The sequence below is a fragment of the Nostoc sp. CmiVER01 genome (assembly GCF_034531135.2).
In the GTDB taxonomy this organism is placed as follows: Bacteria; Cyanobacteriota; Cyanobacteriia; order Cyanobacteriales; family Nostocaceae; genus Nostoc.
The window spans coordinates 1-57,671 of record NZ_JAVRBU020000031.1; the positions used below are offsets into that span (position 1 = coordinate 1).

The window sequence follows — 57,671 nt, forward strand, 5'->3', positions numbered from 1 at the left end:
ATCAATTTAAACCCTGTTATGTTTCTAGATGATTTCACTTATTTACTACTTACTTATCCCGGAAAGTGACAGAAGAGAGATAATCGATGCATCGATGACACGCAATCCTATTCTCCTTAGTTGAGCGATCGTTTTCATAGTTTGTTCCTCTAGTTCTTTTAGGTCGCAAAAGTGCTGATAATTCATTTGTCTGCAAAACAAAAGTCAGGAGCTTGTCTCTTTAATTACGAATTAGTAATTATTTGGTTAAACTTCTGCTTCGCTCGATAAAACTTTTGTCGCTTCAAAAACTGTATGGGGACTTTTGAAGGTTAGCCGTGCTTCTGGTTTCTGGAGTGCCACCATAGTTTTCACATGTTCGCATTCGTCATCACGGATGTTCGCGAACACATCGTATAAATTATCTACTCTAGGATGACGAAACTTACCCTTTAGTGTAGTCTGGACTTCCTCAAACATATAGAGATCGCCATCACGGTAGTAGTCGATCGCGACTTGGGGAGGTGTTTGAGTTTTCAGTTCCTGTTCATGAAGTTTTAAGTAGGTGTCATAAGTGTGGTAAGCATGATTTTCGATGAGTTCCATCAGGTAGTAGGCATAAGAGGGAAACAATATATAAAGTGGTACGACCACCCAGTAGTAAACCACAGCAACGTGTTGAGCGATAAAGCGATCAATCCAATAGCGATGTCTGACGACAAGCCGCTACGCGTCTACGTCCCCCAACGATTCCATAATCAATAGATGATGTAATTCGTTCTAAATTTCAGCAAAGTGAACTTTCAATAAGTCAGCCCTGCGCCAAAAACCAGCGTCTCGTAAAGATGCAGTACCGATAGATAGGAAAAGTAAGGAACGCGGGCGATGGTTTCCAGTGCATAAAACCGAGGGTAGGAACGATTTCCGTAAACGACATCGACAACGAATACGAAAAAACTGACGATCGCTCGAATCAAAACTTTCACAGTGTATTCCTCCAAAATTAAAACGTATTACAGGAACTTTAGGTTTCGACTTCTCAGAGAAATTTTGAACGAGTCAACTACTGTTATGGCTTGCTCCTACACCCTCACACTCCACACCCCACCCCTTCATAGCAAGAATTTCATCTTTACAAAGCCTGCCTATTCTTAATGAACTACCTGAACTTGATGAGTAACTGGAGCATGAACAATATGCACATTGATTCACAATTCTGAATTCTGAGTTCTGAATTCTTCCTCAAAGTTTGCAGTTGCCATCAAGAGGGTAGGCTGTTTCTCGTAATTCTCGTAATTCTCGTACTTCTCGTTGTAAAAAGAAGTTGAGGAAGGTACGGATTCCAGTAATCGCTGCAAGTTTGGCCACTGCATCCCACGAGGGGGAAATAGCTGTACCGACGATATCGGCAGCTAATAGAAATTCCAGCGCTAAGGCTAACACCACTCCAAATTCTAAACGGATTGTTTCTTGGAGAACCTGATCGCGTCTCCAAAAACGTAAGATTTTTTGGAGTGTGAGAATAATAGCGATCGCAACTGTTAAAATTGCAATGCCTTCCAGAAACACTTTCAAAAACATCGCAAATTCTTGCAATAATCCTTCTGCCAAAAGCGTCAACCCAGAGGTGTGTTCTGCACCAGAGTCTAAGGTAGTAGCTAGACAATTAGTATAAGCCGACACCCATCTAGGCTCGTTTTTTCGAGTGTGAGTGATGCTGGAAATGAGGGAGTTTGACATTTTTGAAAATACTGGGGTAATCAAAAGCGTGATAGAGCTTCCCCGTCAGAACATCTCGTTTGCCTAGCGCGATTAGCCGAAATGCCCCCACCGCGAGCGCGGCACCCATTAGCGGAGCAATCCCATAAATCCACTGATGATGCCAATTTCCTGTTATCAGTGCCGGAGCGAAACTCCGCGCCGGATTGAGACTTGTTCCCGAAATTGGAGCTTCTTGCCACACCATCCCGGCAATTAACAGCCAAATGACCAAAGGTGTCCAGCGCATCAGCCGATGATGACTGACAAAGATAAAAATCGTCAACACCAACACAAACGTAATTGTGACTTCTGATAAAAATACAATCCACAGTGGATAATTCAATCCAGGTAACGTCATGCCGTTACTAACGCTTCTGGCATAATCTCCCCATAGAGTCACGAGCAGGAACACAGCAGCGATCGCTCCTAGAAATTGTCCAATCATAAAGCCAACAAAATCTTGGAAGTGCATTTTGCCATGTATCCAAAATGCGAGTGAGACAGAAGGATTGATGTGAGAACCACTCAGTTTACCGATTGGAGAAACAGCTACAATCGCTCCACTTCCAGCAAAAATGAGTCCCGTAATTAACCGCCGAATGCTTGAATCAGGCACAAGCTTTTCCATTGGCAAACCGTGTCCAAAGTTAAAGACGATCGCACTCAAGCCGATGAAAATATTGAAAGTGGCTCCCAGGAATTCTGCAAAGTATTCGCGCCAATGCCACTGATTCAGAACGTTACTGTGCATATTTCGTAAATTTTGTCAACGATTTTGTTTTCTAAAATGAAGAAGATTCAGAAGCCAGAATTCAGCAATCTTAAGCGTGGGGGATTCAGACCCGTTACTAATTGAAGACCACCAAATTAAAAATTTGATGTGGTGTTTCACCGTTTATTCATCCACTTTTCGGGTGACGCTCCTAACGTCGCTAACGCTGCGCTAACAGCAGTCGCTCATGGGAGAAACCCCCAAGACCGCGCTGCTTCACCAGTTGCACAGAATTAATACTGAATTCTGACTCCTGAATTCTGTTTCGATAAAGCGATCGCCAAGGTGAGCGAGTTATATCATGTCCGCCTAAATAGTTATAATTCCCGCATTTATGCAAAACTAGGAAAACTTCTTTCCCCCTGCTCCCTGCCCCCCTGCGGTCTTAATGATAAGTCTTTCACCGAACACGATATTACTGGGCAATTGCTGTCTGTGGTTGCTTTGAAACGCGAAGAGCTGCTTTAATTAAGTCGGCTGCTTTTTCACCGATCATAATGGCGGGCGCGTTCGTATGTCCTGTGTTGAGAGTTGGCATAATCGATGCATCGACGACACGCAACCCTTCAATTCCATGTACCCGTAGTTCGGGGTCTACAACCGCCATTGGGTCAGTACCCATTTTGCAGGTGCCGATCGGATGAAACACCGTACCGCAATTTTCTCGAACGTAGGCTTCAATGGCTGTATCGTCAGTCACATCTGCGCCAGGAGCAACCTCCCGACCTCGAAATTCATCAAAAGCACTAGTTTGAAACAATTGGCGCATTAGTTTAATCCCAGCAACAAACTTTTGCACATCGGATTGACTTTGCAGATAATTCAGTCGAATCACGGGGGCATCGTTGGGATCAGATGAACGCAAACTGACACTGCCAATGTTTTGGGGATGAACCAAAGCGATTAAACCCGTAAAGCCCACACCAGAGTTGGGATAGCCAGGCGGTGCCCACATAATCGGGCCAAAGATTAACTCTAAATCTGGTGCAATCCCCTGATTAATTTCGCTATGCACAAACAATCCAGCTTCAGCACAGCCATTGCTGGTAATTGCCGTATGTAAATCCTGATTTGCCTCGTAGGGCACTGGAATGAGAATGTGGTCTTGTAGGTTCTGACCCACACCCGGCAAATCAGCGACAACCGGAATGCCCATTGCTTGTAATTGTGCTTTATCTCCAATGCCGGAAAGCATCAGCAGCCTGGGCGAGTCGAACGAACCCGCACTTAAAATCACTTCCTGGTTGACTCTAACCTGATGAAACATACCCTCATGCAGATATTCCACACCAACGGCGCGAGTACCCTCAAACAACAAACGTGTTACTAACGCACTTGTTTGCACCGTTAAGTTCGGGCGATCGAGAATCGGCACTAAGAATGCAGCCGCAGCACTGTGTCGTTTGCCATCTTTGACGGTCAACTGGATAGGGCCTGCTCCTTCCTGCTGCTTGCCGTTGAAATCAGGGTTGTAGTCATATCCCAGTGCGATGGCTGCGTCTACAAAGCGTTGAGAGATGGGCGCAGGAGAAGCAACATCAGTGACGCTCAACTCCCCATCCACTCCGTGATATGCATCAGATCCGCGTTGCTGGTGTTCGGATTTCTTGAAATAAGGCAAGACATCCTGATAACTCCACCCAGGATTTCCGAGTTCCTGCCAGCGATCGTAATCGGCAGCATTGCCCCGAATATACACTAGGAAATTAATCGAACTGCTGCCACCCAGAACTTTACCACGCGGACAAAAGATTCTGCGATCGCCCAGATACGGTTCTGGCTCAGAGAAGTAGCCCCAGTCTACTTCAGTACCAGGTAGGGTTGTGCAGTCTAACGGGATGTGAATCTCTGGTTTCGTATCAGGATTACCCGCTTCAAGTAATAACACTGTTGTTTCACCATCTTCTGTCAGACGATTAGCAACCACGCAACCTGCCGAACCCGCACCAATCACAATGTAGTCATATTGAGTCATGATTCTTTTTCCTAGTTTATTGTCTGTCATAGATTTTTGGAATACATCAAATCTGTGCTATGCCACCATCTGCCAGAATCCCTTTTGACTGTCGAATCGATTTCAATCCTTGCTCACACAACCAACAGCCCAACCCATCTATCACTAAGCTAAGAATGGCGGTAACGAAAAAGAGCAAACCCCAGCCTGACCAAGAAACTTGAGAAATATGAGCGGGACTCATGGCAATCAAATGAATGTAGGTTGAAACCAAGATTGAACCTATCAATGCGTTGAGCAAAAACCAGATTTTAATGCGGTAGAACCGCGTCCAAAGTAAAATAGCCGCAATGATAGGAGCCAGAAAAATGACAAGCACTACAAACGAACTTTGAAGCAAAGAAAGAGGAGCTGGAATTTTAATATGGGCTAAACCATGCAATCCATTTATAATCTCGTGTATCACCACGATCGCAATTCCATATTGAGCAATTTTCATGGGTTATCTCCTGATTAGAGCTTTCAGCAACACCATCGAACTACAGCAGAGTGCCACCTGCGATTGTGGCAATCTCCGTGGCTAATTTGCGGCAGCATTCGCTAAACGCAGCAAGACTCCATCGATCGCAGTTGCAACCGTACTTAGTTTTGCGTTTTTGTACTGCGCCATTACGGGTGAGAGGCGATCATAGGAAATCTTAGTCACACCCTGGCTGTCCTCAAAAACGTAGATTTTTGTTGGTAGGTAAAGTCCTACTTCCGGCCCACCAGCTTCAAGAAGTTTTCGCGCCGTCAAAGGATTGCCGATGATGAAACAATTTGCTTTCATCTTGATCGGCACACGGGACATCACCTTTCCCCAATTCAAAAATCCGACTTCAATTAAGTGACTTCTACCTGCCAACGGCTCAACTTCAGCAGCGTACTCATCGAAGGTCTTACTGGCTGAGAGCAACCGCATTAAATCCTCTGTACTGGTTTTGCCGAGTTCGGCTTGTAGGTCTTCAACGGTCTTTTCAAATGGTTTGGTCGAGGTGACGACTACATGAATGTTGGAAAAATTCTGTTCTTGTGGGTTGGACTGAGTGTTGAACACTGCAATTCCCTTCTGGGGAACTGCTTGAGCGAAAATAGGTGTGCAGAGTGAGGTTGCAAGAAGTGCTGCGGCAAAGAGCTTTGGCAATGGCAAAGAGATAGTTTTCATGGTCTGTCTCCTCTTGTAAGGGCGTGACTAACTAGACAGATTCAAAAATCGACTGAGCGTACCTGGAACGTCGATACAGAACCGAATTTCTTCTGTGAGATACCCAAGTTTTGTTGCATAGCCTCACCAGAAACCCAGTTTCTCGAAATACTGTACCGACGCTCTCAGAATTTGATTGGACTGTACCCAAGAGTAGTTGATGTAAGTAGTAGACGAGAACGGTTATTGAGGATCGTCTAAAACTGAACTGTATGCTTGTGGTTCTTCGATACGGTGTTGTGCGTACTTCCGTCGAGCCTTAACGATTTCCTGATACACCTTCTTGCGAGCTAAGTTGACGCTACCCAGAGGTTCGTGTTCGAGCAGGGTGTGCCAAGCCATGAATGATAATCCTTCATCCAACCGCTTCCGTTCCTCGAAGTCAAATTTCTGAGCGGGAATTTTGATGGTCGCCAGTTTGATATACGGTGAGTCTTCCTCTTTCCACTCCTGCATCGGATTCTCAATCGGCGTTTTCTCATCGTTGACATAAAGCTGCACTAGAAAGTCAAAGGTGGCATCCTTACCCTCTTGTGTCAGGTATTTGACGACTGCCTCACGCAAATAAGTATCTGAAGTGGGGGTTGCACCTGGTGTATCTTGCTGATGAGGCTTGACAGAAAACTTGATCGCCTGTGAGCCAAGCCGAAAGGGAGTCGCACTCCAGTATTGGATTAGCAACGGATTTGCCACTTGTTTGCTGGTAATCTCTTTGAGAATTTCAAATGTGGGAGCAAGCGATCGCAATTCTTCTTCATTTGCCTGACCGACGCTTGCTTTAGTCAGGTTGGCAAACCCTTGAGCATCGCGGACAAAGAACACCGGATGATTAATCAGCAAAAAGTCTTGGGTTTCCTGCTCATCATCCAGCACTTTTTCACCCTCTACCTGTAGAAGTTTGATAGCGAGTGCCCGAACATCGGGTACAAGATCCGATGTTAGCTGACCGCGTTTGTGTGCTGGGGAAGCATTGGAGGGTCTAACCCAAATCGGGTAAGTCTTGGGCTGGGCAAAGACACCCACCTTCAACGATTCAGGAATATTGTCCTCAACTTTGAACTCTCCCCAAACCAAGCCGTGTCCTTTAGGATGGTCTTTTCGCAGGTCTGGGCCTTTCTCGGCTTGAACTTTGAGATCGATGTCCACGATGGTATCGGTAGCTGCTTCTTGGGCAACAGTGTCCAGGATGGTATCAGTAGCCGTTTCTTGGGTAGCAGTGGATAGATTAGATTGGCTCATGGTTCTTTATCCTTATTGATTGTGAGTGTTTCAAGACTGAGAAAATGAGGATTACCAAACAAGGTAAAAGTTAAAAGGCAAAAGAAAGAAAAAAATGCAAAGTGTTGCGATTTATGGGAATGATGATAGTTACTAACTCATAAGACCTCCTCTGGTTGCTGGATTGTTTTCAATGCCCGTATACCAATCCAACATCCCAATGCATCTACTATTAATATGAGGATGGCTGTGATTTGGAAAAGCATACCCCAACCTTGCCAAGAAACTTGAGAAAGATGATCGGGGCTAATTACGATCAAATGATTGTAAATTCCAAAAAGGAGCGATCCTGCTATTGAAAAGAGCAATAGCCAGCTACCAAGGCGGTAGAACTGTGTCCAAAGTAAAAAGGCTGCAATGATGGGAGTCAGAAAAATTACAATAACCACGAACGAACTTTGAAGCAGAGATAAGCCAACAGGGATTTCGATATGTGCTAAACCATGCATTCCGTTAGCACTCGCATGGACGATCGCGATCGCTGTTCCATATTGAGCAATCTTCATTTTTATTCCTCCTGAGTAGAAAACTTCAACAGACATCATTCATTGATGGCAGTGCGATCGCAGATCGCAAATATGCAATACCGCTCGACTTAACTGAATTTACGGCGACCGAAAATTATTGATAAGTTTGTTAGATTAATTTGTTTTGCTGTAAGTTACCTTGCACTGACCACGGGTGCATCAACCATCCATTCTAACGATCGCGGCTGAAAATTTAATTCGCGTTTTGCCTTGGCATTCGATGCGCCTCGCATCTGAGTACCGTAGTAAACGGCATCCGCACCACCGATTTGCAGAGCATCTGCAACCGATATCTGCGGCGGCGATGGAGCATTAAGCCAACGAGCAAAGGCAGGGAGCCACTCGCGCACCTCTAAAGGGCGATCGTCCGCAATCAGGTAAATACCAGGATTGCCTCGCTCTGCTGCTGCAACTGTAGCGATCGCCGCATCTTCAACGTGTAACCACGACCATACACCTTCGCCATTGCCGACGATCGGGAATTGTTGCTGCCGTACTTGTTGAGCAACGTCGCCATCGGCAGCAAACCAAGTGCCAGGCCCGTAGAAGAAGCCATAACGCAAGGCAATTCCTTCTAGATTGGGCGTTTCGAGTAAGCGACGTTCGATTTCAGTCACCGTGCGAGCATCTGCTGCAACTGCGGGTGAAGCATCCAAAGATAGTGGTGTTTCTTCATCTGCCAATCCAGTTCCGGGAACTCCCCAGAATGCGATCGACTGCCTTAAATAACGACGCACACCTGCCGCTTGCGCTGCTGCCAGCACATTAGCACCCCCTTCTTGACGAAGACGCTGGTTGAGTGGTGCTGCTGCATTCATTGACTCGCCAGTGTAAGTTTTGGGTAAAGCAGTGAGTTGTTCGATAACCACTTCCGGTTGAGCGTGGATGACAGCAGCAATGAGCGCTTCTGCATCGAATACATCTGCGATCGCCAATTCCACACCTTGTTCGGCTAAAGTTTGTGCTTTTTCTGGAGAACGGGTCAACGCAACTACATCATGTCCTTGCCTCAACAATTGCGCGATTAGCGGACGACCGATCGCTCCCGTTGCCCCAGCAACAAAAATTTTCATTTGTGACCTCCTGTTGAATGGCATACTTTTGCGTCCTTTAGACACTATATGATTTGTTGTTCAAGCAAATCTTCGTTGATTTACAATGCTTCATTCGTCCAGTTATTGCTCAGTAATTGAAATCTAATATTTCAAGTTTCCATCTTCATTGCGGATTCCTCGAATCTTTATTTTGCTAAAGATTGCCTCTGCTCTATTAATTTTGGCGCAGGTAGCAGATAACTCGTCAACTATAACTATCGCACTATAGCAGCTATCTTGGAAAGAAGCAGGAGAATTTCCACCATCATCTACCAATAATCCATTTCGATTGTTTATTCCTCTTAACACAACAGTAGTTCTCTTGTCGCTACCATTTATTTTCCTACAAGTAGCACTAAGTACATTTGAGTGAAGACTAATATCTCTGCAACTATATTGGAAAGTACTAGGGGAAAGAGCAAAAGCAGGACTTGCTACTGTTGCTGTTAGTATCAAACCGACAACAGTACTAATACGAAAGTAAAACTGTTTCAGATTGGTTGTAGTTACTTTCATCTTGTTCACCTTGATGATGTGAAACTTGAGTTCTATAAATCTATGGGTGTAAGCGAATCTGTATTATGCAGTTCGTGAAAAAAATATTTCCGCTCCTACCTCAAAACCTGTAACTTTGTACTTCATATACAAGAAAACTGCTGTATTTGCAATTGCTGAGTCATTTCCTGTAATCTTCTTAAAGTATTTATATGTGGAGACTGCACTCAAGATTTTTGTTCAAGCATAGCTAGAGGCAAGGCAGCAAGATGAGCCAGTGGTATCTCAATCTGTGGGTAATGGTAGGCAGTACTTTGTGGGTACTGGGTTGTATTCAACCGATCGCAGCTCAAGTGATTCCCGATAGTACGCTACCTGGGGAGGAGCGATCGCAAGTTTCTGGCAATCCCAATTTCCAGATTAACGGCGGAGCAAGGCGGGGTGGCAATTTGTTCCACAGTTTCCAATCGTTTTCTGTACCGACGGGAGGCTCTGCTTACTTCAATAATGCCGCAGATGTGCAGAACATTTTCAGCCGTGTCACAGGTGGGTCAATCTCCAACATTGATGGCGTAATCCGGGCAAATGGAACGGCGAATCTATTTTTGCTCAATCCCAATGGCATTGTCTTTAGTGCAGGTGCTTCACTTGATATAGCGGGTTCTTTTGTTGCCAGTACCGCAAGTAGCTTGAAATTTGCTAATGGCTTTGAGTTCAGTGCTACAAATCCTCAGTCTGCACCCCTGCTAAGTATTAATGTACCAACAGGTTTGCAATACGGAGTAAATCCAGGAGCGATTCAGGTTAAGGGCGATGGTCAAGGACAATTGATAGATAATACATTTGGGCTGCGAGTACAATCGAATCAAACTTTAGCGCTAGTAGGTGGTGATGTCAGCTTAGAAGGAGCAACACTCTTGACTGGTGGAGGACGGATAGAACTGGGCAGTGTTGCAGGAGAAGGGTTAGTAAATCTCACCTTTGACAATAAAAGTTTTTTCTTAGGTTATGATGCCGTGCCAAACTTCGGCAACATTCAACTATCCCAGCAGGCAACAGTTGATGCCAGTGGTGCGGAGGGTGGTAATATACAAGTGCAGGGTAAGCGTATCACTATTACCGACGGTTCCCAGATAGCGACAAATACTCTGGGAGTGGGGCAAGGTGGAAATTTAGTAGTTCATGCTACTGATGTGCTAGAGGTAATTGGTACCTCTAACGATGGTCAGTATCCGAGCAGTTTGTTAGTTCAAGCTGAAGGTACAGGAAATGCGGGAGAGTTGCGGATTGATACCCAGAAATTGCTGATTCAAGATGGGGCACAGGTTAACGCTAGCACTTATGGAGAGGGCAAGGGTGGGAATTTATTTGTCACTGCCGACTCTGTGCAACTGATTAGTAACTCCAACGATGGTCAGTATCTGAGCAATTTGTCAGTTCAAACTGAAGGTACAGGAAATGCGGGAGAGTTGCGGATTAGTACCCAGAAATTGCTGATTCAAGATGGATCATTTATTAGCGCTGGCACTAATGCAGCAGGCAAGGGTGGGAATTTGTTTGTCACTGCCGACTCTGTGCAAGTGATTGGTAGCACCAAGGATGGTCAGTATCTGAGCAATTTGTCCGCAGAAGCTCAAGGTACAGGAAATGCTGGAGAATTGCACATTGATACCTCTAAATTATTGATTCAAGATGGGGCCTTTATTAGTGCTGGCACTTTTGGAGCGGGTAACGGTGGGAATTTGTTTGTCACTGCCGACTCTGTGCAGGTGATTGGTAGTACCAAGCTCGATCAGTATCCGAGCGATTTGTCAGTTCAAACCCAAGGCACAGGAAATGCGGGAGAGTTGCACATTGATACCCCTCAATTGCTAATTCAAGATGGCGCACAGGTTAGTGCTAGTACTTTTGGAGCGGGCAAGGGTGGGAATTTGTTTGTCACTGCCGACTCTGTACAAGTGATTGGTAGCACCAAGGATGACCTGTATCCGAGCAGTTTGTCGGCTGAAGCTTACGATACAGGAAATGCTGGAGAGTTGCACATTGATACCCGTCAATTGCTCATTCATGGCGCACAGGTTAGCGCTGGCACTAGAGGAGGGGGCAAGGGTGGAAATTTGTTTGTCACTGCTGACTCTGTGCAAGTGATTGGTAGCTCTAAAAATGGTCAGTATCCGAGCAATTTGTCAGTTCAAACTAAAGGTACAGGGAATGCGGGAGAGTTGCACATTGATACCCCTCAATTGCTGATTCAAGATGGGGCACAGGTTACTGCTAGTACTTTTGGAGCGGGCAATGGTGGGAATTTGTTTGTCACTGCTGACTCTGTGCAAGTAATTGGTAGCTCTAGGAATGGTCTGTATCCGAGCAATTTGACAGTTCAAGCTAACGATACAGGGAATGCTGGAGAGTTGCACATTGATACACCTCAATTGCTGATTCAAGATGGGGGACTTGTTAGCGCTGGTACTACAGGAGCGGGCAATGGTGGGAATTTATTTGTCACTGCCGACTCTGTGCAAGTGATTGGTAGCTCTAACGAAGGTCAGCATCCAAGCAATTTGTCAGTTCAAGCTAAAGGTACGGGAACTGCTGGCTCATTGTTTGTGGAAGCTAACTTTATCGGTTTGGACAACAATGCAGAAATCACTGCTGACACTACAGGAGGCGGTGGTAATATTTTCCTACGTACACCCTTGTTATTGTTACGCGATCGCAGTTCTATTACTACCAACGCTACTGGCGCAAATATTCCCGGAGGTAATATCACTATCGATGCAGCAAATGGTTTTATTATTGCTGTTCCTCAAGAGAATAGTGATATTAGTGCCAATTCTTTAGACTTTCGTGGTGGTCGAGTTGCAATCAACGCTCAAAGCATTTTTGGGATGCAGTATCGCAGTAATATACAAACTCCACAAAGTGATATCACTGCAACAGGGGCAAGTCCACAGTTCAATGGTTCAGTGCAAATTAATACACCAGATGTAGATCCCAGTTCAGGATTAGTACAATTGCCAGCCGATTTTGTAGACCGCTCTGGTTTGATTGCTCAAGGTTGTCCTGCAAATAAAGGCAATTCATTTACCATTACCGGACGCGGCGGTTTGCCACCTCTACCAACCCAAGCGCTTCGCACTAATCAAACTGCAACTGTTGATTGGGTGACATTGAATCCTCAAGAACAAAAAAGCACAAATGTCACAGAAAATTCACATTTAGGCAGGGGTCTGTGGCACAAAAACCGTAAATTAGAAGTTCAACAAATCAGCACCCCGATTGTGGAAGCTACTGGTTGGGTAATAAATAAGTCTGGCGCAGTGGAGTTAACAACACGGACAAATGCTTTAAATTCTGCGATCGCCTCCGGCGGAACTTCTCTTCGAGACGCTACGCTAACGTCCATCGCAGCTTGCCCATCCCCAGCCGCCGCTATTCAAAAATAATTTGTAATTCGTTTAGCCAACTTTCAAGTTGTAAATGCAAGCGATAACTAAAAACTTCCTTTTTGGGATCTATACGGGACAGTAGTATAAAAGCACGATTATAAGCAGTTAGCGCACAATTCCAATTACCCCAAAGATGATAAGTTCTACCACATTCAGCCCAAATATAAGCTTCTAGTTGACCAAAAAGCAATGCTATCTCAAAGTTCTCAATTGCCTCTTTGTATTGCCCTAAATCACGTAAAGTAATGCCTCGATTAATCCTAGCTCGAACATAGGTAGGATTTAAATCAATTGCCCGATCGTAGTCGGCGATCGCTGCTGCTAAGTCTCCACAAACAACATAGTAATTTGCTCGATTGTTATAAGCACCTACTAATTTAGGATTAAGCTTTAAAGCAGTATTATAGTCACAAAATGCTTTTTGCTTCTCGCCACTCCTAAAATAGATTGACCCTCGGTTGTTGTAATCAATAGCATTATTAGAATCGCGGTCAATTAGTTTGTTAAACAATGCGATCGCTTCACGATATTGTCCTTGTTGGGCCAATTTCAAAGCATTAAAGCGAAAATAATTCTTATCAAAAACTAATTCGCTGCTTTTTTTCATATCATGCTCAAGAGGATTAATTGTAGTAAAGGCTACAAATTCAGGAGAATGATTTTGTTGGATTGTAGAAGCTAGAGTTGGCATATATTTATCTTGATGATGTGAAACTTTACTTCTATATAGCTATGGGTGGAAGGGAATCAATATTATGCAGCTAGTGCTAAAAAATAAAATAACTTGATTTGAGAAGATTTGTAAAATTAACAGTCGTGTTTGGTTAATACCAAATCAAAGTATGATGAACATTAAAGTTTTAAACGCAAAGGAGTGCTGAGGTTCACGCAAAGGGACGCGGAGGTTTATCTTGATTTACAAAATACGCTTTTATTTTAAGAAGTGGTTAAGAATAATTACAATAGCTGTTTTGACTACTTTTTTAAGCATTTGGGGAGTTTCATTTCCTGCTTTTTCCCAGTTTACTCAGACGCAACCAAATGCTCAATTGCTGGTTGAACAAGGTCGAAAACTCTATGAAACCGGACAGTTATCTGAAGCAGTAACAGTTTTACAACAAGCAACAGATGCTTTTAATCTGCAAAAAGACGAACTAGGAAAGGCAATGGCGTTAAGCAATCTTTCGTTAGTCTTTAAGCAAATTGGACAGTGGAAAAAAGCAGAAGCTGCAATTACACAAAGTCTCAACCTTTTAAAAAATTCACAACTCAAAACTCAGAACTTTGCAATAATCTTGGCACAAACTCTTGATATTCAAGGAAATCTGCAATTAGAACTAGGTAGAACCGAACAAGCTTTAGATTCATGGAAGCAATCTGCTGATACCTATGCTCAAGCAGGTGATGAAGTTGGTATCATCCGGAGTTTGATTAACCAAAGTATGGCAGAGCAAGCATTAGGGCTTTACCATCAAGCTCGCACCACTTTAGAAGAGTTACAACCCCGTCTTGAACAACAACCAGATTCGCTTGTTAAAGCTACTGCTTTACGTAGCTTTGGTGATGTTCTGCAATTGGTCGGAGATTTAGAATTATCCTTCAAAGTTTTACAACAAAGCCAAGACATCGCCAAAAAATTACAATCTCCTTCAGAAATTAGTGCTACTCTACTGAGTTTAGGTAATACCGCCCTAGCTTTAGGTAACAGACAATTCTCGCCGCAAAATAGTACGGGTTTTGAAAACTATACTCCGTTGCATTGTATTAACAGACCTGTCTCTACAGAATCCGTCAAATTTTACCAACAAGCAACGCAATTCTACGAAGAGACTGTCACCACAGCAACCTCACCACTTTTGCAAATCCAAGCCCAACTTAATCATTTAAGTGTATTGTTGAATCTTCAGCAATGGTCACAAGCTAAAAAATTATCTTCCGAAATCCAGGTAAAGCTGACTAAAATCATCCCAAGCTACACAGCAAATTATGCCCAAATTCATTTTGCTCAGAACTTAGTATGCTTAAAACAAGCTACCAACGCAGATATTCCTTCATGGAAAGAAATTGCTGAAATTTTAGCGAAATCTATAGAGCAAGCTCAAAGCATGGATGATGAACGTTCAGTTGCTTATGCTTTAGGCGCATTGGGTGGATTATATTTAGAAAACCAAGACTTAGTTAATGCTCAAAAACTCAGCGAGCAAGCTTTAACACTAGCCCAAGCAATAAAAGCTGGGGATATAGCTTATTTGTGGCAATGGCAACTAGGATACATACTGAGAATAAAAGGAGATATGACTGGTGCGATCGCATCTTACACTGAAGCAGTAAATACTCTTAAATATCTCCGCAATGACTTAATTACTCTCAATCCAGACATCCAATTTTCCTTTCGGGATAATATTGAACCAGTTTACCGACAATTAGTAGATTTGCTTTTGCAACCTGCATCTACAGTAAGCACAAAAAAAAGCATTAGTCAAAAGAATTTAAAGCAAGCTCGTGGCATACTTGAAACATTGCAACTAGCTGAACTAGAAAACTTCTTCCGAGAAGCTTGTTTAAAAGCCGCACCCGAACAAATTGATGAAGTGGTTGATAAAACTGATGCCACAGCAGCAGTGATTTATCCCATTATTTTAGCAGACCATTTAGATGTTATTCTCAAGTTACCAAATCAAGCTGAATTAGCTCATTATACACTTAAGAAAAAACCAACAGAAATTAAAAGTATTTTAGAAAATTTACAACTATATTTAAGACAACCAGACAGAGTAAACGATGTTAATAAATTGTCTCAACAGGTTTATAGTTGGCTAATTCAACCGTTAGAATCGGAATTAGCAAGAAATAATATAAAAACGCTAGTATTTGTACTAGATGGGGAATTACGAAATATTCCAATGGCAGTTTTGTACGATCGAAAACATCAACAATATTTAATTCAAAAATATGCTATATCCTTAGCTCCCGGTTTACAATTAATTGAACCAAAATCTTTACAAAAAGTCCAATTGAATGGATTAATTGCTGGAGTAAGTGAGCAACGCCAAATTGAAGGACGTTCATTTAGCCCACTCAAAAATGTAGAAGTTGAGTTAAAACAAATCCGGTCAGCTATACCTAAAAATGTAGAACTATTTAATCAGACCTTTACTAAAATAAACTTAGAGAATCAAGTTAAAAAAATACCATATACAGTAGTTCATATAGCAACTCATGGCGAGTTTAGTTCTAATCCAGATAAAACATTTATCTTAACTTGGGAGCAGCTCTTAAAAGTTAAGGATTTTGATAATTTAATTCGACTCAGTGGACAAAGAGAATCTAACGCTATTGAATTACTCGTCCTCAGTGCTTGTGAAACCGCTCAAGGAGACAATCGAGCTACTTTAGGACTTGCTGGCATAGCAGTACGTGCAGGCGCTCGTAGTACGCTGGCAACTTTGTGGACGGTAAACGATGAGTCTACTGCTGAATTTATGAGTCAGTTTTATCAAGAGTTAGAAAATAACAAAGTAACTAAAGCTGAAGCTCTCCGTCGCGCTCAACTTAAGCTGTTGACTGATTACGAAATTCCCTATTTTTGGGCACCATATATTTTAGTGGGAAATTGGCTTTAAAATAATTCGTAATTCGTAATTCGTAATTCGTAATTATTTGATCCTAACTTCTTTTACTGTTTAATTTTGACTTCTCCTACAAGAGGTTTTTGCGCTAAATTCTCTAGATCAACACTTTGTAGTAGGTTAGCCCATTCATTATTTAGAGTGGCATTTTTTGGTTCAGCAAGGCGGAGTTTTGCTAACTCTGTTAGGGCTGAATACCAAATACCATTTTGAGTATATAGCTGAATGCGATCGCCTACTGTCGTAGCCGTTTTTAACTGCCTTTCCAAGTCAGATGTTAAAGCTATACGTTGCACCAATCCGCGTACAAATACTGGATCAAATTGTTGTTGAGTACAATAAAGTTTAAAGTACCATTGGTATGTTTTATTAACTTCCAATGGTACGGAAGATGGTAAACTAAAGCTGACAATACCAGGTATCTTAGGAAGTGTAAAAAAAGTCCGGTAGATATCGTTGTTTGCTTCATCTTGCAAAACAAACTCTCCACTAGATACATCATCATTAAGTTGATAGGGTACAAACACCCAAAAAGTGGGATTCTCTTCAACAACTAAGCCGACTTTTTTTTCAGGTATCAAAGCTGTAAGCGGTACTTCTACAGATGGGCAGTTACCACGGCTTCCTGCTCCTCCTCTTTGAGAAGGTCTACCTCTGCTTGAACCATCTTGTGGTGATTGATTACCACTGCTAGCTGGCTGCTGAGACTTTGCTATCAATATTAAAGGATAACTGGTACAGCTAAACAGTGCCAAAAGTAAAACGATAATAAATTTACTTTGAAAGAGAGCCAATATTTTTTGTATATTTTTCAAGTTTATAATCATATACAAATTACTCTATATTCTCAAATTATTCGCATTAAATTTTCATAAATACAAGTATTATAGCAATCCTATTTGATATAAGAAAATCGTCAGTCTCAGATCAGCGTTTACTGGATAAGAATGATAATCGTTGTGAGGGGAGATTGTTGCCCCTTGAATGCGATCGCCTTCACCTATCTTACTTGATAGCTACGACCTTGGCAGAATATCAATTTATGCACTTTTCTTTTGAAAAGTGCATAAACCGATCTATGTAACACCCATTAGAAGTATAGAGGGATAATAAACAAAGTTAAACTTCTGCTCAAGCAGTCAACTGTAACAGTTTAACTTGATATCAGATTGATTTTACATTTAAATACCATTTTAAGGATGAAAAGACAATAGACCTAAAGAGTAATTTTGGATATTATTAAAAATCTTTTTAACTGATTTATGTAAAATGCAGTAAAAATCATGAAAAAACGTGAAGGTATCATACAACAATTTTCAACATTCCTCAGCTTGAGAAATGAGAGTAAAACTTTCAATTTTATGTGGAAAGCTGATGTAGTCCTAGAACGTCATATAAGTTCTCTAGTGCAGTCAGAACCAGATGAGAAAAAAGAATATTGGGCGCGTTATTTTCTAAAAACTCTCAAAGAAATATCACAGGAAGAGTTAATCAAAGTTTGCTTAGAAGTTGAGGAAAAAGAAAGAATCGATGTTTCTAAAGCATCTTCCGAAAAACTCTCAAAGTCTTCTTTAAAAGCAGAGCAACATTTGTGTGCATACTTACAGGAAACTTGTCTTTGGGCAGCTAGAAAAAGCTATCAAAGATTTAAATTCATACAGCATAAATATTCATTAGAAGAATACTTTCAAATAGCTAATTCAGGTATCTATCCTCCAGCTAAACTTCTTAAAAATTTTAATTTAAATTATGCTCAAACCAATATAGAAGGTTATGCTAAAACGGCTGTCATCCGTTTTATTAGCAATACAATTTATCAAAAAGACTTAGAGGGCAAAAGAGAAAAATTTTCTAACTACGGTCTTTTAAAAGATTTGACAAAAAAAGAGATACAAGAAGCTTTAACTATCAAAGGAATAAATCAAAATCGTGTTAATTTATACTGTTTAGCTTGGCAATGTTTAGACGAGATATATAAACCGAACCAAAAGCAAGGAAACCGTAGTTTAGAAACACCTAGTACAGAATGTTTTCAGAAAATTGCATCATTATATAATGAACGGTGCAATCAACTAGGATATTTAGAAGCACCAGTTTCAAAGGATAGAATTCAAGAAATATTAGAAATTTGTATCCAAGCAGCTCGTGATTACCGAACAAAGCATTTTCTACCTTTAGAAGACTACAACAACTTAACTGATAGCCAAAATACTGCTTTAGATAATCTTGTTCAAGAAGAAGAATGGCAGCAAGTAAGCTCACTTGTTTCAAATTTATTTTCAGCTATCCCAGAGACTGGTCAAATAATGTTAAGACTCTGGCTAGGATTAAACTTAACTCAAACTGAGATGGCAATAGTTTTGCAAAATAAATATTCTGAACTACAGAAACAATATCAAGTAGCTCGACAATTAGCAAGATATAACAAAGTACTCTTAAAAGACTTTATTAATGAGGCTAAGAAAATTTATCCTGAAATTTGCTTAAATGACGACAAAGATATCGAAATAATTAAAACATCCTTAGATGAATGCTTACAATCACACTGTCAGCAATTATCTAAAAATGTTTTAAATAAAATTACTCAAAAATTGCAGTCTGAAGGTCAAATAAGTAGTCTGAAATATACATTAAAAGAAGCTTTTATAACTCAAATAGAAATAGATATGAGTTTACCTACAGACTCTTTGGCAACAGTTAGTAATAAACTAGCTGATTTTGTAGAGGAATGGCTAAAAGACAATTTTCTTAATTAAATAACAGGAATTACTAATTATGACAATTACCTTAGATGATTTAACTCTAATCTATCCCGAACATTTATGTTTAGATATATCAAACCAAGAGCGAGAAATTGCATGGAAGCAAACTAGGCAAGAGCTTTACTCTAACACATCTGCTCGCCGAAATGCCTACCTAAATCATTTATGTTTAAATACTTTTTTAACTTGGTTGCAAGAAGACTCAGACTTACAAGTAACACCCAAGTTATGCTTTAAAAAAGCTGAACTACCAAGTATTTGGGAAGTAGTAAATGGCTCAGGGTTAACACTAAACGAGACTCGATTAGTGTTAATTCCTAGCGATAAAAGCTACCTGAGTGAGTTTCGCATTCCTCAAGAATGGATTGATATTCCCAGTTGGGCCGCCCATTATTATATAGGGGTGCAGTTAGATTTAGAGGAGTGTTGGCTGCGGATATATGGTTATGCTAACTATCAACAAATCCGGGAGCAAGCTACTTATGATGTAATGGATCGAACTTATTGTTTAGATGCAGAAGATTTGATTGCAGATTTAAATGTAATGTGGGTAGCACAAGAACTTTGTCCTCACAAGACACTAGAGGTTAAATCCTTACCAACTTTGTCAAAACTACAAGTAGAGCAATTATTAGAACAATTAAATAAGTGGACTTTTTGTTCACCCAGACTCAATGTTCCCTTTGATATGTGGGGAGCATTGCTGGCGGTGGACAAATTTCGGCAGCATCTTTATCAGCGACGGTTGGAAAAACAAAAAAATAATTTAGCTGAAGCCAGTTATGTGGTTAGCAACTTGAGTTTATGGTTTCAAAATATTTTTAGTGCTGGTTGGCAAAATTTGGATACTTTGTTGACAACACAACAAAATACTTTAGCCGTTCAATTTAGAAGCGATTTTGATTTGAATGAGGGATATGTCAGACGTGCCAAGCTAATTGATTTAGGGATGCAACTTGGAGGTAGTGCAGTTGTTTTATTAATTGGTCTTAAAACAGAGGTCGATGGTAAAATTGGGCTACGCGTACAGTTGCATCCAGCAAATGGAGAAACTTACTTAATACCCAATCTCAAACTAACTTTGCTCTCACAAACAGGGACAATTCTTCAGGAAGTCTCTTCTAGAAGTGACGATCATTATATTCAACTCAAAAAATTTAAATCTTCCCCTGGAATTCGCTTTAGTATACAAGTTGCTCTCGATGATGTCAGTATAAAGGAAGATTTTGTACTGGAAGCAGTTGATGACTAATAGCCATGACTAAATTAGTCGTGTTGAACTTAGGAAAGGGTAACTTGCAGCAGGGATTTGCTACTGTTACTGCTCAGTTGTACAACTATAGCAATCCTATACCGATACAATTTACAGGCAGCTTGCCAGCCGCACCAGAACTTATAGAACTCTATAAACGTTGGCAGTTGCTATATTTGTTGCTGCATGAAGCTCTTTTTCCTGGTCAACGTTGGCAGAGAAATATGGCAAACGATACAGGTATTGAAATTGATACAGAAGATATAACTAATATTTCTTCTGTGGAGTTTAGTAATTTATGTAACAAGTTACAAAATAAAATTAATATTTGGCTAAAATCTGACCTATTTCGCAATATTGACCAGAAATTACGCACGAAGTTAGATCCGTATGAAGAAATTCGGGTAATTCTGGAAACGGAAGATAACCAAGTTCGTCGGCTACCCTGGCATTTATGGGATTTTTTTGAGGATTATCAAAAGGCAGTATTTGGTCTAAGCGCTCCTGAAGTAGATGAAGTGAAACCATTACACAAATCTCCTAGAGACAAAGTGAGAATATTAGCTATTCTTGGAAATAGTGAAGGAATTGATATTCAACAAGACCGGGCAATACTTGAACAACTACCAGGAACGCAGACTGTTTTTTTGGTCGAGCCACAACGCTTGGAGTTAGATCGGTGGCTGTGGGATAAACAGGGTTGGGATATTCTTTTTTTTGCGGGACATGGTTCGAGTCAAGCTGATTATGAAACAGGTGAAATTTATATAAATCAAACTGAGAGCTTAACGATCGCTCAGTTAAAAAATGGTCTGAAAGCAGCGATCGCCAGAGGTTTACAACTGGCGATTTTTAACTGCTGTGATGGACTAGGATTAGTGCGAGAATTGGCATCGCTGTACATTCCCCAAATGATTGTGATGCGGGAGGTAGTACCAGATCAGGTTGCTCAAGAATTTTTGAAGCACTTTCTAGAAGCTTTTGCCAATGGAGAATCTTGCCATTTGGCGATGCGGGAAGCTACAGAAAGGTTGCAGGGTTTAGAAAGCAGCTTTCCCTGTGCTAGTTGGTTGCCAGTGATTTGTCAAAATCCCACGGCGATGTCGCTGGTGTTGAATAAAGTCGGCTCTAGAACTATTAGCTTGCACGCTCGACGTAATATTATTAGGACAATTTTCCAAGTTAGTATCATCACCACTACTTTGATAATGGGGATGCGCTCCTTTGGGATGTTGCAGTCATGGGAACTGACAGCTTTTGATGCAATGATGCGATCGCGGCCTGATGAAGGACAAGATAAACGCATTTTAATAGTTACCGTCACTGAAGCTGATGTGCGATCGCAACCTGCTAACCAAAGAGGTGGAGCTTCATTATCAGACCGCGCACTAGCTCAAGTTGTAGAAAAATTAGAGCAGTTTCAACCGCGAGTTATTGGCTTAGATATCTATCGAGAGAATAGTGTAGGAGCAGAATATCCGAAATTATCTCAACTAATGCAAAAGAGCGATCGCTTTTTTGCTATGTGCAAAGTTAGTGAGGAAAACAAAAACAGTGGTGTTTCACCACCACCTGAAGTTCCCAAGCAAAACTTAGGTTTTAGTGACGTTATACCCGATCCCGATGGCATTGTCCGCCGTCAAATACTAGCTATGGCTCCTGCATCCCCCTGCAACGTTGATAAATCTTTTAGCTTTCAATTAGCAAACCGTTATTTGTTTACTGAGGGTATTGAGCCTAAACTCACAGCAGAAAAAAACTGGCAGTTTAATAATGTTATCTTTAAAAACTTGGAGGAAAATAGCGGTGGCTATCATGGAATCGATAGCTTAGGTCATCAAGTACTGCTTAATTATCGCTCTTCCCATCAAGTTGCTACACAAGTAACTCTAAAAGACGTTTTGAACAATAAACTCACTTCTGATTTAGTGAAGAATCGGATCGTCCTCATTGGTACAACTGCTGAAAGTTTTCATGATTATTGGTCTACACCCTATAGTGCCGGTCAGTGGCCATACGAGCAAATGCCAGGGGTCATGCTCCAAGCACACATGATAAGTCAGATTCTTAGTGCCGTTTTAGATCATCGTCCATTGTTGTGGATGTTACCGAAGTGGGGTGAATTCATCTGGGTATGGGCTTGGTCGTTGGTTGGGAGTATAATTGTTTGGCAATTTCGGTCATGGTTAAGATTGGGACTGGCAGGAGTCACAACTGTTTGCGTTTTATACGGTGTGTCCTTTGGTTTGTTACTCCAAGGAGCCTGGATACCGCTATTGCCCTCAATTTTAGTTTTGATAGTTTGTGGAGCTAGCGTCAAAATTTATACACTTTTTCCAAGTGATAAATGATAACTCGAAGGTATTCAGGGGAAAACTTTGCCAACCAGTCAAGCAAGTCTCTGGTAAATAGCTTCGTGTTGAAATCATTCAGGACTTACGCAACTGTCACAATTGCCGACGCGGCGCAGCCACGCCGATGTTCATATGTAGAACTTACTGAAGCAGATAATACAAGCCATCAGTTTCATTAAACTCCCAAGCTAAACCGCTGGGGTTGATTTTGCTAGGGTACAAGGTTAGGTAAAATAATACTATCAGCGATACCCATAAATGAATTTACTTGCTCTGTACCATCAAGGAAGAATTGGTCAGGGGAGCAAAGCATAACAAAGTTCTAAATGGTGCCGAAAGTAATACCCTGTTGTTTGAGCCACTGACGGTATGCAATAGAATAGCGATCGCTCGGTAAATGTACTTCTGCTTGCAAATTTAAAGGTAAGCGTCGGGGTTGCTGGGAATTGACAATGGCAATATCTTGACTCGCAACAAGATTTTGAATATTTAGATAGACTTCAACTGGAATTTCACGGGCGCTGTTTACCATTAACCAATATTGGGCCACGCACTCATCTTCATCGACTGGCGTAATTGTATAGAAGACATTTAGACGATGCTCTCCAGGTCCGAGTTTAAAGTATGCCACTAGCGGACGGAAGATACGATAATGGTAAGTGTTGAAAATCATTGGCGCTTCTTTTGGATTAGCCGAACTAAAATCTAGTTCCCACAAACCACATTTGAAACTAATCTGATCTGGAATAGACTCTAATTCATAATGCGTCAACTCAGGACGACTAGCGTGGGCGAATAATCCCGAATGCATAATTGGGAAGTGTGCAGGATCGATAAAATTTTCCAGCGCCCGCAGAGGGCTAGAGTGATAGTAGTAGGGGCCACAGAAAATTTTGCGATAAACCGGATCGTCCCATTCAGAAAATGGAGCTATATCTTGTTTTGGTGTTCCTAAACAGACCCAGAGCAAATCGTAACGCTCAAGAAGTTGGTAAGTTTTAACACAAGCTCGTGCGGGAGGCGATTGGTCTGGATTAGCTGGAGCTAGTATACATTTACCTTCGCTGTTAAAGGCTAAACCGTGGTACGAACAAACAAGGGTCTGTTTATTGACATATCCCAAAGAAAGACGAGCGCCACGATGAGGGCAAAGGTCTTGCCAAGCTAGAACTTTGTCACCATTATGCCAGAGTACTAAATCTGAGCCTAATAAACGCTTGTGCAGAACTGTTCCAGGTTGGAGGTCTTGCGAGCGGGCTATTACATGCCAATCATTCAGCAAAATCTGGTCTTGCACCATGAGTATCGACACCCTTGAGGTCAAATACCTATATCTTAATCAGAGTGAACATGAAACTTGAACTTGATTTTGGCAGCGATCTGGTACGCTAGGCGCTTGCTTTTCGCTACCATCAACTACAGAAATCATCCACCCGGATATCTCGCCAAATATCGGAAATCTGCCAGCCGGAATTGCCTATAGATTGTACTGGAGGATTGTCAAGGAATGGAATATAGTCAGGAACTCTAGGTTCAGGAGTGATTACTGGTTCTTCCTCAACCTCAACTACAGGAGCAGTAGAATTGTCAGTATTAGCTTGAAGAAGTTGGTCTTGTGCCTCCTCGATTAGCTTCATCTGTCTCAGGGTAAGGTTGTCGGATTTTTTGATTATCTTCTTGGTATCTGTATCATTATAAGTTTTCATTGGCTGTTTCCTCGAAGGCATTGGTTTAAAATTTGTCTGAGTAAACTTGGGAGAAGTCAGGTATAAATAATTTGTACAGAATTAACACTCTACTGCAAAACTATGGAAAATACGAGTCCCTAATTGTAAGAATTTATTGATTGGACATAAATCTCTTTTTCGGACAGATGCCTTAAGCAATCGCAGTAGGATCATTGTCAAAAACTACCTCTCAAGCAAAGATGTTCAATCTAATTGATGGCTTTTGGATTGCTCGATTGATTTATCTTGCTGCAAAGTTAGGGATTGCTAATGTGTTTGACAATCAGCCACAGACGAGCGCTCAACTTGCAGCCGCAACGAACACCGAATCGCGATCGCTCTATCGACTCATGCGTGCCGGGAGCGAGTGTCGGCATCTTTACTGAAGTGTCCAATCAATGTGGGAGCAAGTTGGTTGTAGCCTACATTGTTGACAAAGACTTAAGCAATATCATCTTATTAGGACAATAGTTTCGGCGGTACAATTATTATGAAAGTTGCTGAAGCAATTAGCGTTTGACTTTGGCAAGAGACATTAATCAACGATGCTAGTATCGAACTGGCTAAATCTAGTTACGCTCAATTGTCGTCTGAACCATATCAACTGTCTGCTGAAAGTGTCAAGAAGGTTCTCAACGCGGATTTATCACAAAGAGATAAAAAAGGGGGGGGGGAACTGCAAAAATGTATACATAACAAGCATTTTAGTAGCTATAAAGCATGACTTAAAATTAACAGATCGTAAAAGATTTAAGTAAATTATGAAATACTCATTATTCAACTCCAATATTCCACAACAGGCTCGTCAAAAAATCCAAGAAATCCAAAATATCTTTTTTCTCTATTTATTACAAATGTCAGCAAAGATGAGCTTAAAAAGTTTACAGAAAATCAAACAGTTATGCCAACAACACTTTGCCTGTGAAAAAGATGTGCTACTGGCGGCTGAACGTTTGAATCGTAATCTGCCTTTACATCAGCTTGTTGACATCAAAGTGCTTGAAGTTGTGCAACACCAAAAGCGTGGTCGTCCTCGCAAGGATGCTCAACTGGCGAAGCATTATCTACTGTGTGCAACAATTACATCCAAACAAACTGCCATTGATATTGAAGTTCAAAATCTGGATTCTACCGTGCAATATAAAACCGCCCTAGACGAAAGCTGGAGCAGTTTTTGATATAGCAATACTAAATCATTCGTGAGAAATAAAATCGCTGAAATGCCTATAAATACGTAGTTTTTGTCTACGTATTTTCTCACGTTTCAATTCAGATTACTATAGAAGTAAATTGTATAGGAGACAATTAATGTTGTCCCCGGTTTATCCATAGTAGATAGCGTTATATGAAAAAATTAAACATTTCTATTGCACACTTATGGCGTAGGGTAACATTAACGAGTTTGGTGGCTGTGTCTGGATTACTGGGTGTGATTAATTCCGCTCCAGAAGCGTCAGCTGGTCTTTGCCAAAGTATTTCTATCCCTGCATATTTTTATCCAGGAACTTATTGGCAAAAGGCAACAGAGGCAGCGCCGAGAGTTGGTGTGATGATTATGAATCCTAACAGTGGCCCTGGCAGTGCAAAAAATACCGACTACGTTACAACTGTGAAGAATGCACAAGCAGCAGGCATTAAAGTTATTGGTTATGTACCTACAACTTATGGAACCCGTAGTGCAACGGCTGTCAAAACAGAAATAGATCAATATAAAATTTGGTATGCGGTAGATGGCATCTTTTTGGATGAAGTAGCTACTAGTATCAATAATCTTACCTACTACACAAATATCACCAATTACATTCGTAATACAAAAGGTACTTTAGTGATGTTAAACCCTGGCACTATTCCAGCAGAGGATTATATAAAACTGGCGGACATTACCGTAGTGTTTGAAGATACTTATAGTAATTACCAAAACTGGCAAGCACCAGCTTGGCTATTTAATTATCCTGCGAATAAATTTGCACATCTTATACATACTACATCTGGCACAACTGGGATGAATAATGCGATTGAATTAGCTGTCAAACGAAATGCAGGCACTATTTATGTAACTAATGATGTTTTGCCGAATCCTTGGGATACTCTTCCTACATATTGGACTAATGAATTAACTGCTATGAAAACGAAATGTAGCACCCAAGTAACTGCTGCGCTACGTTGATCAAAACGCCAAAATTGATTGCTAGGTTCGGACTGGGTAAGGAAAAAAGTTTCGCCTTCCCCCCACCCAGCCTCATCCGCACGGAAATACACCCACTGACCGTCGCTTCTCGAAATTCAAAATTCAAAATTATTTAATTAATTTTTCAATTTTGAATTCTCTGAATTTTGAACTTAAAATTGAATTGGAGCAATAGTTACAAGCCCACGCTAGTTTGCTCAAGTCGGGGAACCCGCCCATGCAACTGGCTCCTTAATTTATTAATGGAGACATAAAAAAGCACAGCATTATTATTTCAAGCCACCGCATTTATACGTAGGGTTTGATAATTTTGAATTTTGAATTTTGAATTGTTTTGACTTACTGATTCTCCAACGGTACGACCCCAAACAAAATTTTGTGAACCGCAGATAGGACATGGCGTTTCTTGTAGACTACTGTTTTTGTGATTCGGTTGGTTGTTCATGAGGTTTCCCCCATAAATTCTGAGTGCAATCTTCAGCAGCTATTGGGGCAAAGTGCGATCGTGATCGCTTGAGCCTGAAATATGCCGAAGAACGGGAGCATCCAGTTTTGGAAGATTTACCATTTATGGGAAAATGTAAAGGGAAATAACCCTGTGCGATCGCGCTCCTATGAACCAAGAGAAACAAGAACGGATCAAAGCCTGCTTACAAGAATTGTCAACACTGCTGTATGAAGAAGCAGATAAAAGTAAGCTGACAGACCTTGAAGGCATAGAAAAAACAGTTCGCAGTCAAGTATTAGAACTAGTCAGCCCAGAAATAAGTTAATCATAAATTTAATTGTATATTGATTTGTGTAATTAATTTTGTTTAATTACTTATTGTGTTCTTCCCATACTACACTCATGAATCAGTATTTCTGCAAAAATGGGATGCTCCCGGATATTCTGTCACTACTAGAGACGGCTTGACGAACCGCTATGACAAAAACCCAAGTGTATTGAAATGGTTGAGAGTTTAGCCGTTAGACAATTTTGGATTTGGCGTCACCGTGGTCGAGTAGCAGGATTATACCCGGGAGCAACGCGATTTTCTGAAGTCGAACAAAAACTAGCGACAATGCGCCACTCAAAGGTCAGGCGATGCCTGCGGCGGGCTACGCCTACGTTAAAATATAGATTTAGGTAAAATGTATAAAATGTTCAGGCACTGTTGGGATGAAGAAAAGAATTAAAAATAGAATTACAAAAATTGTCCCAACTGCCAGCTATCTATGGTTATGAAAACCAATTTATTCTCCTCAAACATCTGCCAATAGTCTTGCTTTTCTAAGAAGAAATTGGAGAACAGTCTCTTCACGAGAAATGATATCTACCTTACCTTGCATTCCTAATTTAATCATACATTGGTTTTTGCCCTGACCGAAGACCAAACTTTCTGGTGCGATCGCCACTTTGTAGAAATCTCTCTGTTGATTGGAAGTCAGCAAGAGATTGTTTAGACTAGTTCCAGCAGATTTGATGGTATTTTGGGAAATTTTACTGACGACCCCTTTAAGAGTACCATAATCTGGATAGGGACAGGCAGAAACCTGCATTTGTACTGACTGGCCGGTCTTTAAATTACCAATGTCTGAAGGGGAGATGGCAGCCTCTATTGTCAAAGAGACATCATTCGGAACTATTTGAGCGATTTCTTGCCCTGAATTTACAGTTTGACCGGGATTTCGCAGATTTAGTTGAGCAATAATCCCGTCTGCCGTAGCAGCGATCTTAGTTTTACTGAGGTCGATTTCAACTTGTTGGAGTTGGCGGTTATCCCGTTCTAGCTGCTGCTGCAAAGCAATGCGTCGCTGGATTAGAGCTTCTTTTTCCCGCTTTAAAGAAGCGCTGGTCGCTTCGCCTGTTGCTTTTTCCTGTCCCACACTCTCAGAAGCGATCGCTATTTTTGCCCCAGTTGGATTGACGGCAGCTTTAGCGCGTTCCAGTCGAGCGACAGTAGCCTGAACCGCTTGTTGCCGCAGTTCTATCGTTTGTTTTTGGGCTTCAATAGTAGCTTTTTGTACCTCAACAGTTTGTTCTTGCTGGTTGACTGTATCCTGAGACTCATCTAATTGATCTTGAGACAGCGCACCCGCTTGAGCAACGCGCTGATAGCGATCACGCCGCTTGCTGGCTGCTTCTAAAGCAGATTGGACTGCTCTTAAATTTGCTTCAGCTGCTTTCAACTCTGCCTTAGCTCTTTGCCATTCATTTCGGGCCGAATTTAAATTTGCCTGGGCTTCTCGAACTTCAGCCAGGGTCGTAATTTGCCTATCTCGATAATCTCGCTTTCGGTGGCTCAATTCCGCTTTAGCCGAGGCTACACTCCGCTTGGAACGGTCAGTTTCGGCGAAAATCTGAGTATCGAGGGCTTGAATTTGGGCATTAATCTGAGTCAATTGTAAGTTTGCTTGCTGGATCTGATTTTGCATTTGACTTTTTTGGGTTTGCAAGTGGGAATCATCAAGAATCGCCAGGACATCTCCCGTTTTAACAATTTGATTCTCTTGCGCCCAGATGTATTTCACCGAGCCTTCTGTCGCCACTTGAACCAAACGTAATTCACCCGTAGGACGGATAGTTGCCTGTGCTTTAATAGTCACGTTGTACTTTGTTAATGTAGCTAGAACAATGGCTATTCCCACCGTAGTCACGGCAAACAGTCCTGCTAGTGTTGTCCAACGACTAATCGATGGCAAAAATTCGCTTTCTCTGACTCGTGGTAAAACAGCAAAAGAAGGAAACGCACCGAGACTGGGAGAGTTAAAATCGGTGCTTTCTGTTTGTTTTCCTTGTTCTACTGTCTTCTGTTTTTTTAATTGGTTATTTAAACTAGTCATCTCACTGCTGACTGCTACAGTTTTTAGGGAATCAAGAAATTTAGGTGTTCTCCCGTTTGTTGACATAACGCCTCTACTGACCCTTGTAGTTTTAAGCGACCGCGATCAAGCATGACAATCCAATCCGCCCGAGCAATAACACGCGGACGGTGGCTAATTAAAATTGTGGTTTTTCCCTGCCGATGGTCTAGTAAATTCTCCAGCACTTGGGACTCACTCACCGGATCAAGGGCACCTGTAGACTCATCTAAAATCAGGATGGGAGGGTCGTTGACGATTGCTCTGGCAAGTGCTAAACGCTGCCTTTGCCCGCCGGATAGATTAGCCCCAAATTCTCCTAAAACAGTTTGATATTTTTCTGGCAGTTGACTGATAAATTCGTCTGCTTCCACAATTTGGCAAGCTTGGACAATTTGGTCAAGGGTCAGATAAGGAGAACCCAAACGGAAATTGTTTACAATCGAGCGACCCCAAAAGTGAGCGTCTTGAGGAACTAGTATTACTTGCTGCCGCAAGCAGTCTAAAGAAAGGTCTTGCTGGTTATGGATTCCGTAACGAACATTGCCCGATTGAGGAGTATACAAGCTAGCCATCAATTTGACTAAGGTACTTTTGCCACAACCCGATTTTCCAATCAGTGCAATCACCTTTCCTCCGGGAAGGGTAACAGAAAAGTCTTGTAACAAGTCGAGTCGCCCCGGATGGTGAAAGGTCAAATTGGTGCAAACAATACCAGCATCGATGGGAATATGAACAAAAGATTGGCGAGACTCCTCTGGAATTTCGGGTTCGGCGGTAATGACTTCAGCGAGTCGTTGCGTCGCTGTTTGAGTTCGGGTAAATTGATCGACAAAACTGACAGCCGTATTGACAAATAAAGTTAGGTTGCCATTCATACTATTAAAAGCCAACAGCATCCCGATGGTTAATTCCTGACCGATAACGAGGGTGCTGCCAAACCAAAGCAAGATAATATTACCTGTATTAGCTACTAAATTAGCAAAAGTATTATTAACGATTAAAATTTGCACAGTGCTTAAGGTAACGGTAGTCAGACGACTAAAGCGGCCTTGAAATTCTTCCCAAAATTGAGAGGCCGCATTGGTCGTTTTTAGAGTCAAGGCACCTTTGAAGGTTTCAACTAGAACCCCTTGATTGTCTGCTGCTAAGGTAAAAACATTACGAACTTTTTTCTGAAGTTTAGACAAATAAATAACAGTGGGCAGCGTCATCAGTAGAGCCAGGAAAGCCGCCATCGCCGTGAGTTTAATACTATAAAAAAGCATAAAGCTTACTGAAATGACCGCCACAAAAAATTGACTGGGCAGCGTCACTAAAACTTGAGCAACTAATTGATTTATTTGTTGAATATCTTCTAACCGACTGGCAATTTCACCACTGCGCCGAGTTTCGTAGTAATTGAGAGGTAAACGTAGAATTTGACGAATGAAATCAAAGTTTAGCCCTAATTGGATGCGTTGGCCTAGATGAGCGATCAAAACCGATTGGACAAAGCGTAGAGTGCTGCTCACCAGGTTCATCGCAATCACAGCAATGACAATCCGCGTTAGCAATTGAGTGTCTTGCCGCACCAATACGTCATCGGTGAGGATTTGGATTAAAAAGGGAGTGGCTAAAGAAAGTACGCCGAGAATGAGGTTAAGCAGGAGTGCTTGATTGAGAATTTCTTTATGAGACCAGGCACGTTGGAGAAATAAAGACAATCCCTTAATTTCGTCTTTCTGGTCTTCCTGTGCTAAAAACCGCACTGGATCGGGATTGAGTAAGAGCATCACCCAATCCGTCCAAGATTCAATTAATTTAGTTTTCTCATAATATTGAATACCTGAAATCGCCGGATCGGCTACAACATATTTATTGCCTTTTTTCCCATATAAAACGACCCAGTGTTCACCTCTCCAGTGAATAATAGCGGGTAAAGGTGCTTTATCTATCTTCTCTAAAATGACTGGCGAAGCAGTAACAGAACGGGCATTAAATCCTAAAGATTCTGCACCACGTTTTAACCCTAAAAGGGTAGTGCCTTGCTGTCTGGTTCCAGCAATATCACGAACGTAGCTAATCGTAAAATTTCGTCCTTGATATTTAGCGATCAAAGCTATACAAGCAGCACCGCAATCTTCTTGAGAATGTTGAAGCACGTTAGGATATTTCATCGACAAAACTCAACCTCGATAACTAGCTAAATGCTGTTTTAAAGCGGGAATAACTTGCTGAAAAACGCTTTCCCAATCTCCATATTGACGTTGGCGGAACAGTCGCATCGTCGGATACCAAGGGCTGTCTTCCCGCTCTTGCAGCCAACGCCAATCAGCATCGAAGGCCAATAAAGTCCAAATAGGTGAACCCATTGCTCCTGCTAAATGAGCAACGGCTGTATCTACCGAAATAACTAAATCTAGCTGAGAAATCAATGCAGCAGTATCAGCAAAATCTTTAATTTGAGGCGTTAAATCATACAGCCGACTCTCATGTTTGAATTCATGAATTTCACTGGACAACTTTCCAACTTGAAGACTATATAAACTGATATACGGAATGGAAAGTAAATTGATAAAATAGGAAAGCGGGCAATCTTTTTCACATAAACTACCAGAACGTTCGTACTCACCTGTTTTCCAGACAATACCAATTTTTAGCCGAGTATCTGAAGCCGCTTGTAGGAGTGATTGTATATTCCAAGCTGTCCATTCTTCGGGTTTACAAGGAAATATATAAGGAACGTTAACTGGTATAGTTGATACAGTTGTTCCGAACAAATAAGGTAAGCTCAACAACGAAGCATTCACTTCAAAATTTGCTGAGGTAATTTCTCTGTCTACTAATTGAGTAATTCCAGAAACATTACTAAATAATCGAAGCAAGGGTTTGGCACAAGCGAAAATCACATTTCCACCTCTTTGAGCGACTAGAGGTGCATAACGAATTAACTGAATTGCACGGCTCAACCTAGAACCAATGTGAAGCACAATCTCTTTTCCATTTAGGTCAGAGCCATCCCACATTGTATCCTTCAAAAAATGATAATTTATAATATCGGGTAACTTTAATCTGTACTCAAAATCAGGTAGTCCATTTTCATAATCGCCTTTTTTTAAAAGGTTTATGCCACGCTCGCATCTAAGCTTAGGATTATCTGGTTCAATTTTTAGTCCTTTAGTTAAGTAATTAATAGCTTCATCTAGATTTTTTTGTGCAGTAAAACAGGTAGCTAAACCAAAATAAATATTACAATTGTTAGCTAAAAGTAAAGCTTTTTGATAGTAGCTAATTGCTTCATCGAAATTCGCTTGTTGCTGATAAATATTTCCTAAACCAGTATAACATATAGCATCATTGGATGTTATACTAATAACTTTTTTATATTCAACAATAGCTTCTTGTAAATTATTTGTTCTATGAGCTAACATTGCTTTTAGTTTTAATGCCTCAATATAATGAGGATTTTTAAGCAATATTAGTTCTAATATCTCTCTTACTTTCTCTAAATTTCCTACTCTATATTCATGAATCGCTTTACTAAAATGTTCAGGTATTTCAAAATCCTTATTTGCTAATTCTTGGGAATTATAATTCATAAATACTCTTCCTTAATAGTTAGCTACACTATTTTTAAAAGGATTAAATATATAACGCTTGCTAGGATTACGATCACCAAAAATATTGAACATTAAAGTTGGTTTTGGGTTATCTAGATTTGGTTCATTTTCAGCATAAATAGATTTAATATTGTGGATTGCATCTGAAGTAAACCCAATAATATCTCCAGGTTCTAAAATTTGCTTACTAATTGGTTTTACAACGGCATAATCGGGTTGCAAGCCATCATCAAAACGAGTCCAAAAGTAATTGAGTTCGCGTCCTGTAGTTTCATCTCCTAAAAAAGCAACAATACTCCAACTACTATGACTATGAACGCCTGAGTTCTGAGGCAACCAAGAAAATACATGAACTTCAAAAGGAGAGTTAGGATCGCGATATAAAGGTTTTGTTGCAGAACGTGTTTCTGGATCGGGAGGAGGACAAGTATCAATCACCCAGTCTGCTTGAGATAAAAAACGTCTGGTTAAAATGGTGGCAATCCTGATTCTCTCTAGATCGTCCGAGGTCAATTCTACTAAAGTATCTAAATCGTTTAAAAATCTACAAAAATAATAAGGATGACGCAGAGGAAAGTTATCTAGACTATTAATAACATCGTTTTTGTAAAATGCAATTATAGAAAAGTTCAGATGTTTTATTTGAATTAATTAAAGCCTATTTATCAAGAAAATATGTTCTACCAGAAATCTAAACAATACATAATTTCTTGAATACTGTATGCAAATTCAAGCAGTGCGAATTAATTCAAATTTATAAGTTTAAAAAAGTAAATAAAGGTGAACAGATTGTTTTATTTTACAAATTTAAAATTTCTTGCAGATAATAAATAACCTTATTAGGGAGAAGAGAAACCGTGCAGGGATGATTTTCAACTAAACAAAACTTATTCTTAAAACGTTGCTCTTGACAAACAGTACACTTAAAATCTATAAGGGCTAATTTGACATGAGGCTGTAGAGGAATCCAAAGTCTTGTTGGACTTGCTCCGTCACCATCTAAATCATTTCTCAAAATTGCTACTGTCGGACAGCCAACTGCCGCAGCAATATGAAGCGTTCCCGTATCAACAGTAAGGCAAGCTCTTGCACTAGATAAAGCACCAGCTAGCTCAGTCAGCGAAGTTTTGCCTAGATTTAAAAACGCCGAAACCCTTGCTATTAAAGGATTTTTATACTTTAGATGCGTTTGCTCTGTCCTGGATTGTTTGCAACAGTACTACTCGTAATCTCTCAATCAGTTGCGAAACTCTTCTTTCTATGTCTTTTGATGGCTCGGCTTTCTGCTCGTTGGTGAGGTATTGAAGTAGCTCTATTAAAAGCTCTTCAACCAGTGGGGTATGTAAAAATGATCGCCAAATCTTGCTATTTTGTCTCTGAATCAGATTATTATCGACAATTTCTAGGTTTTTGAGTTGCTTTTGACTGTTGAGGCTTGCTTGCAAGCAAACTCGTCGTTCTAAAGCAGATCGAAAATTTATCTTGCTGACTTCTTCTCCTAAAACTTCTGATAGTAGCTTCCATAACTTAGGCCCGACATCTTGCTTCAGATAACTAGGGGTATAGCGATAGTTGGAGGCTTTTGCCATCTCATCATAGGTCTGATCTTTCCACGCTCCCCACAAAATAAATTTTTCGACATCCTTTAAACGTCTTTGGTTTTTGGTAAAGACATCTGTATCTAAAATTTGAAAGACTTCTTCAAAAGATATTATCAACTTAATTTACCTCGCATACCATCAAGAACTATTCTCTTAGAAAAATTCTCAGACGACCCCGCTACCGAAATCGTCGTAGTGCTGGTCAACCAAAATATCTTATGACCCTACTTATTTATTCAGTTTTTTGGTGAGTTTTTCGCAAAGCTTTGGTTTTGTTACAAAAGTTTAAAGTGCTTGAATGTAAAAGTGGGAGGGGTAGCGTGAGTAGTAGTTCGAGAACTTTATCAGGGCAAACGCATCTAAATATTGACGAGCCTGAATCAGAGTAGAATTTAGCAAAACCCTAATCAAACAAGCAAATATTTACTAAGTATTTTAGCGTTAGCTTAAAATAGTACATCCAAACTTGAGTTTTATATTTTATATAAATGTATTAAATCAAATAGAAGAAGTCAGCATAGACTTATGGACATCCTATAAAAGTTTAATCCAAGAAATGCTACCGAATGCTCAAGTGATAGCAGATAGATTCTATGTCATGAAACAAATAAATCAGGAGTTAGACGCCAGAAGAAAACAGGAAAAAAGAATAGCTAATCAAATTAAAAACCGCCAAGAAAGAGAAAAGAAAATAGCTGGTTTAACTTACAGTAAATACCCTTTGTTAAAGAAAAAAGAAAGCTTTAATAGAATTACGCGATCGCAGATTGTACCGCTCCACGCACAAAACCTGGAGGAATCGGTGCAGAAGTTTTTGGAGATGCTCGGCAAGCTGAATCGTGCTTATTTGACCGATTTGGAAGGAAAAGTGCTGAGTCTTTTAGAGTTGGAAATTAGATAGAAGGAAAGCTAGGGATAAGGCAGGGCGATTAAGTCATCGTCAATGAAGTTTGCTGTTCAAGCCGAGTTTGTAAATCTACAATCAGGTTTTCTCCACCGCGTCGAGCTTCCCATACACCAGAATACTGCAAACCTATATTCCACTTTCCTTGCATATAATCTTCATTTTCTGAAACTATGCCTGTATATCTAACTGGTACAGGTGAAGTAATTAAATAACGTTTAGTAAAACTGACAGTCTGCCCAATTACCTCGCCATTGACCTGAGCTTCTCCTAAATAGTTGTCATCCAAAATGGAACCATTGAAAGTATTTCCACTCTGAACAAAGGTTGCTTCAAAGCGACTAGGAATCTCATCTTGCCAGTAAGTTCCTAACCAGTTACCGCTAAGGTCTGCCATATTGTTTCCTAGTAAAGATGTCTATGCGCTCACCCGAATTGAAGTAATTGACGCAGCAGATAGTTTACTCGCTATTGTTAAGCTGAAACTGTCAACCACCTAATTGTATCCTGTTAAAATCCAGGCATTGCGACGTAAAGAGGAAGCTGCTTGATGCGAGTAACCCAAGCGCTCACTTGCGGATATGCCTCAAGAGCAATTTGGGCATCACTGGCAAGTTCGATATAGGGATAGCAGGCAACATCTGCGATCGTTGGGTGATTTGTCTCTAGCCAGTCTCGATTCAGAAGATGCTTATCTATCACCTCAAGCGTATATCTTGCCTTTTGCTGTGCGCCTTCTAAATCGATAGGTGTACCTAATAGAAAAAACCGTCGAGCCGCAGATAGACTATTCTGAATTTCATTGGCAGCAGTAGACAACCATTGCAAAACTTTACCCATTGCTTCCGGCTCTGAGGGCAACCAAGATTCTCCGCCATACTGACGAGCTAAGTACACTAAAATAGCTTGCGAGTCACGCAGAACTAGCTCGCCATCAATAAAAACTGGAACTTGCCCAAAAGGGTTAAGTTTTAAAAACTCTGTTGACTTCTGTTCCCCCACTATAAGATCAACCCGGATAATTTCATGTTCTAGCCCCAGCAGGGATAACAAGAGTACAACCTTGTAACAATTTCCTGATAGCTCGTGAGCGTATAATTGCATTTTTGAGAAATTCACTCCTGGAAAGGGAATATAATCTGCATACAAGAAAAACGATTTTACCCAGTGCAATGCTTGCAATAGTTTAACAAAACCGAGGGATGCCCCAACGCCATCATAGAGATTGGGGTGGAAATTTATTTCCAAAGTACACTCAGATCATGCTACAGCTTTATCTTCAAACACTGTCAGTAGACCGAAAAGTTCTGCGATGCCTTCGGCGGGCGTAGCCATCGCTAAAGAATAGTAGTCTCTGATACCGTTTTTGGGGAGAATGTAGAAAAGCTGATTTTTGGGACAGATTATAACTAAAACTTATAATCTGTCCCAAAAATCAACCAAAATCAGCCAGATGGTAAACAAACTTCGCAGGCTACCCCATAGTTGCGGTCTACGGTTTGACGTAGAAATTCAAGCATCTGTTTGAGGGTAAATAGATAAGAAAAAACTTGCTTAGAGCTTCTTTTTAAACGGCTAAGATAATGCCATACTAGATAAATCCAAATATTAATAATTAAAAACGCCAAAGCTACAAATAAAAGCCGAATAATGGGATTTTTAATAGTAGTTTTAATCCGGCACTGATTTTTCATTCGATAGCTACTCTCAATCCCAAAGCGAAGACGATAGTCATCATGTATTGAATGTAATGACAGCTTAACTTTATAAACAGGGTAAATAAAAAATTCTCGCCCGTGTGCGCGTCTTTTACCATTTTTATATGTACAAACTATCCACACATGAAAAGTGACTGAGCCATATTTATCGCTGTTTAAAGTGTAAGTTGTTTTATAACTGCGCCGACCTCTAATTAGTTTTCTAGTACCTCCTTGTTTGCCTCGAATAATAACTGGCATTTCAAAGGGAATATCCAAAGCTTGTAACCATCTAATCACTGGCACACAGAAGAATTCCCGGTCTAAATACAATCTTTCAATTTGAAGATTCAAAGGCTCAATCAGAGCTAAAAGATAAGTAATAATTGCTACTAAAGTATTTTGTTGTTGAACAGCTTTAATAGCTAAGGTAACTCGTTTATTCTTTTTAATTACATAGACAGTAGCGTAGGCATAAAAAGAATCCAAATCATTAGTTTTATTTATGTAATATTCGTCAACGCTTTTTCCAAAAACTGTATTATAAAGCACAGCTTTTCAGCCAACAATCAGGTTCCCAGGTATTCATCACACAGCGATCGCAAAACTTTTCGGTCTAATTCTCGAATTGCTCCCATGACATTAACCGGAGGCGGAGCGTCTCCGGCTCCGCACGACCACAACGCCGTTGTCCTGGAACATTCTTGCGTTTTCCTTTTTTACCCCAACCCTTACGACGAATCACACGTAAACTGAACCCGCTCTCATCCCAAAACCATACCTGTAAACGCTCTGGTTGTTCTCTTGCGATTGTTAAATATTGAGTTAGCTTCTTTTGAAAATTGGCTCTTTCAATTGGATTTTGTTTATCTTCTAAACCATATTTATACCAGATATAACTATACTTTTTTCGCTTTAATATCCTTCTCACCTGAGAGCTACTTAAATCAATTCCTGTTTTCTCGGTTAAATATGTGGCTAATCTTTCTGCCGTCCATCTGCCGAAGTCGTAGCCTAAATCTGTTGGTTCTTGGTCAACAGTTTTTAATAATAGTTCAATATATTCAGGAGTCGCTTTTCGGTAATGTTCATACTCTCTTTTATTATGTAGAGTTTCTAGATCATCTGGATCGCCGTGCATACACCAATATGCTACTGTTCTGTGCGAACAGCATAAAAATTTAGCAATTTCGTATTGCGGTTTTCCATCATTCTGTAGGAGAATAATGAGAATTCTTTCCCTGACGTGTGGTTGGTCGCTATCTTTTAGAGCTTGCTGTAGCTTGCTGATTTGTTCTGGTGTTAAAAAGTTCTTGGCTGGCGGCGGCATAGTTGCTTTTCAACGGTTTTCTCTTTTTATTATGCAACTTAAGTGTCGATTAGCTTATTAGCTGTGAATGGGGTTGGCTTGAGTGCTTTTGCATTTTACCAGCACGATCAATACTTACAAGCGCAAATTAACGAACGTCAAAACACAATTCAACATACTTTTACTATAATCCATAATGGTCCTTTGCAAACTCTCGCCTATGGATTAAAGCACATGCGTGCTCAAGACATCCCCTACGAACAACTGGTTGGGCAATTTGAAAAGCTTACAGCATTTACGGCTGTTATGAGGTACAGTAGCAGCAACTGGCAAACCAGTTTCTTAAATGTTGAGGATTTATTAAATCGAGTGCAACTGAGATTAGTTTGTCAACCATTTCTGTTGTAGTTGGAGTGAAACTACGTAAAAAAGATTTAAGTTGTGACCACCATAATTCAATGGGATTAAAATCGGGAGAGTATGAGGATAAACAAAGAACTTTTGCACCGACAGCTTCAATCATTGGCACAATTAAATCTAGTTTATGTGCGGATAAATTATCCATTACTACCACTGCTTCTGACCATAAATTTGGCACTAAAAACTTTTCAACAAACAATTCAAATGCGATGCCGTCTATTGAGTTATTCATTGTCATTAACGCAACTACTTTTTTAATACTAATTGCTCCAATTACTGTAACTTTTGATCCTCTATAAAATGGATTCAGAGAATAGGCTCTTGTTCCCATTTGTGAACGGGCATGAGTCCTCGTTAACCCAAGTAGAATACCAGTTTTGTCCAAAAATACTAAATTTTCTGGTTCTATATGTTTGACCTTTTCCCAATAATCTCTTCTTTTATTTAGGACTCGCTCTGTGCCTACTTGGGTACTCCGAAGAGTTTTTTTTTCCGATTCAATCCTAATTTCTGTAACGCACGACACATTGCACTTCGACCTACCCAATTACCAGTCTTGTCTGCGAATAATTCACACAACTCTATCAATGTTGCATCGGGATGTAATTCAACTAATTCTCTTAACTCTATGTCAGCATTTGTTAGATGACTAAATTGTGGCTTTCCTCGCGGCTTTGGTTGTAAATTTCCTTCAACTTTTTGTTGTTTTACAAGCTTTTGCACTAAACTCTTTGAGACGGAAAATATGTTAGCTACTTTCCTGATTGAGATGTTTTTTTGAAGATGTGCTGCAATTATTTTCTCTCGAAGCTCGACAGAGTATGACTTCATTTAAAGGTATTTATATTTTAATTTAGTGTACCTCATAACAAGCGCAAGTGCTGTAATCAAGAAATTCGAGAAATTGGCGAATTTCTCAAACTCGAAGCCTTAACGAAGGAAGAGAGTTTGCGTTTAGGTAGCGGATTAATACTCGAATTGAACCGACCACTTCACGATTTATTATATGAAGTTTATTCAAGTACGTTAGAACGTCAAGAATTTGAACATTTTAAAACATTAAAAGTCAAAGTTCGTAATTTTGACCCAATTGATGATAAGTATTTAACTAGGGAATATAAACGGGAAATATGTCTATTTTTGGAAGTGACCTACTTTCAGCAGGGTTTACGCACTTGGTTTGAGACTAATGATTCCTGTGAACTGGAGCTAAAATCCACAAACAAGGATTTGGATTGATGACAAACAATCTGTTGCTCTGGTCAAATAATTTGTTGTTCTACAACAAAACAGACTTTTTGTGACTAAATAATACCAATCAATTTGAATTTTCTTTTCGACTTCATACTATTAAAGTCTTTTTCGGACTGTGTTTTTCTTATTAAAAGCTTAATTTAGATTCAGGTGTAGAGCGACGAATTATTTGACCGCAGCGACAAATTATAAGTCAAGTTCTTCATGACTGTAAGCTTTACTGTCAGGGCATCTAATTTTTAAGCTCTACACTAGCAGTTTTAAAGAAACCCACAACTAAGAAACCGGGGTATATCACCGTGACTGATAAGTTCTCTCGCAGTCAAATTCTTAAGGCAAGTGGTGCATTCATTGCTGGAGCCGCCGCCGCCAAGGGTCTTCCCCTTGTTGTTGGTAATGAGCCAGCACAAGCACAGACAATTGGAACATTCGCTGAGGTTCGTGTAGCTTCAAGTAATAATCCTCAAGTTACTATCGTACAGACTAATAATAACGATTTCGCCCGATTGCGGTTCTCGACGTTTGGTAAATCCGCTTGGGATATCGCTACTGGTGGTTCCAACAACGTGATGAATTTCTTTAACCCAGCAGTCAGGGGTAATGTGATGACCTTGACTACAACTGGCAATCTCTCAATCACTGGTGTATTCGCCCAGGGGTCATCCAGAGAATTGAAGGAAAATATTACTGAACTTTCCAGTAAAGAAGCACTTGAGACACTAGCTAACCTAAGCCCTGTCAAGTTCAAGTACAAAGCTGACACAGAAAAAGTACAACATGTTGGCTTTATCGCTGAAGATGTTCCAGAGCTTGTAGCAACCCCTGATAGAAAAAGACTTAGTTCTATGGATATTGTAGGGGTACTAACCAAAGTTGTTCAAGAACAGCAGCAGACAATTTTGGCATTGGCACAGAAAGTAAAAGCTTTGGAGAAACACTAGTATTTTCATACTTTTCTTAAAACTGAACTACTAGTAGCTCATTATTCACTTAGAAATCCAGAATTAGGAGGATCATCATGGCAGTAATTTGGACCCCAGACCCAGGACCAACCAATAGAGCAGATATAGGTACTAGTGATGCCGCTTCTGATAACTTTAATGGTTTCGGTGGAAATGACACCCTTAATGGTGGCGCTGGTGATGACACCTTACGAGGTGGCACTGGCAATGATCTCTTACAAGGTGGCGATGGTATCGACTTTCTATCCGGTGGGAGCGGAAACGATACCATAATTGGAGATCGTGGCAACGATACTTTCACTGGCGGAGCAGGCAACGACCGACTCATCTGGAACAATGGTGACGGTAGCGACAGAATCAGTGGTAATGCTGGTGATGACGTGGTTGAGGTCAACGGTGCCGCAACTGCGGGAGATACCTTCCGCCTAGAACAAGATGCCCAAGGAAGAGCAATCTTTGATCGGCTCAACCTAGTTCCTTTCACCCTGACTGTAGATAGTGCAGAGAGGTTTGAAATCAATGGTGGCGGAGGCGATGACATTCTTGATGTTAACGACCTAGCGGGAACTAGCGTCGGTGCAGTCAGCTTTACAGGCGGTGCTGGCAATGACTCTCTTGATGGTAGTGGCACATCAACACCCTTAACTGCCTCTGGTGGAATTGGTAATGACACCCTAATTGGTGGAACTGGAAATGACACCTTAATTGGTGACGCTGATAATGACTTGCTACGAGGTGGCGATGGTATCGACTTTCTATCCGGTGGGAGCGGAAACGATACCATAATTGGAGATCGTGGCAACGATACTTTCACTGGCGGAGCAGGCAACGACCGACTCATCTGGAACAACGGTGACGGTAGCGACAGAATCAGTGGTAATGCTGGTGATGACGTGGTTGAGGTCAACGGTGCCGCAACTGCTGGAGATACCTTCCGCCTAGAACAAGATGCCCAAGGAAGAGCAATCTTTGATCGGCTCAACCTAGTTCCTTTCACCCTGACTGTAGATAGTGCAGAGAGGTTTGGAATCAATGGTGGCGGAGGCGATGACATTCTTGATGTTAACGACCTAGCGGGAACTAGCGTCGGTGCAGTCAGCTTTACAGGCGGTGCTGGAAATGACTCTCTTGATGGTAGTGGCACAACTACATCATTAAGCGGCTTTGGCGGTAACGGCAGTGACAGCCTCTATGGTGGGGCTGGCAATGACGTCCTTAATGGTGATGCTGGTAGTGATGTCTTAAGGGGTGGCGCTGGTAATGATATCCTAACAGGCGGTAGTGGTAGCGATCGCTTCGTATTCAACTCAGGCGCTCAATATAGTGCTGGTGGTTTAGGCGTAGATGAAATTACTGACTTCAGCCGCAATTTTGACAGAATTGTTCTGTCTCGGACAAGTTTCGTCGGACTCAACAATCTGTCCGATATTAGGATAGTAGCTACTGATGCAGCTGCTGCAACTAGCTCTGGAATCATTACTTACAGCTTTGGAACTGGCAATTTGTACTTCAACCAAAACTTGACATCGCCAGGCTTTGGCACAGGTAGTCTGTTTGCTAACATTGATAACGATAACAATGCATCCACAACACCACCTGTATTAAGAGCTATAAACTTTGAGATCGTTGCTTAATCAAACAGAATCTAAGATATGTCTGCAAGTTTGTAGCTAGATTCCAATAATTGCAATCATCAGCATTGCTAATTAGGGGTCTTGAATCCTCTTTGTACATTATGTGCAAGGAGGATTACAATTTAAACTTCAAAAATCTGCATTGCCGATAAAGCTTTGACTTCTGCATCAGTTAGCCCAATTGAAATTGTTACCTTAGCCATACTTTTAAAGCCTGTAAATATTATGTACATCGCTAGTAGTTCGCCAAGGGAACTTAGCAGGGTAAAGGTTTTAAATCCCTTACCCTTTTCCCTTTTTCCTTTCCCCAGCTCTCACCCAGCATTTTTGGGTTGGCAGAGTACTAGTTCTGGGTTATACCCTTTGCATACAGTTTCTTTGACAGTACTTTTATTACTTACCACGAATTCTGTATAAACAACTTATCAATCTGATATCCGTAGATGAACATGGTCAATCAGGCGACCTCGATGAAATTCCATAGTGTTATCTTGCCTCTAAAAATGAGTCATTCTCTGGTCAACCATTGTTCTGGTTGAGTTGCTGCTCAAGCTGCTCATCCCAGAAGGCGGCTTCTATTTTGTGTCCATCTGGATCGCGCACAAAGCAGCCGTAATACGGCTCACTATAATCGGGTCTGCCACCGGGGGCACCATCGTCTTTACCTCCTGCCGCTAATGCTGCCTCATAGAAGGCGTAGACTGCTTCTTTTGTAGGAGCAATAAAACCAATGTGAGTTCCATTGCCAACCGTTGCAGGTTGCCCGTCGAAGGGAGTTCCCACCCAAAATTCGGGATACTGTTTGCCATAGGCGATCGCCCCCGGATGCTCCATAAATCGCTTACAGCCCAATGTTGGCAACACAGCATCATAGAAGGCGATCGCTCGTTCAAAATCATTAGTACCAATCGAAACATGCGAGAGAATGCTGGGATTGTTATCCATGTCGAAATCCTCTATCAGTTGAGGTGGATGTGGATGTGCCAGAGAGCCGATCGGTGATTTGCTGCACCCTAACACAACTTGATGAAACGATTGGATTATAACAGTACTAAAGTACTAAGCCGACTTGTCTTCTTTTGCCTTTTGTTAAGTTACAAGTTCACCCTGTTAGAAGATTTTTCATTTTTTTTCAACGGCATCATGGATGCCTGGCGCTTTAAACTGTTGTAAACCCTTAGCCGGACTGAATGTTAGGTTGAACTTCGCGCAACCGACGTTCCAGGAAACGACGCTCACTGTCATTTGTCACTAATTCTAGTGCCCGTGTATAGCTCTGGGTCGTTTCCTCTAATGCTCCAACACGCCGGAATAAATCTGCACGGGTGGCATGAAAGAGATGATAGCTGTCCAGTTCTGGAGCAAGGCGATCAATCAGTCCAAATGCGGCTTGAGGACTGTCTGCCATTGCGATCGCCACTGCTCGGTTCAAGGCCACAATGGGTGAGGGCTGCAAGCGTTCCAACATCTCATAGAGCCGCACGATCTGCGCCCAGTCTGTTTCTTCGGCGCGGGTTTCCTGACAATGGAGGGCGGCGATCGCCGCTTGCAGAGCATACACTCTGGTTCCAAAGAGCAACGCTTCCTCTACCAGAGGTAACACCTCAGCAATCTGTAGATGTGCCAGCGCCGGGTGACAGCAGGTAAAGATTAATCGCAGGCGATCGTCTCCAATTTCATCACTGTCATAGGTTGCAATACTGCTCGGGTTTTGGATTTTTAACTCGGAGTTGGGTTTGGGGAAAAGGTTAAAGGTTTTTTCTTTCCCCTTTTCCCCAAAACCCGACAAGTATTGTCATAGGTTGGTTCTTCAGTGGATGGAATTAAGCCAGATGCCGCATACCACTCCAGTTTTTCGGTCAGTTTTGTACGTCGTCGGAGGCGATCGATCGCCTTGTACCCGGCAGTTCGGATAATCCAAGCACGGGGACGATCAGGAATACCGTCGCTTTCCCACTGATTCACTGCCTCTGTAAATGCTGCCTGTGCAGCTTCTTCAGCTACATCAAAATCTCCGACCAGCCGAATCAGATAGCGACAATGCGCCCCCATTCAGTTCGATAAAGGGCAGCAATTGCTTGAGCCACATCTGTTTTTGGGATTGAAGCCATACCTTTGACAAAAAGACTTGAAGAAGAATTCAGAAGTCAGAATTCAGGAGTCAGAATCAAGACGCTCGCGGACTCGCTTTGCGCGTCGCTATCCGCCAGCCGTACAGAATTCATGCTGAATTCTGACTCCTGACTCCTGAATTCTGTTCGATAAAGTTCAATTGTACTAAACAAAATTTTTGCACTCAGGTGTCGATTTGGACAATTCCCGTTCGACTTAATCACAAAGGAGGCAACCCAATGAAATATTTGCTGCTGATTTATATGGACGAAAACGCCATGAGCGACACCGAGCGGGAGCATTGCTATGGGGAATCTGCCCAACTCGCCCAGCACTTGCATACTCAAGGACAATTTCTGGCGACGGCTCCACTCCATCCTGTTGCAACCGCAACCAGTGTCCAAGTCCGTGATGGCAAATCACTCGTGACCGATGGGCCATTTGCCGAAACCCGCGAACAATTGGGTGGATTCTTCCTCGTTAATGCTCAGGATTTGGATGAAGCCATTGCGATCGCCACCCGCATCCCAGGTGCAAAAGTCGGCACCGTCGAAATCCGTCCTGTCATCGAAGTTGCGGGACTACCAGCACAGCCCTGACCAAGCCCCGTTGGGGCGGGGTATAGGGTGTGGGGTGTGGGGTGTAGTGAATATTTAGCCCCAACAACACTCTTGGTTACAAGCCCCGTATGAGTCAAGACAATAGCATTGGTGGGGGTTCAAGCCCCGACCAATACAGTCTTCCCTACACCCTACAGCCTACACCCCACACCCTTCTTGTTAACCGTCCTTAACCGCTTGAACTCAAAGAGAACCCTCATGCAAAACAATTCCAAAATCACTCCCTGTTTATGGTTTGATGATCAAGCCGAAGCCGCCGCTCAGTTTTATACATCGATTTTTCGCAATTCCAAAATTGTCCACGTCAGTCGATATGGAGACGCTGGACAGGAAATTCACGGAAAACCAGCCGGAGCTGTCATGACTGTCAGCTTTGAACTTGATGGTCAGCCGTTCACAGCACTCAACGGTGGTCCGACCTTCAAATTTAACGAGGCGATTTCCTTCCAAATCTTTTGCGATACTCAGGCAGACGTGGACGATTACTGGCAAAAATTGTCTGTCGGTGGGGATGAAACCGCACAGCAATGCGGCTGGCTCAAAGACAAATACGGTGTCTCCTGGCAAATTATTCCTCGCATTCTGATTGAGTTACTCAACCACTCCGATGCGGCAACCTCTCAAAAAGTGACCACTACCATGCTGCAAATGAAGAAGATCGAGATTGATGAACTCAAACGTGTCGCTGCTGATTAGCGGTTCCTTCGGAGTTGCGCTTTGTGCTAATCAGCACACCCAACCCAATACTTGTCGGGTTTTGGGGAAAAGGGGAAAGAAAAAACCTTTACCCTTTACCCTTTAACCTTTACCCCAAACCCAATGCCGAGTTGAAAATGCACAAAGCGTGCAGTATTGACACTCAACCCCTCGCAATCTAACTCAAAACCATTCAACAGGAGATTTCACAATGAAAGTCATGGTATTTGTCAAAGCAACCCAAGACTCCGAAACTGGGGTCATGCCGAGCGAACAGCTTTTAACTGAAATGGGGCAGTACAACGAAGAATTAGCCAGGGCAGGTATCTTGCTCGCTGCTGAGGGGTTTCATCCTAGCTCGAAAGGGGTGCGAGTTCACTTTTCAGGAACCGATCGCACCGTCACCCAGGGACCTTTCACTCCAGCGCAGGAGCTAGTGGCAGGGTACTGGCTGTGGCAGGTGAACTCAATGGAAGAGGCAGTTGCTTGGGTAAAGCGCTGCCCTAACCCTATGCCAGGAGACTCCGAGATTGAGATTCGTCCCGTATTCGAGGCAGAGGATTTTGGTGAAGTCCTGACACCCGCCTTAAGGGAGCAGGAAGACCGCATTCGTGCTCAACTTGAAACGCAGCAGCAAGAGTAACGTCAGCGAAGAGGACAAGGGGCAGGGGGCGGGGGGCAGGGGGGAGAACCCCATAAATAAATTTAGTTGCTCTGGAACAAGGACGTATTATTTCTCTCTACGAGACGCCAAAGGCGAACGCGCTTCGCGTCGACGCTCGCGGACTCGCTTGCCGCCGGCGCTATCGAAATAAATGTTTTTACTTGGAGTATAAATAAATTTAGGGGCTTGAAACCCTTGTGGCAGTAGAACTCCAGTATCTTTCTCCCTTGCTCCCTGCTCCCCTGCCTCTTTGGTCATCAGCAACCGCACAAATGATGTTCATGTGCGAACGATCCGCTCATCAAAACGCAGAGTCGATTACAAAAGGAGAAATCAATGCAACTCAATTCTTACCTGATGTTCAACGGCAACTGTGAGGCAGCGTTCAAGTTCTATGAACAATGTCTGGGTGGCAAGATGACTATGATGATGACACACAAAGAAGCACCTTCTACCGAAAATGTCTCACCAGAATGGCAGGACAAAATCATGCACGCTTGCCTTGAACTAGATGATCGCCTCCTGATGGGATCTGACTGCCCACCAGGATACTTTGAAACCCCGCAAGGTTTCTACGTACAAATTAGCGTTCCTGAAATCGCTGAGGCAGAACGGCTTTTTCACGCTCTAGCAGAAAACGGCAAGGTGAAGATGGCGATCGCGCAAACGTTCTGGTCATCGCGGTGAAGGCATGTTGACCGATCAGTTTGGAACACTGTGGATGATCAACTGCGAACAAACCATCTGAGCCTATATCAACATCTGTCATTCGTCCAAAGTCCAATTGTAAATAACCTGAGTTCAGGATAAGAAATCCTTAAAAGCCTTGAATTATCGTTGTTCGGTCTAAAGCTCTGTTTTCATCTATTGTCAATAAGACATATTGCTGAGATTAGTTTCATTTGTGAACCTTATTGACAAAATGATTCCACTTTTATCCCTGACTCGTGAGAATCAATTGACGAGGCAAGGCAATGACTATGCCTCGTAAGAGCGATGTCTACACGGGCTGCGCCTACGCTACTTCTTCCATCACCAGTAACCATATCCTGTAACCTGTCAAGCCATTTGCTCAAAGTCGCGGATGCCCCACTCAAAAATAACAATCCGGGCAGTCTATTTTGTCCACTAATCTTCTTGATGCCCACCAATTGAGTAATGATGACTTGCTCAAAGAATATATTGCCTAGCCATCTACTGAAGTACTATCAAGCCATCGCAGTATTTGATGCTAGTTCTGCCGAAATGAGATAATGTAGTAATGTAGATTATTTTTGTAATACGTCAGCGAGGAAGAATGATGACTCAATTACTAGCTGTCCGGGTTGCCTTCAAAAACTCAACCAACTCAAGGCGCAGAGATTTTCGTTAAATCCTCCATTTACAGGAATGATACTCGAATTTACAGACACTAAGCTCGACTTTATCCAAAATTAAGAACTTGGTTCTCTTGATACGGCAAAACCCTAGCTTTTTGGCAAAAACTTTTCTCATGTGACTGATTATCGGTGAAATCGAAAAAGTAGAACTACCATCCGACAAAGCTTTCAGCGTCAGCTTGAGCGTTGCAAAAAAATGGATAAAGTCGAGCTTAAGAGACGCTGGATTGCAACGTTTCAACTGTTGGGTGTGAAATGGGAAATTGCGTATTTCTAGGCATTTACAACTGTGGGAAATACCCGATTCAAGTCTAATAAAACATCTTCAAATCCAGGAATCGCTACTGACTGATGTGGTAAAGATATCTGCTTGCTGAGATAATTAAATTCATCTTGAGCATTTTGATACGGTTGGCTGTAACGCTCAAGTTGGCGAATATTTAAGTTGACAATCCAATAATCAGAAATTCCGGCTTCTGCGTAGATTTCTAACTTTGTTGTTTGGTCGTAATTTAAGGTTGAGTCCGAAATTTCAATCACTAAAAAAATATCTTCAGGATAAGGATGATGTGCGAGATAATCTTCATCTTTACCGCGTGCAATCGCCACATCTGGTTCAGGTTCACTTTGCGAAAGCAAAGTAATCGGATCTTGTCCGCGAATCACGGCGCGATCGCCCAACAACCGATCCAATTGGCGGCATAAGATAGAACCGCAGACTGTATGAGGTGTGCCCTTGGCTACCATCTGAATTAGTTCTCCGCGAATCAACTCGATGTGATCGCTCTCCTTTAGAAATTTCAGTTCAATCAGCCGATGATATTCGTCAATAGTAAATCGTTTTGGTGTGACAACATTCATGGGACATCATCGATTTAACTGTTATGTACTTTCTAGCTTACCATCTGTATCCATTAATTTTTCTTGTCAAACGTGTGAGATGCCTGTATCTGTACAGTGACTTTTTATTTGTCGCTATGCCAAATTAATGTCATTGAGGGTGTGAAGCTTGTACTCTCTAGCGTTAAGCTTAGAAGCAGCACAGGGAACTTACAGGCTGTATCAACACAAATTGTCGCAAGCCTAAAGTAGATAAGGCTTAGCTTGATGACACGAATTTGTCTCAACGCCATTTAATTTGTCACTGTACAAAATTCTACTAAAATATTTTTAAAAAAATTAGTAACTTCAGTAATCTCCACATCCAGAACATAATGATCGATTCCAGAGTAGGTTTTATACACTTCTGGGACAATCCATTTTTTGGCGATCGCTAAATCAAAAATGGGACTATTTTTATCTATTTTAATCCCCTTCTCAAAGTAAGCGTGAACTTGCATTCCTTGTTTATGCGCTTCAACAATCAACCAATTTAACCATTGCTCTTGAAACTGGTTTTAACAACTTTTATAGCCTAGAGTTTGCTGCATAACTTCGCTATTGTACATCGTACAGCCATTCCCCCAAACACCATAAATAATTGTATTAATTCCTTGAGAGTGATAGTAACGAACTCTTTCACTAATTGTTTGCTCATCGGCATTGTTGGTGATTTGGTAGCGAGTTAAATAAATGCCTCTAATTACTTTTTTCTCCCAAAGAGTTGGAGGTAATGATGCTTTTTGATTTTGTATTGTTTTTACCGAAGCTTGGTTATTATTTAAAATGGGATTGGGAATACTTGAGAGAGAAACAGTAGGGGTTGAAGAAGCAGTTGGAGACGGATTCAAAATTGGAATATTTATTTGTTGGTTCTTAGGTAAAAGCTTGCTGATATCTAGATTTTCTTTCTGACTGAACCACCAATAACCACCTCCTAAAATAACTATGATTACAGAGAAAGGAATATTAGCACATCCACATCCAATTGGCTTTTTTTGGCGCGACATAATATGATGATTGCCTGGTAATTCATTATATATAGCAATCTCAAATTAAACCTTAAAGGATGTTTTAAAAGTCCTATTCTTGGTAGTAAAACGTTTTATACCCTCTAAATCCCCCGTTCTTTAAAAGGAATTGTAAGCTTGGATACAAAATTTTTCCAAGAATATATATGAGGATGGAAGCTGGGCTAACCTCCTTTTTTGAGTCTAGTGAGAGTAAAATCACATAAAGTTGCTTGAACAATAGTTCGTGCATTTTGGGAAAAGCTTAAATTTCTTTATTTTCGCCAATAGCCAATTCCTTTTTGCTATGTTTTAACTGTTTCCAAAGCGCCTTAATTTGCTCGTAAGCTTCTTCTGGAGACAGCTTTCCACCTGTTTCTAGGCAAGTAATGTAACTAATTTTTTGGGCAAATTCTTGGAGGTTGGCATTAAAAGCTAAAGTTTCTGGCTGGAAATTACCATAATATCGGCTACGAGGGTAAAGAAAACTATTTTTGTCTTGCGAGTTAGGTTGTGTCATTAGTTTGTTATCTGCAAGTTATTAAAAGTTCTAGATTTGTTATTCTACGTGTAATTACACAGTAGAAAAGCTAAATTCCAGAATGAAGTTAATATTGTAGTTAAAAATATATTTATTTGACTACTGTAAGAAGACAGAAATAACTATCCAGTTGAAAAAGGCACAAAATTTAATGTATAGGTCAATACAATTCAACTAAAATTACTTACTTTTCTTTGCGTCTACCTTAAAAAATTGACTTTGGATAGAAGAAAGGCAGTTCTTGAATATTGATAAAGAGTTTTAGCCTTAATTGTGTCTGGTAAAATATCTGCGATCGCCATTCGCGCACCGTCTTGTAAAAAAGATCCCCCCGCCTGCGGCGACCCTCTTAAAAAGGGGGGATCTTCGAGATATAAGGATGTTAACCGAACCGTATTATCGCGATCGCTATATGTGAAGCTCAAAACACGATAATTGCCCAGATGCTAACTCCCAAACCGATTGCTGCTAGGTGTTGCGGCATGAGCGATCGCACTGGCTGCTTGGCAATCTTTTGCGTTAATAACATAGTCATTAACACTGAAAATATTATCGTTGTACCTTGCAAAAAAGCAATGACAGCCGGATGAGCAACCAATATTGGCAATTGTTCACCACTCAAACCAAGGGTAGCAAAGGTTACGGGTAAAATCCGTCCACCTTCACCTAAACCTAAACGCAGATAGTGAGCCAAGTTTCCCCCTAACACTAATGGTAGGTAGCCATAGGTAAGTTCTACAAATGATCGAGACTTGCGGTTAAAGTTGAACACTTGCAGCAAGCCATAAACCCCAAAGGTAAAAATCGCTGGGATGATTAACACTAGCAGCGATAATCCCAAGTGCTGCCAAAACTGAGTTAAATCCAGTTGTAACCCCAACCAAGATTGCAACTCTGGCAAGCGATGCAGATATATCCCACCCAACAGCAACAACAATAATGCTACTTCATAGGTGCGGGGTACATGAGTTGTCCACAGTTCAATTCCAGGGGGACGCAAGTTAAACTCAACGGAACGATGGGGACAGGCTTTCAGGCAAGTCATGCACAGTACGCAATCTCTGTTATCTTCTAATTGCGCTGGATGGGAATATAAGGGACATCCATTAGTTTCCATCCCTTCGCCCTTTTGTGGCCCACCTTTATAGCACTGATACGTGGTGCAACTGGCAGAACAAATACCTTGCTGGGCGCGGAGTTCCGTCATTGAGAGTTTGGCAAATAAACCATTCATGCCGCCGATGGGACAGAGATAACGACACCAAAATCGCCGCTCAAAAAGAGCAGAGAAGATCATCGCCCCAGCCGTAATTAATAGCAGCAAACAAGCGCTCAGATAAGCGGTATTTTCTAAATGCCAGAGTTCTTCCCATAAGAAAATTAGGGTGAACAAACCAAACATGAACCATCCGCCCCATTTCTCAGCTTCCTCTCTGGGCCAACGCTTAAGTTTTCGAGGCCACAGCCAGAGAGATAACTTTTGGGTAATTTCCCCGTAAATCATGAAGGGACAAACAGAACACCAGATACGCCCCAAAAAGGGAAAGAGAAATAGGAAGAAAGGCCACCACCAAGCCCAAAATAGATTTAATACGAAATTGCGATCGCGGGTTTGCGGCCCAATAAATAAGACTGCAACTATAATTGCAAAAGCCGTTGCAGTAAAACCATAGTTAGTGCGATCGGGCCACCAGGGACTACGCAAAAACCGCCGCAAACGAGGATAGGCATTTAACAGATTCACCCGAAATCGTTTTTTCTTCGTTTCGGCTGGCCAGAAAATTTCTTCTGTTAATTCATTAGCACCCTCTGCTTGCACGATCGCTCTTTCTACCAGATTTTTTAATTCCTTAAGATTGCCAGGAAAATCATAAGACTGGAGGCGACGTAAAGCTTCTGGGGTGATGTGGGGTTTGGGAACGCCTCTAGCTCGAGTGTAAAGGCTAATATAGTATTCAACTTGTGCCTGAATATCAGCTTTCCGCACCCGTAGCGGTGGTACTTTAATAATGTGACCAATACAGCGTTCAATTGTCGGCTGAGTTTTTTCGGAAACAATCAGAATTCTGGCTTTGCTGGGACGAGGTTCAGGTGCTGCTTCTCCTGCACGACTGACGGGGGTATATGTGCCAGTTTTGAGCAACTGCGTCACCGGAGGTAATAATTCTTCAGGTAATTCTTGGATGTTGTTGAGAACTAAAGTACCTTCTCCCAACCATTCCAACAATCCTGGTTTACCGCCAGCGCGACCGAATAAATCTGCACCGCTAGTTTGCAGAATACCGCAATTTACTTTAATAATTGGTTCTCGGCGTTTTGGAGAACCAAAGTGGATGAGGGCTGCTATATTGTCTTTTTCTAACCCTGGTTCTCCAAAAATATCCACTGATTTGCGGTCAGCCGCCGCTTCTCGAATTTGCTCCCGCAGTCTTACTGCATAGCGACTCGTACCAACAATTCCCCGTTGGGCTTTGGTAACTAAATATGGTCGCAAAGCTACGGAGCGTTCTTGTTCATAGCCAAGTGCAGATGTTGCCTGAGCTAATTCTTGAGCCAATTGACGCGAAAAAGCCTGAGCAATTTCAGGGTATTGGGTGGCTAATTCACGGAATTTATCACCAGGCACAACCCACAAATGACAATCTGTCACCGTAGTAATTGTGAATGGAGTTAATTCATCCAACAGCAATTCTTTGAGTTCAATCACTGCTCCAGGGAGGAATCCACAAGCTAAGGCTGGGTTGGTTTGATTGGTGCTATTGCTTTCAAGTTGACCTTCTACAAGAATATAAAGGGCTTCTGGAGGAGTGCCTTCGCTAACTAAGTCAGTTTCGGCACTCACTACTTGTTCTTCAATTACTTGAGCGATCGCATTTAACACCTCAGATGAGAGAATTCCTAAACTCGTCCGTTCTTGTAGCCATGTAATCGTTTCTGGAGATGTCATATTAAGTTCTCCGTGTAAGCTGTTATGTATAACCAGAATTATCCTTGAAAGGGTATTTCAAAATATCTGTATTCATCTGTTGTGTATTAATACACAATGTGCAATGTTTGTCCTTGCTATTAAGCTAAAAACTTTTGCACTACACTCGTATTCAGCGTAAACTAAATTTGATGCAAATTTAATGACGTTTCCATTCCAGATGTATAGGTGACTCCGGAACGGGTATTTTGTTCAATGCAAATTTCATACTCAACAGGTTGCCCTGGTTGAAGCCAAGAATCAAAGCGATCGCCCAAATTGATCTGATAAGCATCGGCCCAGTGAGGATAGGGTCGATATAGAACAAGTGGGTAAGACATCTGGCTCACTTTGGAGTTGTTCTGGGACAAAATAATTGTTAATTTAACTGTTTTTAACTCGCCCAGAAGCTTATCTTTTATAAGAAGAGTAAAATTGCGGGGATCGGGGAAGCGATCAAATCCTTTAAAGACGATATTCCATTAGAAATAGCCAAATATATCGACCAAAAAATGAAGAAACTGCACGAGAATGTTACCTAACGGTAGTGCCAGTTCATCATTGTCCCGGATGCCAGCAGCAGCCAGACGCAGGAAGAAGCCCTCAAGGAAGACCGTCGGCCCCACTGTGACGACCGGCAGCCCCGACCAAGCCAATGTCTGTTCTGCAAGCCAGTGCAGCTTGTGCTGCGGACTTGGGGTGGTCTCGGTGATGCTCATCTACGTCACCGTCATCTGCGACATATTCACGAAGGCCTCAACACCATGATGGCGTGCTACGGCGGCAACGTTGACCGTGGCTTCGAGATAAGCAGGTGAGACAGACGAGAATGTTTGCAGGTTTTGCTAGGGCATACAGGAGCCGTCTGGACGGTTGCCATCAGTCCTCAAGGTAATACCCTGGCAAGTGGCGGTGTTGATCAAACCATTCGACTATGGGATCTGCAAGCGGGGCATAGCGGTTGGGTTCGGTCAGTTATCTTTAGCTGTGATGGTCAAATCTTATTTTGTAGTGATGATCGCACGATCAAGCTTTGGGATGTGCAGACAGGATGCTGTATTAACACCTTGATGGTCAATCGCCTGTATGAAGGGATGAATATTCAAGGGGCAACCGGGTTAATAGTGGCTCAAAGAGCTACCCTGAAAGCTTTAGGCGCAATTGACCATTGAAGCGATGCACATCCAACTTCAGCACCTTCACTGGTAGTCGATTGTGACTAACAACTGTTTTCACCTGTGGATAAATTTTTGTGATACTTGACGATTCTTTTAACTCAGTGATGTGGCTGTTTTAGCTATAATTTGGCTACGTTGCTCTACTAAATTCAAGGAAACTTTCACATCTAGTTCTGACGAATTGGTATTGAAAAATTTTTTGAGAATACGATTTGCCAGCAAAGCCTTGAATTGAGTTTATAAACGCTTTGCTATAAATAACCTCTAAACCAATCTGTTAAACACATTTACATCAACTTACTTATGGCTAATAGCATTGATTTCGCAATAGTTACCTTACCTAATGCTATAAAATTAAAACTTGATTTTTTAGATAATGTAAATTTAGTCTCCTCAATTTCAGAAACTTATTTAGATTTTGACCATAAATTGCATTTAAATTTAGACAAGATTTTTAGCATCCATAGTACAGTTCCATACATAAATGTGGTACTTGATAGAATCATTGTTGAAGTATTTGGGAAACCTGAAATTAGAATATCTTCACCAAAATATATAATTAATAAAATTTCTCCAGAATTTGAAATCAGTTTTAAAGGATTACTAAATAAACAAGAAATTGAGTTACTTTTTGGCAAGCAAACCACATTAAAATATAAATTAAATGAAGATTTAATTTTTAGCAATATAGCGAGTAAATTTCCTATTATTAACGATTTAAAATTAAGCAACCCAGAGCTAATTATCACTGATACTGAACATGATTTCATACATTCAAAATTAGGTTGTATTAAGTTAAGCAAAGGATTCAACTTTATTGGAAATATTGATTTCGACAATCTCCAGACAAATTTCAGCAGTTTTATTCATCGAAGCTTAGGAATTGGGTGCTTAGGAGCGATAATTAACTTTAATCCGGCAGGACAGGTTAGCTTAACAAGTAATATTGCAGGCGATATTCAGCTATTTTCTCAGCAACAATTTCAGGCTACTTTTAATAACTTACTTATAGGATTAAATATTGGTGCTGATTTAGAGCCAAACTTTGGATTAACTGGAAATTTAATTCTTCAAGGCTACGATCCCACCCAAGAAAAAGAACCTAAGTTATTGCTCTCTGGTAGTCTGTCTCTCGAACCCGAATCTTTAACAGCATACTTTTGTCAACAAGGTGAAAAATCTTGGTATAATCCCTATGGATTGGTAGGAACTGAACTTCGCAATATCAGGTTTCAAGGAGGCGGAACGTATTTACCTCCTTACTTTGATAATTTTGGCTTCATTGGTGATTTGAAATGGGATAAAACAGAGCTTGAGGTAGCTTTTCTGATAGACACTAATGATCCTGAAAGATTAGCTTTAATTTTAAATCCCAAGCAAGCGGTTAGCTTAATAGATTTGTGGCAGGGGCCAGTCACTTCCTTTCTTAGCAAACAAGTAGGTTATTCAACCGATTTAGTTAACAAAGCACTAGGTTTTTTAGAAAGCTTAGTAAACTTAAACATCGAATCAATTGATGGGGATGGAGACGGAAAAATTAATCCTTTAATTAAGTATGTTCCTTTTCCGACAAGAATTGCGGCTCAAGCGATATCAGAAGGTTTAGAAATTAATGGCAAACTTAATGCTTGGGGGCATGAGGCAATCCTAATCCTTCAAGGAGATAAAACTTTTAATAATATCTCTGGTTCATTAAAAGTTATGGAAATTGATTTAGAATTTCTGAAAGTTAAGGGAACAGATGACGATAGTTTAGATTTATCTTTAAAGGTAACGCCTAGTGAGCAGTATCTTCAAGGAGATGGTTATCTAGAAATTCTTGACAACGAAATTGCGAATGTTGAATTTAAAATTACTCCTACCAATACTATCTTTAAAAACTTTGACCTGAGTTTAGGCAATCTGTTAAGTATTGATGTTGATGCCCTGAGTATCGATATAAAATCTGGTAGTGGTAGTGGTTTAGGAACAATTTCAGTTTTTGGTAATACCCTAGCAGGCATTATGTTTGATGTTACTCAAAATACTGTCAATCTGAGGGATGTTCGGTTGAATTTAGTAGGTTTCTTAACTTTGACTATTCCGAAGCTCACAGTTAACTTGAAGAATCAAAGCGCAGCAGGAACAGCAAATATTATTGCTTTTAATCAATCTTTGGGTAGCGGCACTTTATCATTTAACGCTCAGAACGTTTCAATTAATAATGTAGCTCTTAATTTAGGCAATGTTATAAAGCTCAATGTTCCTAGTTTTAAACTTGATTTAACTAATAAAAAGGTTTTTGGTTTAGGCGATATTATTCTCTTAGGTAAACAATTCATCGCGTTAGGTATCAGCCTCAACGAGAGCGGATTTCAAGCTACAAGTAATTTCAATTTTGGCGTTTTAGCTTTCAACGGCGCTACAGTCACTCTCAGCAAAGGAACTAATGGTAATATCAATAATTCTGGTAGTATTGCAGGAAGCCTCAAGTTTTTAGGCTACACCTTTGCCAATATCACGGCTAGCGTTAATAGTAGTAAATTAATTGCATCGGGTAGTTTTAATTTTGGTGGTATTTTAATACTTAAAGGAGCAAATAATCGAAGGAATGCAACAATAACGCTTAACAGTCCAAAAAATGGACTGTACAATTGTGTTAGTATTATGGGTAGCTTTTATCTGTTGGGTCAAGAGTTAACATCACTTACTATCCGCCATAATAATAGTACTTTAAAAATTTTAGGTATGCACATTATCAGAAAGCCCAACCATTCAAAAGGATAAATAGGGTAAAAAAAGTTAAATTCAAGTCATAGTTAGCCTTAGTGGCACTAAACTAGTACAGCACGACGTAAATAAGCAGACGATTGAAAAGCCCTGAAGAGCTTATTCCATAACACTATTAACTTTTGATTTTTGACACTTCGACTCCGCTCAGTGTGAACTTTTGACTT

At 41.1% G+C, this 57,671-nt stretch carries 54 protein-coding genes and 5 pseudogenes; 21 read left to right on the forward strand and 38 right to left on the reverse strand.

Annotated features, from left to right (window positions below; genetic code table 11):
- Nucleotides 1-246: 246 nt before the first annotated feature.
- The 12 genes from RMZ43_RS33710 to RMZ43_RS33765 all read right to left on the reverse strand — a co-directional run bounded on the left by RMZ43_RS33710 (nt 247) and on the right by RMZ43_RS33765 (nt 9,124).
- On the reverse strand, nt 247-648 hold the full coding sequence (locus RMZ43_RS33710; RefSeq protein WP_322648114.1) for an alternative oxidase: 402 nt from the start codon (nt 646-648) through the stop codon (nt 247-249).
- A 134-nt stretch (nt 649-782) separates the two neighbouring features.
- The gene (locus RMZ43_RS33715) at nt 783-980 is read right to left on the reverse strand and encodes a hypothetical protein (RefSeq protein WP_322648115.1); all 198 of its coding nucleotides are present in this window, start codon (nt 978-980) and stop codon (nt 783-785) included.
- A 241-nt stretch (nt 981-1,221) separates the two neighbouring features.
- A complete protein-coding gene (locus RMZ43_RS33720; RefSeq protein ID WP_322655824.1) occupies nt 1,222-1,662 on the reverse strand; it encodes a DUF1622 domain-containing protein in 441 nt (146 codons plus the stop codon).
- A 4-nt stretch (nt 1,663-1,666) separates the two neighbouring features.
- On the reverse strand, nt 1,667-2,491 hold the full coding sequence (locus tag RMZ43_RS33725; RefSeq protein WP_322648117.1) for an MIP/aquaporin family protein: 825 nt from the start codon (nt 2,489-2,491) through the stop codon (nt 1,667-1,669).
- Nucleotides 2,492-2,672: 181 nt separating this feature from the next.
- Nucleotides 2,673-2,852, reverse strand: a complete 180-nt coding sequence (locus RMZ43_RS33730) for a hypothetical protein (protein ID WP_322655825.1) — start codon at nt 2,850-2,852, stop codon at nt 2,673-2,675.
- Nucleotides 2,853-2,927: 75 nt separating this feature from the next.
- Nucleotides 2,928-4,487 (reverse strand): GMC family oxidoreductase, encoded by a 1,560-nt coding sequence (locus RMZ43_RS33735; RefSeq protein ID WP_322655826.1) that lies wholly within the window; start codon nt 4,485-4,487, stop codon nt 2,928-2,930.
- Nucleotides 4,488-4,533: 46 nt separating this feature from the next.
- Complete coding sequence (locus tag RMZ43_RS33740) at nt 4,534-4,965, reverse strand: hypothetical protein (protein ID WP_322655827.1); 432 nt, start codon at nt 4,963-4,965, stop codon at nt 4,534-4,536.
- A gap of 81 nt (nt 4,966-5,046) precedes the next feature.
- Nucleotides 5,047-5,670, reverse strand: a complete 624-nt coding sequence (locus RMZ43_RS33745) for a DUF302 domain-containing protein (protein WP_322655828.1) — start codon at nt 5,668-5,670, stop codon at nt 5,047-5,049.
- Nucleotides 5,671-5,892: 222 nt separating this feature from the next.
- Complete coding sequence (locus RMZ43_RS33750; protein WP_322648122.1) at nt 5,893-6,948, reverse strand: catalase family protein; 1,056 nt, start codon at nt 6,946-6,948, stop codon at nt 5,893-5,895.
- A gap of 137 nt (nt 6,949-7,085) precedes the next feature.
- Nucleotides 7,086-7,493 (reverse strand): hypothetical protein, encoded by a 408-nt coding sequence (locus RMZ43_RS33755; RefSeq protein ID WP_322648123.1) that lies wholly within the window; start codon nt 7,491-7,493, stop codon nt 7,086-7,088.
- 155 nt (nt 7,494-7,648) lie between these two features.
- Nucleotides 7,649-8,587 carry an NAD-dependent epimerase/dehydratase family protein gene (locus tag RMZ43_RS33760; protein WP_322648124.1) on the reverse strand — a complete coding sequence of 313 codons (939 nt, stop codon included), beginning with the start codon at nt 8,585-8,587 and terminating at the stop codon, nt 7,649-7,651.
- A gap of 123 nt (nt 8,588-8,710) precedes the next feature.
- On the reverse strand, nt 8,711-9,124 hold the full coding sequence (locus RMZ43_RS33765; protein WP_322648125.1) for a CVNH domain-containing protein: 414 nt from the start codon (nt 9,122-9,124) through the stop codon (nt 8,711-8,713).
- 248 nt (nt 9,125-9,372) lie between these two features.
- On the opposite strand from RMZ43_RS33765, the gene RMZ43_RS33770 reads away from it, so the two are divergent.
- On the forward strand, nt 9,373-12,549 hold the full coding sequence (locus RMZ43_RS33770) for an S-layer family protein (protein ID WP_322655829.1): 3,177 nt from the start codon (nt 9,373-9,375) through the stop codon (nt 12,547-12,549).
- Here RMZ43_RS33770 and RMZ43_RS33775 read toward each other — a convergent pair.
- Nucleotides 12,536-13,243, reverse strand: a complete 708-nt coding sequence (locus tag RMZ43_RS33775; protein ID WP_322655830.1) for a tetratricopeptide repeat protein — start codon at nt 13,241-13,243, stop codon at nt 12,536-12,538. The two genes, RMZ43_RS33770 and RMZ43_RS33775, sit on opposite strands and share 14 nt — an antisense overlap.
- Before the next feature lie 280 nt (nt 13,244-13,523).
- Here RMZ43_RS33775 and RMZ43_RS33780 point away from each other — a divergent pair, with 280 nt between their 5' ends.
- Nucleotides 13,524-16,175 (forward strand): CHAT domain-containing protein, encoded by a 2,652-nt coding sequence (locus tag RMZ43_RS33780; protein ID WP_322655831.1) that lies wholly within the window; start codon nt 13,524-13,526, stop codon nt 16,173-16,175.
- Nucleotides 16,176-16,228: 53 nt separating this feature from the next.
- On the opposite strand, the gene RMZ43_RS33785 is transcribed toward RMZ43_RS33780, so the two are convergent.
- On the reverse strand, nt 16,229-17,008 hold the full coding sequence (locus tag RMZ43_RS33785; protein WP_322655832.1) for a DUF928 domain-containing protein: 780 nt from the start codon (nt 17,006-17,008) through the stop codon (nt 16,229-16,231).
- Nucleotides 17,009-17,464: 456 nt separating this feature from the next.
- Here RMZ43_RS33785 and RMZ43_RS33790 point away from each other — a divergent pair, with 456 nt between their 5' ends.
- The 3 genes from RMZ43_RS33790 to RMZ43_RS33800 are packed head-to-tail and all read left to right on the forward strand — an operon-like array spanning nt 17,465 to nt 22,546.
- The gene (locus RMZ43_RS33790; RefSeq protein WP_322655833.1) at nt 17,465-18,937 is read left to right on the forward strand and encodes a sigma-70 family RNA polymerase sigma factor; all 1,473 of its coding nucleotides are present in this window, start codon (nt 17,465-17,467) and stop codon (nt 18,935-18,937) included.
- A 19-nt stretch (nt 18,938-18,956) separates the two neighbouring features.
- The gene (locus tag RMZ43_RS33795) at nt 18,957-20,195 is read left to right on the forward strand and encodes a DUF1822 family protein (RefSeq protein ID WP_322648131.1); all 1,239 of its coding nucleotides are present in this window, start codon (nt 18,957-18,959) and stop codon (nt 20,193-20,195) included.
- A gap of 5 nt (nt 20,196-20,200) precedes the next feature.
- Nucleotides 20,201-22,546, forward strand: coding sequence for a CHASE2 domain-containing protein (locus RMZ43_RS33800; protein WP_322655834.1), 2,346 nt, complete (start codon nt 20,201-20,203; stop codon nt 22,544-22,546).
- Nucleotides 22,547-22,871: 325 nt separating this feature from the next.
- Here the strand turns inward: RMZ43_RS33800 and RMZ43_RS33805 are convergent, their stop codons facing one another.
- Complete coding sequence (locus RMZ43_RS33805; RefSeq protein WP_322655835.1) at nt 22,872-23,849, reverse strand: aromatic ring-hydroxylating dioxygenase subunit alpha; 978 nt, start codon at nt 23,847-23,849, stop codon at nt 22,872-22,874.
- A gap of 112 nt (nt 23,850-23,961) precedes the next feature.
- Nucleotides 23,962-24,255 carry a hypothetical protein gene (locus RMZ43_RS33810; RefSeq protein ID WP_322648134.1) on the reverse strand — a complete coding sequence of 98 codons (294 nt, stop codon included), beginning with the start codon at nt 24,253-24,255 and terminating at the stop codon, nt 23,962-23,964.
- Between the two features lie 194 nt (nt 24,256-24,449).
- Between RMZ43_RS33810 and RMZ43_RS33815 the strand changes: the two genes are divergently transcribed.
- The 5 genes and pseudogenes from RMZ43_RS33815 to RMZ43_RS33835 form a co-directional block, all read left to right on the forward strand.
- On the forward strand, nt 24,450-24,662 hold the full coding sequence (locus tag RMZ43_RS33815) for a methyltransferase family protein (RefSeq protein ID WP_322648135.1): 213 nt from the start codon (nt 24,450-24,452) through the stop codon (nt 24,660-24,662).
- Nucleotides 24,663-25,037: 375 nt separating this feature from the next.
- Entirely contained in the window at nt 25,038-25,454 is a 417-nt protein-coding gene (locus RMZ43_RS33820) for a hypothetical protein (protein ID WP_322648136.1), read from the forward strand.
- Nucleotides 25,455-25,621: 167 nt separating this feature from the next.
- Nucleotides 25,622-26,443 (forward strand): spherulation-specific family 4 protein, encoded by an 822-nt coding sequence (locus RMZ43_RS33825; protein WP_322648137.1) that lies wholly within the window; start codon nt 25,622-25,624, stop codon nt 26,441-26,443.
- Between the two features lie 489 nt (nt 26,444-26,932).
- Nucleotides 26,933-27,058, forward strand: coding sequence for a hypothetical protein (locus tag RMZ43_RS33830; RefSeq protein WP_322648138.1), 126 nt, complete (start codon nt 26,933-26,935; stop codon nt 27,056-27,058).
- 20 nt (nt 27,059-27,078) lie between these two features.
- A pseudogene (locus RMZ43_RS33835) lies at nt 27,079-27,234 on the forward strand (ISKra4 family transposase); the annotation flags it as partial.
- A 475-nt stretch (nt 27,235-27,709) separates the two neighbouring features.
- On the opposite strand, the gene RMZ43_RS33840 reads toward RMZ43_RS33835, so the two are convergent.
- From RMZ43_RS33840 to RMZ43_RS33865, 6 genes are all read right to left on the reverse strand, one after another.
- Nucleotides 27,710-29,356, reverse strand: coding sequence for an HlyD family efflux transporter periplasmic adaptor subunit (locus RMZ43_RS33840; protein ID WP_322653552.1), 1,647 nt, complete (start codon nt 29,354-29,356; stop codon nt 27,710-27,712).
- A complete protein-coding gene (locus tag RMZ43_RS33845; protein ID WP_322653553.1) occupies nt 29,314-31,467 on the reverse strand; it encodes a peptidase domain-containing ABC transporter in 2,154 nt (717 codons plus the stop codon). The genes RMZ43_RS33840 and RMZ43_RS33845 overlap by 43 nt, the downstream gene beginning before the upstream one ends.
- Nucleotides 31,468-31,476: 9 nt before the next feature.
- Entirely contained in the window at nt 31,477-32,889 is a 1,413-nt protein-coding gene (locus tag RMZ43_RS33850; RefSeq protein WP_322653554.1) for a tetratricopeptide repeat protein, read from the reverse strand.
- Nucleotides 32,890-32,901: 12 nt separating this feature from the next.
- The gene (locus tag RMZ43_RS33855; RefSeq protein WP_322653555.1) at nt 32,902-33,423 is read right to left on the reverse strand and encodes a hypothetical protein; all 522 of its coding nucleotides are present in this window, start codon (nt 33,421-33,423) and stop codon (nt 32,902-32,904) included.
- Nucleotides 33,424-33,709: 286 nt separating this feature from the next.
- A complete protein-coding gene (locus RMZ43_RS33860) occupies nt 33,710-34,072 on the reverse strand; it encodes a glycosyltransferase family 9 protein (protein WP_322648277.1) in 363 nt (120 codons plus the stop codon).
- 10 nt (nt 34,073-34,082) lie between these two features.
- Complete coding sequence (locus RMZ43_RS33865) at nt 34,083-34,628, reverse strand: hypothetical protein (RefSeq protein WP_322653556.1); 546 nt, start codon at nt 34,626-34,628, stop codon at nt 34,083-34,085.
- 373 nt (nt 34,629-35,001) lie between these two features.
- On the opposite strand from RMZ43_RS33865, the pseudogene RMZ43_RS33870 reads away from it, so the two are divergent.
- Nucleotides 35,002-35,412 (forward strand): annotated as a pseudogene (locus RMZ43_RS33870) (transposase); the annotation flags it as partial.
- Nucleotides 35,413-35,440: 28 nt separating this feature from the next.
- Here RMZ43_RS33870 and RMZ43_RS33875 read toward each other — a convergent pair.
- From RMZ43_RS33875 to RMZ43_RS33890, 4 genes and pseudogenes are all read right to left on the reverse strand, one after another.
- Nucleotides 35,441-35,812: a hypothetical protein gene (locus tag RMZ43_RS33875; RefSeq protein ID WP_322648144.1), complete on the reverse strand. Its 372-nt coding sequence runs from the start codon at nt 35,810-35,812 to the stop codon at nt 35,441-35,443.
- Nucleotides 35,813-35,925: 113 nt separating this feature from the next.
- On the reverse strand, nt 35,926-36,663 hold the full coding sequence (locus RMZ43_RS33880) for a glutathione S-transferase family protein (RefSeq protein ID WP_322653557.1): 738 nt from the start codon (nt 36,661-36,663) through the stop codon (nt 35,926-35,928).
- Nucleotides 36,664-36,860: 197 nt separating this feature from the next.
- Nucleotides 36,861-37,601 (reverse strand): annotated as a pseudogene (locus tag RMZ43_RS33885) (transposase); the annotation flags it as partial.
- A 119-nt stretch (nt 37,602-37,720) separates the two neighbouring features.
- Nucleotides 37,721-38,442: pseudogene (locus tag RMZ43_RS33890) on the reverse strand (IS630 family transposase); the annotation flags it as partial.
- A 42-nt stretch (nt 38,443-38,484) separates the two neighbouring features.
- Here RMZ43_RS33890 and RMZ43_RS33895 point away from each other — a divergent pair.
- Nucleotides 38,485-38,829, forward strand: a complete 345-nt coding sequence (locus tag RMZ43_RS33895) for a hypothetical protein (protein ID WP_322648147.1) — start codon at nt 38,485-38,487, stop codon at nt 38,827-38,829.
- Here RMZ43_RS33895 and RMZ43_RS33900 read toward each other — a convergent pair.
- Nucleotides 38,726-39,367 (reverse strand): transposase, encoded by a 642-nt coding sequence (locus RMZ43_RS33900; protein ID WP_416212064.1) that lies wholly within the window; start codon nt 39,365-39,367, stop codon nt 38,726-38,728. The genes RMZ43_RS33895 and RMZ43_RS33900 overlap by 104 nt on opposite strands.
- Nucleotides 39,304-39,672 carry a helix-turn-helix domain-containing protein gene (locus RMZ43_RS33905; protein WP_322654389.1) on the reverse strand — a complete coding sequence of 123 codons (369 nt, stop codon included), beginning with the start codon at nt 39,670-39,672 and terminating at the stop codon, nt 39,304-39,306. The genes RMZ43_RS33900 and RMZ43_RS33905 overlap by 64 nt, the downstream gene beginning before the upstream one ends.
- Before the next feature lie 147 nt (nt 39,673-39,819).
- On the opposite strand from RMZ43_RS33905, the gene RMZ43_RS33910 reads away from it, so the two are divergent.
- The 3 genes from RMZ43_RS33910 (at nt 39,820) to RMZ43_RS33920 (ending at nt 42,691) form a co-directional block, all read left to right on the forward strand.
- On the forward strand, nt 39,820-40,080 hold the full coding sequence (locus tag RMZ43_RS33910) for a hypothetical protein (protein ID WP_322648150.1): 261 nt from the start codon (nt 39,820-39,822) through the stop codon (nt 40,078-40,080).
- A gap of 314 nt (nt 40,081-40,394) precedes the next feature.
- Nucleotides 40,395-41,036: a tail fiber domain-containing protein gene (locus tag RMZ43_RS33915; protein WP_322648151.1), complete on the forward strand. Its 642-nt coding sequence runs from the start codon at nt 40,395-40,397 to the stop codon at nt 41,034-41,036.
- A gap of 77 nt (nt 41,037-41,113) precedes the next feature.
- Entirely contained in the window at nt 41,114-42,691 is a 1,578-nt protein-coding gene (locus tag RMZ43_RS33920) for a calcium-binding protein (RefSeq protein WP_322654388.1), read from the forward strand.
- A 519-nt stretch (nt 42,692-43,210) separates the two neighbouring features.
- On the opposite strand, the gene RMZ43_RS33925 is transcribed toward RMZ43_RS33920, so the two are convergent.
- The 3 genes from RMZ43_RS33925 to RMZ43_RS33935 all read right to left on the reverse strand — a co-directional run bounded on the left by RMZ43_RS33925 (nt 43,211) and on the right by RMZ43_RS33935 (nt 44,743).
- Complete coding sequence (locus RMZ43_RS33925; protein WP_322654387.1) at nt 43,211-43,636, reverse strand: VOC family protein; 426 nt, start codon at nt 43,634-43,636, stop codon at nt 43,211-43,213.
- 232 nt (nt 43,637-43,868) lie between these two features.
- Nucleotides 43,869-44,480 (reverse strand): hypothetical protein, encoded by a 612-nt coding sequence (locus RMZ43_RS33930; protein WP_322654386.1) that lies wholly within the window; start codon nt 44,478-44,480, stop codon nt 43,869-43,871.
- The gene (locus RMZ43_RS33935) at nt 44,411-44,743 is read right to left on the reverse strand and encodes a sigma factor (RefSeq protein ID WP_322654385.1); all 333 of its coding nucleotides are present in this window, start codon (nt 44,741-44,743) and stop codon (nt 44,411-44,413) included. Before RMZ43_RS33935 ends, RMZ43_RS33930 begins: the two co-directional genes overlap by 70 nt.
- Nucleotides 44,744-44,991: 248 nt before the next feature.
- Between RMZ43_RS33935 and RMZ43_RS33940 the strand changes: the two genes are divergently transcribed.
- From RMZ43_RS33940 to RMZ43_RS33955, 4 genes are all read left to right on the forward strand, one after another.
- The gene (locus RMZ43_RS33940) at nt 44,992-45,402 is read left to right on the forward strand and encodes a YciI family protein (RefSeq protein WP_322654384.1); all 411 of its coding nucleotides are present in this window, start codon (nt 44,992-44,994) and stop codon (nt 45,400-45,402) included.
- Between the two features lie 219 nt (nt 45,403-45,621).
- Entirely contained in the window at nt 45,622-46,119 is a 498-nt protein-coding gene (locus RMZ43_RS33945) for a VOC family protein (protein ID WP_322654383.1), read from the forward strand.
- A gap of 211 nt (nt 46,120-46,330) precedes the next feature.
- Nucleotides 46,331-46,762 carry a YciI family protein gene (locus RMZ43_RS33950; RefSeq protein ID WP_179076994.1) on the forward strand — a complete coding sequence of 144 codons (432 nt, stop codon included), beginning with the start codon at nt 46,331-46,333 and terminating at the stop codon, nt 46,760-46,762.
- Nucleotides 46,763-47,119: 357 nt separating this feature from the next.
- Entirely contained in the window at nt 47,120-47,470 is a 351-nt protein-coding gene (locus RMZ43_RS33955) for a VOC family protein (protein ID WP_322654382.1), read from the forward strand.
- Between the two features lie 965 nt (nt 47,471-48,435).
- Here the strand turns inward: RMZ43_RS33955 and RMZ43_RS33960 are convergent.
- From RMZ43_RS33960 to RMZ43_RS33990, 7 genes and pseudogenes are all read right to left on the reverse strand, one after another.
- Nucleotides 48,436-49,023 (reverse strand): Uma2 family endonuclease, encoded by a 588-nt coding sequence (locus RMZ43_RS33960; RefSeq protein WP_322654381.1) that lies wholly within the window; start codon nt 49,021-49,023, stop codon nt 48,436-48,438.
- A gap of 290 nt (nt 49,024-49,313) precedes the next feature.
- A pseudogene (locus RMZ43_RS33965) lies at nt 49,314-50,051 on the reverse strand (family 10 glycosylhydrolase); the annotation flags it as partial.
- Between the two features lie 265 nt (nt 50,052-50,316).
- Nucleotides 50,317-50,571 carry a DUF7219 family protein gene (locus RMZ43_RS33970; RefSeq protein WP_322648162.1) on the reverse strand — a complete coding sequence of 85 codons (255 nt, stop codon included), beginning with the start codon at nt 50,569-50,571 and terminating at the stop codon, nt 50,317-50,319.
- A 221-nt stretch (nt 50,572-50,792) separates the two neighbouring features.
- Nucleotides 50,793-51,017, reverse strand: a complete 225-nt coding sequence (locus RMZ43_RS33975) for a hypothetical protein (RefSeq protein WP_322654378.1) — start codon at nt 51,015-51,017, stop codon at nt 50,793-50,795.
- Entirely contained in the window at nt 51,014-53,539 is a 2,526-nt protein-coding gene (locus tag RMZ43_RS33980) for a cyclic nucleotide-binding domain-containing protein (protein WP_322654377.1), read from the reverse strand. The genes RMZ43_RS33975 and RMZ43_RS33980 overlap by 4 nt, the downstream gene beginning before the upstream one ends.
- Before the next feature lie 161 nt (nt 53,540-53,700).
- Nucleotides 53,701-53,898 carry a hypothetical protein gene (locus tag RMZ43_RS33985; RefSeq protein ID WP_322648164.1) on the reverse strand — a complete coding sequence of 66 codons (198 nt, stop codon included), beginning with the start codon at nt 53,896-53,898 and terminating at the stop codon, nt 53,701-53,703.
- A 141-nt stretch (nt 53,899-54,039) separates the two neighbouring features.
- Nucleotides 54,040-54,276: a hypothetical protein gene (locus RMZ43_RS33990; RefSeq protein ID WP_322654376.1), complete on the reverse strand. Its 237-nt coding sequence runs from the start codon at nt 54,274-54,276 to the stop codon at nt 54,040-54,042.
- Between the two features lie 114 nt (nt 54,277-54,390).
- Between RMZ43_RS33990 and RMZ43_RS33995 the strand changes: the two genes are divergently transcribed.
- Together RMZ43_RS33995 and RMZ43_RS34000 are read left to right on the forward strand one after the other, a co-directional pair.
- Nucleotides 54,391-54,729 carry a WD40 repeat domain-containing protein gene (locus tag RMZ43_RS33995; protein ID WP_322654375.1) on the forward strand — a complete coding sequence of 113 codons (339 nt, stop codon included), beginning with the start codon at nt 54,391-54,393 and terminating at the stop codon, nt 54,727-54,729.
- 309 nt (nt 54,730-55,038) lie between these two features.
- Nucleotides 55,039-57,501 (forward strand): hypothetical protein, encoded by a 2,463-nt coding sequence (locus RMZ43_RS34000; protein ID WP_322654374.1) that lies wholly within the window; start codon nt 55,039-55,041, stop codon nt 57,499-57,501.
- Nucleotides 57,502-57,671 lie beyond the last annotated feature (170 nt).

Bases quoted from the DNA above. Each gene is read 5' to 3' on its own strand.
- RMZ43_RS33725 (WP_322648117.1), bottom strand. From the start codon at position 2,491: ATGCACAGTAACGTTCTGAATCAGTGGCATTGGCGCGAATACTTTGCA.
- RMZ43_RS33735 (WP_322655826.1), bottom strand. From the start codon at position 4,487: ATGACTCAATATGACTACATTGTGATTGGTGCGGGTTCGGCAGGTTGC.
- RMZ43_RS33740 (WP_322655827.1), bottom strand. From the start codon at position 4,965: ATGAAAATTGCTCAATATGGAATTGCGATCGTGGTGATACACGAGATT.
- RMZ43_RS33745 (WP_322655828.1), bottom strand. From the start codon at position 5,670: ATGAAAACTATCTCTTTGCCATTGCCAAAGCTCTTTGCCGCAGCACTT.
- RMZ43_RS33750 (WP_322648122.1), bottom strand. From the start codon at position 6,948: ATGAGCCAATCTAATCTATCCACTGCTACCCAAGAAACGGCTACTGAT.
- RMZ43_RS33755 (WP_322648123.1), bottom strand. From the start codon at position 7,493: ATGAAGATTGCTCAATATGGAACAGCGATCGCGATCGTCCATGCGAGT.
- RMZ43_RS33760 (WP_322648124.1), bottom strand. From the start codon at position 8,587: ATGAAAATTTTTGTTGCTGGGGCAACGGGAGCGATCGGTCGTCCGCTA.
- RMZ43_RS33765 (WP_322648125.1), bottom strand. From the start codon at position 9,124: ATGAAAGTAACTACAACCAATCTGAAACAGTTTTACTTTCGTATTAGT.
- RMZ43_RS33770 (WP_322655829.1), top strand. From the start codon at position 9,373: ATGAGCCAGTGGTATCTCAATCTGTGGGTAATGGTAGGCAGTACTTTG.
- RMZ43_RS33775 (WP_322655830.1), bottom strand. From the start codon at position 13,243: ATGCCAACTCTAGCTTCTACAATCCAACAAAATCATTCTCCTGAATTT.
- RMZ43_RS33785 (WP_322655832.1), bottom strand. From the start codon at position 17,008: ATGATTATAAACTTGAAAAATATACAAAAAATATTGGCTCTCTTTCAA.
- RMZ43_RS33790 (WP_322655833.1), top strand. From the start codon at position 17,465: ATGAAAAAACGTGAAGGTATCATACAACAATTTTCAACATTCCTCAGC.
- RMZ43_RS33795 (WP_322648131.1), top strand. From the start codon at position 18,957: ATGACAATTACCTTAGATGATTTAACTCTAATCTATCCCGAACATTTA.
- RMZ43_RS33800 (WP_322655834.1), top strand. From the start codon at position 20,201: ATGACTAAATTAGTCGTGTTGAACTTAGGAAAGGGTAACTTGCAGCAG.
- RMZ43_RS33805 (WP_322655835.1), bottom strand. From the start codon at position 23,849: ATGGTGCAAGACCAGATTTTGCTGAATGATTGGCATGTAATAGCCCGC.
- RMZ43_RS33810 (WP_322648134.1), bottom strand. From the start codon at position 24,255: ATGAAAACTTATAATGATACAGATACCAAGAAGATAATCAAAAAATCC.
- RMZ43_RS33820 (WP_322648136.1), top strand. From the start codon at position 25,038: ATGAAATACTCATTATTCAACTCCAATATTCCACAACAGGCTCGTCAA.
- RMZ43_RS33825 (WP_322648137.1), top strand. From the start codon at position 25,622: ATGAAAAAATTAAACATTTCTATTGCACACTTATGGCGTAGGGTAACA.
- RMZ43_RS33840 (WP_322653552.1), bottom strand. From the start codon at position 29,356: ATGTCAACAAACGGGAGAACACCTAAATTTCTTGATTCCCTAAAAACT.
- RMZ43_RS33845 (WP_322653553.1), bottom strand. From the start codon at position 31,467: ATGAAATATCCTAACGTGCTTCAACATTCTCAAGAAGATTGCGGTGCT.
- RMZ43_RS33850 (WP_322653554.1), bottom strand. From the start codon at position 32,889: ATGAATTATAATTCCCAAGAATTAGCAAATAAGGATTTTGAAATACCT.
- RMZ43_RS33875 (WP_322648144.1), bottom strand. From the start codon at position 35,812: ATGGCAGACCTTAGCGGTAACTGGTTAGGAACTTACTGGCAAGATGAG.
- RMZ43_RS33905 (WP_322654389.1), bottom strand. From the start codon at position 39,672: ATGAAGTCATACTCTGTCGAGCTTCGAGAGAAAATAATTGCAGCACAT.
- RMZ43_RS33920 (WP_322654388.1), top strand. From the start codon at position 41,114: ATGGCAGTAATTTGGACCCCAGACCCAGGACCAACCAATAGAGCAGAT.
- RMZ43_RS33925 (WP_322654387.1), bottom strand. From the start codon at position 43,636: ATGGATAACAATCCCAGCATTCTCTCGCATGTTTCGATTGGTACTAAT.
- RMZ43_RS33935 (WP_322654385.1), bottom strand. From the start codon at position 44,743: ATGGGGGCGCATTGTCGCTATCTGATTCGGCTGGTCGGAGATTTTGAT.
- RMZ43_RS33945 (WP_322654383.1), top strand. From the start codon at position 45,622: ATGCAAAACAATTCCAAAATCACTCCCTGTTTATGGTTTGATGATCAA.
- RMZ43_RS33950 (WP_179076994.1), top strand. From the start codon at position 46,331: ATGAAAGTCATGGTATTTGTCAAAGCAACCCAAGACTCCGAAACTGGG.
- RMZ43_RS33955 (WP_322654382.1), top strand. From the start codon at position 47,120: ATGCAACTCAATTCTTACCTGATGTTCAACGGCAACTGTGAGGCAGCG.
- RMZ43_RS33960 (WP_322654381.1), bottom strand. From the start codon at position 49,023: ATGAATGTTGTCACACCAAAACGATTTACTATTGACGAATATCATCGG.
- RMZ43_RS33970 (WP_322648162.1), bottom strand. From the start codon at position 50,571: ATGACACAACCTAACTCGCAAGACAAAAATAGTTTTCTTTACCCTCGT.
- RMZ43_RS33980 (WP_322654377.1), bottom strand. From the start codon at position 53,539: ATGACATCTCCAGAAACGATTACATGGCTACAAGAACGGACGAGTTTA.
- RMZ43_RS33985 (WP_322648164.1), bottom strand. From the start codon at position 53,898: ATGTCTTACCCACTTGTTCTATATCGACCCTATCCTCACTGGGCCGAT.
- RMZ43_RS33990 (WP_322654376.1), bottom strand. From the start codon at position 54,276: ATGAGCATCACCGAGACCACCCCAAGTCCGCAGCACAAGCTGCACTGG.
- RMZ43_RS34000 (WP_322654374.1), top strand. From the start codon at position 55,039: ATGGCTAATAGCATTGATTTCGCAATAGTTACCTTACCTAATGCTATA.